Genomic DNA, 40595 nt, shown 5'->3' with positions numbered 1-40595 from the left:
CTTTGTTTTTTTGTACTTTTTGCGTAGATCGGGATTCTGCTCATAAAGCCACAGGTATTCCCCGTCGATCCATTGTTTCTCGGTGATCTCCTGCAATTGCTCGGCATTGGGATTTTTAAGTGTTGGGAACGGGTACCTGAACTGATTGCGAAGCAGTTCAAGGGTGTTAAAATTTTCATTGCTCATGATTTTATGTTTTAATGGTTCTTTTTTCAGAGAATGTATAGTTTTTTACATATAGCAAACTATATTGGAATCACTATCAAACTAATTACCAACCAGATACAATCATGAATAACGTGAACTAATATATATAAATTTATTATTATTATACTATTAAAATGTTATTTTTATTAAAAATAAACACAAAACAAGACTGAAAGCCTATCTATTTATTATAACTCAAATTATCAGCTGCAGAATTTCCATTATTTTGAGAGCCAAAAAATACTTACAAGAGTACAAAACAAGTGTAATCAATAAATTTTATATATTTTTTTACCTATTTTAACAGTATGACTTGCCACTGATATAAACCCCAGATATAGTATTTGACTGTTTTTACCATAGAAAACGGTAAAGTTTTGAGATTTAAATCTTTGTTGTATATTCCACAGGAATAAGTTATTATTGTTTAAAAATAATCTTTTTCTAAATAATTGTTTGGATGATTACTATATATCGTAAAATAGCGTTGCTTGAAGGGATTTCTTACCTGATTTTACTGTTCATTGCAATGCCTTTAAAATACATTCTTAATATAACGGAAGGTGTAAAATACTTTGGATGGATCCATGGGATGCTGTTCCTTATATTCTTGGTAGTTCTTATATTAGCCTCAATAAAATACAGATGGAGCCTTAAAAGAATTACAATCTATTTAATTGCTTCAATATTACCTTTTGCCCCTTTTATATTAGATAAAAATCTGAAAAAAGAATATTCATAACTGAAGATTAAGGTCTGTAATTTCATGCGAAAACATACGAAAAAAGCAGATAACATAAATGCTATCTGCTTTTTTTTAACATTGAGAAAGTTTTGAGGCTTTCTACTGAATTTATACTACTCGAACATTAACTGCGTTAATGCCTTTTTTACCGTTTTCTAAATCGAATGTTACAGTGTCGTTTTCGCGTATCTCATTAATTAAACCTGATGTATGTACGAAAACATCTTGACCTCCATTTGATGGTGTAATAAAACCAAAACCTTTGGCGTCATTAAAGAATTTTACTGTTCCTTGTTGCATTATATTATAAAATTATGTATTTATTAAATTTTTTGGCATTTGCCATTACTTTACTGATAACCATACCTTTAAAGCAATTAATCAATCTGTAAACAAAAATGAAGTTGGTATTTTTAGCGTATTGAAAAAATATTCAATTTGGAAAAGAAACTTACCTGATATATTGATGACAAAAATAGCGGCTGAAAAAGCGAAGACTGGCAAAAAGAGTAACCTCAAAATATCAGAAGAAGCATTGGCAGGAGCCTGATTATTTTACAAATGTAAGCATAAATTATTGAAAAACAAAATCTTTGGTGTTTTTTATACCTGGACAGCATAAAAGAATTGTCCGGGATCTGGCAAAACCGCATAGTCAGCATTTTCTTCATACTCCCAATTTTCCCTTTTTGTAGCACTTATGCTTAATAGTCGCCCTATTTCTTCTTTCTGATTTTCAGCATGATATTTTCTTGATTTATGTGAATTGGTTGCTTCAACGTTAACTGTCTTTTTTTTATCTTGCTCTAAAATTAAAATGGCCAGAATCTTAGTAACCTCAGCATTGGGTTATATAAACATAGTCAACAAAATACAATAAAATGACAAGGAAATTAGGAATAAAATTAAATGGCGATATTGAACTGGATGATTTTACGATTACCGGGCTAATCAAGATCACAGAATTGCCGGAATACTTCACTGCCACAGAATCAACACCGCTTCAGGTACTCGGCAAGAAGATACAGGTACAGTTTAGCAATGCTGAAATAGAACTGACTGACAGTTCCCCCCATTTATCTTTAAGGTTTGAAGATGGTATTCTGGTTTCTATATTTATTACAGTTAAGGAATTGGACAATCAATATAAAAATGCAGAAGATTTTTATATCAAATCCGGAGAAAGGCGGTCTCAATACAAAAGATGGCTTAACCGCCATATTTCTTTTAATATAAAGGATTTTGCTGCAGGATCAATTGGTGTTGGAGAAGACAAAAGTAATACTGTATTCATTTACCTCCACACCAAGAACAATAATTGGGCTACTATATAGGAAACCAGATTATTCAACCATTGATGTAAGCTTTTTCGTCTTTTTGAATTCCGTCAGGCTCATATTATGTTGCTTTTTAAAAAACTTATTCAGGTGACTTTCATCTGAAAAACCAAACTCGGTTACAATTTCATTCACCCGCATATCACTGAAAAGAAGTCGATGCTCGATCAATCTCATTTTATAATTCAATATAAAATGCTGTACGGTTTCTCCACATTGTTTTTTAAAATAACTTCCAAGATAGCTTTCAGAAAAACCAAATTTCTGAGATATCGCAGAGACCTTCAGCAATGCCGGATCATGGATGTTACCCTGGATATAATTGATGATATCCAGTACTCTTTTATCAGTATTGGAAGCCACGTTCTCCGCTCTCATCTTTGAAATATTTCTGGCGGCTATTACAATCAATGCATTCACATAATGTAATGTCAGTTCCTCATGATAGAGGTCAGGATGCTCCAGACCATGGAGCAGCGAGGTTACAATGGAATCAACCAAGACGATGTCGGGCTTATTTTGCAAAATACATCCAGACAGAAAAGAAGCCCCATACAATAAACATTCCATAGAATTAATACTGTTCCACTTATATTCCTTTACATAGCGTTCACTAAACTTCACGAGCAAAAGATCAGTTTTTTCAACAATTTCCAGATAGTGCAGATCATTAGGTGTCAGGAGAATAAGACTTCCTTCACTGTAAGAAGCCATATTATTATTGATCTTAAGGAACCCTTTTCCTGAAATGACATATACAATCTGAAAAAAGGAAAATTGACTGTCTTTTAAAGGACAGTTTGCGGCCTGATGGTATTCTACCTTTACCAATTGATCTATATTCTCTCTTTTCATGCGGTAAAAATACCCATTTATCATTAAAATATACTGATTTTTTACAATTTTTCTGTTCAAATTTGCTACATCAAAATTATAAGCATTCATGAAAACATCAATCTATGTTCTGGCGCTGGGAGCTTTCGGCATTATTACCACTGAATTCGGGATAGTTGGTATCCTACCCACTATTAGCCGGCAGTTCGGTGTATCAATAGATACGGCAGGATGGCTGCTTAGCGCCTTTGCCATAACTGTAGCTGTTTCTTCCCCCTTTATCACTTCATTTACAACCAAAATAAACCGGAAGTTCTTGCTGTGTCTGGTCATGAGCATATTTGTTCTTTCTAACTTAATCTCTGCATTTTCCACCAATTTCACGACACTCATGATTGCCAGGATATTACCGGCGGTACTGCATCCTTTATTCTGGAATATTTCTATAGCCATTGCATTCAAGGAAAAAGGAGCAAAAGGGGTGTCTACCGTAATGTTGGGATTAAGCTTAGCTACAGTGCTCGGAATTCCCTTAACAACCTATGCTGTAGACCTCTTCCATCATTGGCAGGCATCATTTTTCCTCAGCAGTGCAATAAGTTTAATTGCTTTTATTGGCCTTTTAGTATTCATCCCCTCTCTTCCTGCAGATAACACAAGATCCACTCAGAATCAGCTAGCCGTATTGAAAAGCCCTCTTTTATGGCTCAACCTGATTTCCAGCATTGCCACGCTGGCGGCAATGTTTGCCAGCTATACCTACCTTACTGCCTTTCTTGAACAGGTTACAAAGATGGATGGTGCCCAGATCAGTATGATGCTCCTCCTTTTCGGTGGTATGGGAACGCTGGGGAACTGGCTTATGGGAATTGCATTGAACCGCAATGTACTTATGACTGCAAGACTATTTTTAATCCTTCTAGTAACAGTACAGATTCTTGCCTATTACCTTGGAGGAATTTTTACTCCTATGGTCATCATTGTTTCCTTTTGGGGAATGATCCATACCGGTGGTTTCCTGGTTTCAAATATCCGGACCACACAGTCTGTTCCGCATCATGCACTGGAGTTTGTTAACAGCTTATTGACTTCATCTTTTAACATTGGAATTTCCTTAGGTGCATTTCTCGGCGGGATAGTGAGTGCCTATTACGGAGTTCAGCATGTTTTATGGGTGAGTGTTTTATTGTTGACACTAACATTTATTCTGAGCTTTGTAACCTTTCCGAAAAATAGTACAGAAAATGAAGAGGCAAGACAATTGAAACATGCAGCACCTGCATGTGAACACAGTTAATTATTTTGTAACAACGAATTACTTTCAATAGAAAATAACTTTTGCACTGGCAGGAGTTTCCCGTCAGCAACAATGCAGCTGGAACTATCAATATTTTAAATTCTATATATATAAACAAATACTCATGCGCAACAAAATATTAATTACCGGAGGCTCCGGAAAAATTGGAAGCCACTTTATCAAATCTTTTTCAGCTCAATATGAATTGAGAGTTTTTGACCTTCATCTTCCCAAGGTTCAGGATGCATCCGTTGAATATTTTCAGGGAAATCTTACGGATAAGGAATATCTCATGCAGGCTTGTAAAAATGTGGACATTGTTATTCATCTGGGTGGTATTGCCAGTCCCGATGCTACATTTGATGATTTACTGGACGCCAATATCATTGGAACAAAGAATGTCATTGATGCAGCCATTGCAGCCGGTTGTAAAAAAATTATTTATGCAAGCAGTGCACAAACAATAGAAGGCTATCCAAAAGATGTTCAACTTAATCCCGAGATGCCTGTAAAGCCCGGAAACTTATACGGTGTTTCCAAATGTTTTGGAGAAGCTCTCCTTTCCTACCATTGTTTTAGCAGCGATTTAAACGCGATATGTCTTAGGATCGGAGCCTATGAATTTCCGGAAGATTTCACAGAAATGAACGCCCGGGACTTAAGTGCCTATCTGCATCCCGATGATCTAAATCAGCTCCTGCATCTGTGCATTGAATCTAAAAATATAAAATTTGAAATAGTAAATGCCATTTCTAATAATACATACAAGCGACTTGACATTCAGAAGACCAAACTTCTAACGGGTTATGATCCCCAGTATAATTCTTTTGATCTGTTTAAGCTTAAAAAGTAAATTAAGATCTGTTTGAAAAGCATTAATAATGGGCAGCAAAGTTGACCATCACAATTACACACTGAAATTCAATAATTTACAAAAGTTTGCGTGGCACTTTTCTGAATACTAAAAGTGTCACTACCTTTTGGAGCGTTTTCATTTTACTTGATACATTGGAAAGATAAATTCGCGTTTAAAGTCATCGTTTTCATTATATAAGAATTCTTCGATTATGATTGATTTTTCACTTTTTACAGTTTGGATAAAAATTTTTGCCTATAATTCTTGTCTTCGTAAAAAAATGGCAATAGACAAAGAAGACAATATAAAAAACTGTCCATCAATGCCATAAACCTTTGGCAATATAAAAGATACAACTTTAGAAACAACTCTGCAACATCCGGATTTTAAGAAGTACTGGAATCTTACCAAAGATAAAATAGAAGTTTGTAAGGACTGTGAATTTCGCTATATCTGTATGGATTGTAGAGCTTATACTGAGCTTACTGATGGACTCGATATTTCCCAACCATTGAAATCCGGCTATGATCCCTATACCGGAGAATGGATGAGTGGAGTAAAAATCCAGTTAAACAAAAAGCAATAAAATATTACGGTTTATCAGAATTGGTGGAAAAATAAAAATTATATTTATTAAAAAAACAGATATGTATAAAAGAATGATTGCTATTTCCCTTTTATTAACCATCTTAAGTTGTAAAAATACATTGTCGGTCACTGAAAAAAGAGATTTAGTAAATGAAATAGATGCAATGGGGAAAATAGATCAGGTTGCAGCATATATTCCCCAAGGAAAATATGCCAACTATTCTCGTGAAAAATGGAATACATTTAAGGATAGTGTGATGGCAGATAACACGAAAAAAGCAGAGCTACTTTATAAAAAATATGGGTATTTGGGATTTGATAAGGTAGGAGAAAAGGGAGAAACGCAATTTTGGGCAATTGTACAACACTCTGATAAATCTGTTGACTTTCAAAATAAGGTTTTGAAATCCTTAAAAAAAGAAGTTAGCAAAAAAAATGCGAGTCCAGACAATTATGCTCTTTTATATGATAGAATTAAGATCAATAATGGAGAAAAACAATTATTTGGCACTCAGCTAGAATATAAAAAAAATGGACAGGCTATACCTAAAAAAGGGTTGATTGATACTGTTAATGTTGATAACTGGAGAGCAAAATATAATCTTGAACCTTTGAAGAAATATTTAAACTTCATGACAGAAAGGAATTTCAATATGAATAAAAATATTTTAATAAAGGAAGGTATTACAGAACCTGTATTTTACAAATAATATATAAATCGTGAAAAATAAATAAAAAAGCCTTAGAATAAATTTCTAAGGCTTTTCTTGCGGAGAGAGAGGGATTCGAACCCCCGGACCTGTTACAGTCAATAGTTTTCAAGACTATCGCAATCGACCACTCTGCCATCTCTCCTTAAACTCCGATACTATCGTTGTTTTCAGTGGTGCAAATATAGAAAGTTTTTTAATACTGGCAAAATATTTTTCAACAAAAATTAATATTTTCTAAGGCTTACTTTTTTTCCTCCTAAACACAGGGCTTTTCAGGCAATCAACTTATTTAAGATTATGACAAAGCGGCAACCTATGCTTAAGAAACCATTGATGAAGCAATATCAGGCCACACCGCCCTTTATTACAGTACATTGGCAGGAATTTATGAAGCTAAAAATCAATTCAATAATGCATTAATGGCTATAAAAAAGGATTAACATTTAAAGCTGGCAATAGGATTTACTATCGGCTGGGCCTTCTCTACGACCACAGCCTTAAACAACTCAAAAATGCTGTAGCCAATTATAATTTATACCTTAAAAACAAACCGGAACAGAAGAAAGAAAAGGAACAAATAACCTGCAAAGACAAGGATTGGTGTTTTAACAAGTGTTAAATAGGAGCATTCAAAAATTTTTTATCCTTAAAAAGCCTGTACCTCTATCCTATGCCGGTTTTTTTAAATTATTCTTATTCAGCAGATGAAAGCTCAAGATCATCAAAGTTTTTAATTTTCGAAAGCCTGAGTAATTTTGGCATTGTAACGGTTGTCCAGGTACTTTCGAAGACTTCATCTCCACTTTCTGCATTTTCATTGGTATTAACTTTTGTCAGTTTCTTTTTTGTGGAGAAATTAATACTGGTTGTACTATTGACCACAGGACCTGTATTCGAGCTGTCTTCATAGCCGATCAATTCAAAATCTGAATTCTGAAATCTGAAAATATACTTCCAATAGCCATATCTGCCATGGGCATAATGAATATGTAAATTTCCTTTTTCAGCATACACCATTAGTTCCGGGGCATAATACGCGCCACCTTCTTCATTTTCTGATGAAAAACAATCATTGTTTTTTGATGCTAATTCGTAACCGCTTTTTGTTTTGAAGAGGACAATGATACCGCGGCGGTTCCTGTCCAGTTTTCCCCGGTGTTCATCAGTAATAATATGGTCTTTGTCAATTTTTTTAATGATGAGAATACAGTCTTCTACCCCATCTTTATTGAGATCTCCATAGGTTTTTTCAAAAACACTAAATCCTTTGGGCACAAATTCAGCAGGTTCTTTCCGGGTATCTGTAACAGGAACAGCCGGTGCCGATTTTGTTAGTGTAACTTCCTGCTTACTGTTACCGGGACGATTTTGTTTCTTACCAGATTCAGAACAGCCGCAAACCGTCACCACTGCAATGATTGATAACCATTTATAATTTAAAAAATGAGGGATTATTGTATTCATAGTTATTGTTTATTCGTTATTTTAAAATGTCAATTCTGACAAAATATTGTTTTAGTTAAAAATAAATGTCAAAGTAGTATTTCACAGCACATATTTACAATTTTTTGTAATTTAAAGCCAATTAAATTTTGGAAGTCATCATGACGATAATTTATAAAAAACAGTATTACAGAAAATGAAGACAGAAAACGTTTCCATCAGCCATAAAAATTATACGTTATATACACAATATCAAAATAATGAAAAACTGCGGCTGGAATTTAACAGGCTAACGCAAAAAGTCTGGGAGTTTGATTTTGAAAACTATTATCAGTCCGGATATTGGGATGACAACTGTATTTTATACTCTCTATTTGATGGAGACACCATTGCTTCCCATACCACTGTAAGTTTATTTACCGGAAATAGTACAGGAGAAACAAAAACTTTAATACAGCTCGGAACAGTAATGACTGATGCAGATTATCAGAAGCAAGGCTTGAGCCGTTTTTTAATGGAACGTATTCTCAATGATTTTAAAGGAAAGAATGATGGAATATTCCTGTTTGCCAACGAAACGGTACTTGATTTTTATCCTAAGTTCGGATTTGTTCCAGTACAGGAATTTGAGGCTTTTCAGCATATTAAAAACTTAAATCCTGGAGAAAGATCTGATAAAAGGAAATTAAATCTTGACCAGGAAGCAGATCTGAAATTATTTGAAAATATGGTAGAAAATGCTGTTCCGAACACCATTTTTCAAACAAAAAACAAGGGGCTCTCTTTTTTTTACTGCTATGCTAATCCTGAATTGGGTTACAGGGATTCTATTTACTTCATTGAAGATCTGAACTGTGCTGTTGTGGTAGAAAATGAAGAACAAACACTGCATATTTTAGAGGTTTTCAGCCCCAGTACCATAGATATCACCCGCGTTATTGCTTCTTTTACGGATATTCCATTCGATGAAGTTGTATTAGGGTTCACACCGGAGCAGAATAATTTTAATTACCGAAAATGGAAAGATGATGATTTACAGCTTTTTGTAACTGAAGAATTAGAGCCTTTTTTTAAGAAGCAGCAACTTATTGTACCTGTATTATCACACACTTAAAAAACAGATTATGAAGCAGAATATTTATGATAATCCTGAATTCTTCACAGGCTATAAGGCACTCCGTGATAGGGATAAAGTCTTAAAATGAACTATTGGAACAACCGGTAATGAAAAGATTACTGCTTCCTGTTCAAAATAAAACAATTCTTGATATGGGCTGTGGTCTGGGCCATCACTATTGTCAATACTCTTTTTAACTGCAGGATTTATATTAAAAAATCTGGAGCCAAGCCCGGACAAAGAATTACTGAATTTACGTCCTGATTTCCTACAGCATGCACACCGCCCTCCTATTGTTATAATCAACTGTCAAAAAGTATAAATACAGGAACTTTTGTGATTATAGTCACAAGTAAGACCATTACTAATCCCTTAATTTTGTCTTCAGTAAAACAATAGATATGGACAATAAAACCACAAACACAGCAGAACAATTTATCCAGTATTTAAATGACAAAAACTTTGATAAAGCAGAAAGCTGTCTCGATCCGGAATTTAAATTCATCGGAGTAATGGGAAGCCGCGATAATGCTTCAGTTTACATCAAAGATATGAGACAGATGAAGTTTAAATATAAGATTCTTCAGACATTTACAGCCGGTGAAGATGTATGTTTCTGGTACCAGATCACTATGGGAGAAAAAACAATACTGGCATCCGGATGGTATGAGATCAGAGATGAAAAGATCCAGTCATTACAGGTTCTTTTTGATCCCAGACCATTATTAAATGATCAATAACATCATCTGATTCATGGGCTCAGCATAAATACAACAGCATCTATACAGGTTTATGGATGTTTTTTGTTACGTCAGGAATCACCATCTATGCTTATCTTTAACCGTAAGATAATTCCGGGAAATAAGGAAATTGAAAATGAGAAATTCCGGAATTAAGAATTCCCTGATGAACAGAATTTCAAAGATTTTATTTGAATGATATTTCTGTTCATTTTTAAGAGCAGAATCTGGGACCATTACGCTATACTTTATCCTTTTATATCCAGCCTACCTTTTCTCTCCATAGGGTATAGTCTTTTTCTCTGGCATCCATTTCGGGGATATGTTCACAACCGGGAATACGGTTGATCTCTTCTAGGGATAATGGTGGCAGGCCCACCTTGAGCCGTTCTTCATTTATGTTCTCTTTATTTTCTACAGGATATAATTTTCTTTCAGGAATAAGCTGGGTTCCATACCGTTGCGGCTTACTTTGAAACACCTGAATCCGGTCATACAGATAGGCTTTATTTTTGGGGTTAACATCATTACTGTTCTCATCCATCATGATATAGCAGTCTTTCATAAATGCAGGCTCCCCTATAGAATGCTGGATAATCAGCCAGGCTGCATCACTTGCTTCCTCTCCTACTTTTGAGATCGTTGGAAAGCCAATTTCCTGGATGATTTCTCTAAGACGTTTTGCATTAGTTTGATGAACGGCTTCCATTTCAGGGTGATAGCCTCCTGACAACTCTCCTTTGGCTACCAGCTTTTCCCTTACGGACAAATCATGATTGGCAAGTTCGATGAGCTCTTCTGAGAATTTATACTCCATTATTTAAAGTTTTTTGATCAGGTATTTAGGTGATTCTGTATAGCCTTGCCTGTAATAAAACCGATGTGCTTTTTCTCTATTGAAATTACAATGCACCTCTATTCTATCGCAGTTTTTCTCCCGGGCTACTTTCTCACAGTATTCTTCCAAAAGCTTTCCTATCCCTGAACTCCTGTAGTTTTCATCTACCGAAAAATAACTGATCCTTGCAAAATCTCCTTTAAGAGCAATCTGCGGAATAATATGGACAGAAATAAAAGCAACAACCCTGCCTTCTGAATTTTCTGCAACGCTAAGATATTCGTTAGGGTCGTTTAAAAGTTTTTTTATTTTTTGAGAAAGAAATTCTTCTGTATCAGAGTATCCCAATTGATCCAGCAGGGCTATAACAAATTTCTGATCTTCGTCTTTCATTCTTCTGATATTCATAGCTTTATTGTTTTAAAAGGAGACTCAATGACCCGATCAAGTTACAAAATAATAGTCTACAAAATCACTGAATCAGAATTATCTATCCCAATTTTTTCAAGAATAAACTGAAGTCTCCGCTGTAGTGTATCTTTAGGAACCTCTATTAAATGATACCCAAATTCCAGATAGGTTTCCTTTATACAATTAAAGGTAAGTATCGCTTCTTCAGGAGTCTGCTTCCTTTCCGGATCGTTCTCATAAATCTCATCCCAGGGTGGAAGAATAAAAACATTTTTATGATAAACCATTGCGCTGGCTTGTATTTTCATCTCTTCCGGAACACGGATATTTTCCGTTTTGAGATAGCCGATTGTATCTAATATTCCCCGGTCAAAGAAAGCCGTTTTCAAATCGGGAATCCGGCTTATTTCCTGATAGGCTGCTACAGAAGCATCAAACATCAGTTTGGCAAAAAGATTTTTGTTTATCCAGGGTAAGCCTTCACCGTTCATACTAAGCTGTTCTTTAATCACTCTCCGTCCTTCTTCAGGAACCGTGATACAGCCGTTTCTGCCCAGTTCATTAAGCAGCGTGGTTTTACCTGATCCCGGACCGCCGGTAATAATATATAATGCTGGAGTGTCTTTTTCCATCTTTATTTCATAGGGTTAATGATTGGAATACATACATTTCCATATGAAACGGAAATGCAGCTATTTATTATTTTTAATAATGTTCTGGTAGGTACTGATCCGGTCTTCTTCCCGGTACATATTACTTAGAACAAGAATATTATCTGTATTGTATTTTTCAGCAATATGCTCTAATCTTGCTGATATCGACTGAGAAGTCTCTATCACCATCCGGTCTAAAATTCTAAAAAACTCTTTTTCATCCTGAGTTCCCAGGACTTTTTGTTCTACAATTTCAGGCGGAAAAAGGGCCTCCGGACTGACCAATTGTCTTGACTGCAAAAACTGATAAGCCATCCCATATGCGTTACGTGTGGCTTTTTCAATAGTTTCTGCCACAGAAGCAGCTACCGTAACCTGCAATGAAGGGCTGGAAGTATATTGAGTCCGGTCAAATTTCTGAAGATAAGCCTCTGTATTTTCTTTTCCGTTTTCACTGTTCATAAAGGCAGCAAAAGAATATCCTATTCCGTGTTTTGCTGCTTCAATGGCTGATGTCATTCCGGAACCCAGCCAAATAATTTCAGGAAGGTGCTGTAGATGTGTAGGCTGTGCAATAAGGCTTTCATAAACTCCTTTTTCTTCTTTGATAAGTTGAATGATCTCCTGAAGTTTCGTTTCCATATTGGATAAAACTACAGGTTTATGATTATTTAAGGCCATCACCGCATCTTTCAGTCCTCCGGGAGCTTTCCCCAATCCGAGGATAAAGCGCCCTGGATATATGCTTCCCAATAGTTTCGTCCATTCTGCTATTTTATAAGCTGAATAGTTTCTCATCATAATTCCGGCTGTTCCTACTTTTATCCTTTTTGTTTTACTCAGGATAATAGCCGCTAAAAGCTCAGGGCTTGAGCTGCCATATGCTTCTACACCATGATGTTCTGCATACATTACACTATGGAATCCTGTTTCTTCAGCTAATAAAGCGAGATTAATACTGTTGGTCAATGCCGATGATGCGTTACCACCCATTGACGTAGGTGACTGATCTAATATCCCCAGTTTTAATTTCATACTATTGAATCAGATTTTTTATCCATTCATGTGAAGATAAGAAAAAAGAGAGTTTGATATATATTGAGTTTTAAAATTATTTGCCTCGTATGCCATCTTTCTCACTGAGACTCTTTCCTTCTTTGGGAGGAAAGGTTATTCCTTCTTCTTTGATAAGATCATATCCGAACATCATAATGGTTTCAATAACCGGAATCGCTTTCTTTCCTTTTTCGGTAAGGCTGTACTCTACTTTCGGAGGAACTACCGGAAATACTTCACGATGAATCATGTCTTTGGCTTCCAGCTCCCGAAGCTGGCTGGTCAGCATCTTATCCGTGATATGGGGAATATCTTTTTTAAGCTCACTGAAACGAAGTGGTTTTTCCTGCAGTCTCCATAAAATGGGCATTTTCCAGGTTCCTCCAATATGGCTTAACGCAAACTCAATAGGCGTATAATACAGTCTTTTATCATGAAAAAATTCAGGCATAATAATAGTTTTTACAGTTACCCTTTCATAAAGGTGAGTATAGAACTAAAAGGTAAGTATATAGTTTTCTGATAGTCCATTTTGCAAATTTGCACAAAAAATATGAAATCAAAAAGAAATCTTTATGTCCTTGCTTTAGGTGTTTTTGGGATTACCACCACAGAATTTGGGGTCATCGGGATATTACCTGAAATAGCTTCTGCATTTCACGTCCCGATTGACAAAGCAGGATGGCTGTTAAGTGTTTTCGCATTGATTGTGGCGGTTTTCGGGCCTTTTATGATCATTCTCTTTTCATCTTTCAGAAGAAAACCTTTGCTGGTTAGTTCTCTGTTTATTTTTGCTGCAGCTAATGTTTTATCAGCTTATATTACCAATTTCTGTATACTGCTGGCTGTCAGAATGATTCCTGCATTTTTCCATCCGGTATATTGGTCTATTTCGTTATCTGTTGCTGAAAAAACTTCCGCTCCCGAAAACAAATCAAAGGCAGTCGGTATTATTTTTTCCGGGCTCACCTTGGCAACAGTGCTTGGGGTCCCGCTAGCCACTTTAATGTCTGACCTGATCTCCTGGCAAGCCTCTTTTTTTCTGACTGCTTTCATTAATATATTGGCGCTGGCAGGCGTTCAGTTATTTTTACCCTCTATTCAGAATACTTCAGGATCATCAACAGGACTTAGCTTTAAAACACTTAATAATATCCCTTTATGGACCAGCCTTTTTCTTGCATTTTTTACCATAATGGCAATGTATTCTACGTATGGATATATGGCTGATTTTTTAAAGAATATTACCCTAATGAATGGCAGACAGATCAGTATAATGTTTTTCCTGTTTGGAACCGTAGGAATTGCAGGAAATAAAATGGCAGGAAAATACATGTCCCGGTTTCCTTTTGAAACTACCCTTATTTTTTTAATCCTATTATTGGGTATTCATCTATTGATTTTTTATTACGGAGTTTTTTTTATTCCTATGATTGGAATCATCGCATTTTGGGGGTTGATTCATTCGGGAGGTTTTCTGATCAGTAATATCAATGTTACTTCCTCCACTTCCGGTTCTCCTGAATTTATCAACAGTATTTTTACGTCCTGTGGTAATTTTGCCGTAACAGCAGGAACTTTACTGGGAGGATTCTGGATTTCCCATTATGGTATTGGAAGTATTGTATGGCCAAGCATTATATGCATCACATTAGCATTCTGCATATTGCTTTTAAAGAAGAAGCTGACAGAATAAGCCAGATCTACCCCTTTCAAGGCTGATATTTTAAGATTTGGGTGTATTATTTGTGGTAGAAAAAGAATGGGTTTAATCTTTTTTGCAGACCTGAGGTTCTTTAATGTATACAACAAACCCCTGCTGTCCGCAAGGGTTTGTTTTTTATGTTGTATATCGGTTGGAAATATTAATCCTTCATTATTTTATTCATCTCATCAAATTCATTCTCAATCACTGTATCATGCTTGTAGGTCAGTAAAGAAACAATAATATTGGTAAGTAATGAAAGCGTAAAACCGGGAATCATTTCGTACCAGTCTTTAAACGGATGCTGAAAATAGACCCATGCCAGTACTGTTACTCCTCCTGCCAGCATCCCGGCAAAGCCTCCCTGCCAGGTTGTTTTCTTCCATAAAAGAGACAGAAGGATCAGAGGACCGAATGCGGAACCAAAACCTGCCCAGGCATTTCCTACCAGGTTAAGAATGCTGTCTTTAGGATCCAATGATAAAAGAACGGCAATAACAGCAACCAACAACACGGAAACCCTGCTGGTAATCAATAGTTGTTTGGGTGTTGCCTTTTTGTTCAGAAAAGCTTTATAAATATCTTCCGTTAATGAACTGGAGGTTACCAGCAGTTGCGAAGAAATAGTGCTCATTACAGCTGCCAGAATAGCCGTAAGCAGGAATCCTGCAATAAACGGATGGAATAATATGCGGGAGAAATAAATAAAAATAGTCTCCGCTTCTGTCTTTGACCCATCAAATTTCATCATCGTTGCAATATCGAATTTTTGCAGGTAAGCGATCCCAACCAAACCTATGGCTAAAGCACCGGCCACGGTAAAAATCATCCATGTAATCCCTATTCTTCTTGCCTTGATCAAATCTTTAGGTTTATCTATCGCCATGAAACGTACCAAAATATGTGGCTGCCCACAGTACCCAAGTCCCCAGGCTAATAAAGATACTATACTTATTGTGGTAGTGCCCTGGAATAAATCCAGATATTTAGGATCTTTCGCTTTAATAAGTGAAAATGTTTCCTGAAAGCTCCCGATTTCAGAAATCGCTACAATCGGTACAATAACCAGGGCTAACACCATAATCGTCCCTTGTACAAAATCGGTAAGACTTACCGCCAGGAATCCTCCTAAAAAGGTATATAAGACAACAACTAAGCTCGTTACCAGTAATCCTACAGTGTAATCCATTCCAAAAGCCGATTCAAACAGTTTTCCTCCGGAAACCATCCCCGCTGAAGTGTAGAGTGTAAAAAATACAAGAATAAAAATAGAGGAAGTGATCTTCAGAAGGTGGTTTTTATTTTTAAACCTGTTTTCGAAAAACACGGGTATTGTAATGGCATTCTGAGCTACCTCGGTATAAATCCTGAGCCTTGGTGCTACAATGATGTAGTTGAGATAAGCCCCAATCGTTAAACCTATCGCAATCCATGAACTGGAAATTCCGGATAAATACATAGCACCGGGAACTCCCATCAGCAGCCAGCCGCTCATATCAGCCGCTCCGGCAGACAGGGCTGTAACGGCTGCGCCCATTTTTCTTCCTCCAATTAAAAACTCCTCTGAATTACTGGTTGATTTTCTATAAGAATAGATGCCTATACCTATCATCAATAACAGATACAACCCCACAGAAATCCCTTCATATACTTGCATATCATTTTTTTTATGAAGCCGAAGATAGTTATTTTTTGAAAAACGGAGGTTTTGTATCGCAAAACAGGCTATGTTCTCAATATAAAAAACCCCGACAGGCTTACCAAAGTTCTTTGTATTTATCTAAGAACCAGCACGGTTCTATTTAACCAATGCCTGAGCCCTCTTCAGATTGTCTGTTGCCTGCAGAATTTTATTCTTCAGAATCGCATTATAATCCGGATGCTGCGAAAGAAACTGATTAACCGTTTCAAGTGCTTTTGGATTCTGATAATTACTAAATGTTGACCGAAGCCAGTTATCCGGGAAAAAGATATCTCCTGTTTTCTGTATTTCCTGCAGGAGATCTAAAGACCTGGGCAGATACTGAATAGAAGTATGCTGTCTCAACGGATGGTGCAGGTAGCCCAATGCAGCCCCTACAGCAGATTCATTTGCTCTGTTCTGTTTTTGGGTAAGACTATTGAAAAAATCATCACGGATTTTTTGATCTGATGAAGCTGCCTGCATAATAATTTTAAAACGGTTTACCCGGTCCGGATTTTTAATTCTGGTCAGCTGTTCTTGCAGCAAATCATTATTATTGGCGTTTCGTAATGATAAAGAAAGGGCAAGGCTGGTAAAATCTTCATCATTAAGAGATACCTCTTTCGGAGGAGTCTGGGATTTCCAGATCGTATACAGATTATCATAGGCCTGCTGAGATTGAAAAATCCCCTGATAGCCATCAAATAAAATTTTCTTGTTGTTTTTAGCCGTTTGCGCCTGCAGAGCCTTCCAAAGTATATTTTCTATATTTTCAGATTCCTTCAGCCGTATATTCTCAGGTAAGAATTCCCAATAAATAGTAGCAATATAACCGGTAATCAGGCGAAGGTTTAGTTCTGTATTCTCTGTTGACAGTTGTCCGGCAAAAAAATCCAGTAAGTCTTGCGGAGTTACTTCTGAACCATTCAGCATATTTTCATACAATGATATATATATGCTGGCACGGTTGATCGGATCCTTCACTACAGAAAAGTTTTTGATTACTGCTTTATCAGTTTTGAATACTCCATACCCTATTCCTGAAGAATTCAGCAGGATAAAAAGTGGTTTTGCTTTCCCTTTTAATGCTGGAACTTCCTGTTGTTTTTTGGACAACTTTATGCTAACCTTTTCTACTTTGTCAGTGTAAAACAGACTGAGCTGAAACTCCTGAGGCCATAATTTTTGGTCCTTTCCATATTCCGGATGCTGAGAAAGGCTAAAGTGTTCAATTGTATTGTCCTTATATTTCACATCGTAATCAATGACGGGTCTTCCGGGATCATTAACCCACACTTTATTCCAGCTTTGCAGATCTTCCGGTGTATGGTTGTCTAAAATAGCAATAAGATCCGGCCAGCTTGCATTACTGTAAGCATATTTTTTAAGATATTCGCTCACTCCTTTTTTGAAGTTCTCTTCTCCAATCAACAGTTCCAGCTGACGCATCATGATCGGCGCTTTGTTATAAATAATCGGGCCATACATCATCCCTGCATTTTGAAGATTATCCAAAACCTGTCGGATGGGATTAGCTCCCAATGTACGGTCTACTCCATATGCCGCAGGGAAATGTGTTGTTAAAAATTTCAGGTCATAAACACTTTTATCCGAAGAAGCTCCGGTACTTTTATCCGCCATAAAGTTGGCAAACACTTCTTTCATCCAGACATCATTAAACCAGTTCATCGTCACCATATCTCCAAACCAGAGATGAGCCACCTCGTGGGCAATGAGATTGGAACGGTTATTCAATTGATTTTGAGTAGCATTCTGATCTAAAAACAATGTGGAATTTTGAAATAAGATGGCTCCGGGATGCTCCATTCCTCCAAACTGGAAATCAGGGACGGCAATCATTCCATGCTTTTGAAAAGGATGAGGAATATCGGTCCATTTTTCGAAGTAAGCAAGAGAGTTTCTATACAGGGAGAAAATAGAATCCATACTGTTTTTAATTTTCACAGAATCTGTTTCACGGTATAAAAGTCTGGAGTCCTGCTCTCCTATTTTTTCTGTAGAAGTCTTAAAATCTCCGGCAGCAAAAGAAAAGAGATAAGTGGGAAGTAAGTCCGACTGGTTAAACTTTAAGGTTTTTTGTCCTTGTTGTATACTTGTTTCCTTAAGCTTCCCATTCGCTATGGCACTCCATTTTTCAGGAATGGTTAAGGTTAAAGAATAATTAGCTTTCAGGTTAGGCTGGTCAAAACACGGAAACATGGTTCGCGCACGGTCCGGTACAAATAAAGCATATAAGTAGCCATCCCGCCTGTTCAAAGCTCCATTACCGGCAAGAAAGGTGAAATTGATTTGATTAAACCCTGATTTCAGGTATTTTGCCTCAATGATCACATGTTCATTTTCCAGAACAGGTTTTGTCATTTGTCCATTCACAGACACCGATACCAACGAAGAAGCTTCTTCTTTAAAATCGATCTGCAACGGAGCTTCATTTTGTTTTTTATAGTTAAAACTAAGAACTTCTGTCCCCGAAATCCTCTCAGATTTGTTTTCAGGAATCTTCAGACTGAGCTCATATTTAATCTCACTGAGTGTATTCTTTCTCAGCTGAGCCAATTCATATGAAACACCGGATTCAATCTTCGGTAAAGATGTTACCTGTGTATGATAACTGCTGCTGAAAATAACAAAACATAATGCGAGTACCCCTTTTTTCATAATTCAAATATAAGGATAGAAATTGTGATGGAAAATAGAAACATCCACCAGAATTTTACGGTAACACAAACTCCTCCCTGTGGTGAGTTTTTTTTACTATTTAAAAATAATTTTCAAAAAAAACAGAAGCAGGAACTGAATTTATCTATTCAGCTAGTGGGTCCACATTCAGCCAAAGGCTCATCTTGCATTATAATATCTCGCCCCATAATAGTAATACCCTGTCTCATCATCCTGCTCCTTACCATTAAACTTATAAGGTGTATTGTAAGAATTCTTATGATTTTGCCTCTTTCCTTATTTATTGTTTTTAAAAGAATCGGCGAATCTCCTCCGTCGATTTCTACAAACACTTCTCCGCTTGGGAAATACTCGATATTCTGGGGTACTTCGCCGTCTAAACCGGTAATAAAAGAACTGCTGCCTACCCCCCTTGCGCGAGCTTCAAGCTCGTACTAAACTCATAAAATTAGCCCCTAATTTCGTGAAATATCCTTTCTAATCATATTCTAAAACACGAAAAATGATCATAATAATATTCCTTTTATTCTAGGCACGAACGAGACGCTCGCACTAGTGGGGACTTTGCTCAGTGTTTTTTTATTCTATAATCTTTTTATAACAATTCTCCCCATTATGGTAACCAAAGCAAAGTACAATATTCTTATCTTTTTTTTCAAAAAAAGTAGTATAGGTCATATCAATATCATTCACATCTTCTGGAAAGGCAATTAAATCTTTATCTAAATTTAAATAAAAATCAGAAAACTTTATTGAAGAACCATCTAATTTATATTTCGAATTGTAATTCAACAATTTCTTCCCTTTTATATTGTAAATTACCCTGTTATAAACCCCATCCTTGTTAATTGTTAGAGTGTCATATGTATTCTTGTATGATATGGGTGAATATTTTCCATATATATCTTCATTACTAATATTTTGGCACGAAAATAAAAAAGGTAATAAAATTAAACTTATACTTTTTTTCATATTATTAAATTTAAAGTGTTCAATTTAAAATCAAGGTCTTGTTAATATAGATGGAGGTGTTATAGCTTGTTTAAAAACGTTCTTTAAGGTTGGGTTAATTACTTTTTTTTGAACTTCAGAATTGCTTTCAGTCCATATATAGGTCTGATATGTATTTCCAAAACTATTTACTTTCCCTTCAGTTCTTTCAAAGTTATTTACTGGTAATCTATAAAACAATGACTCTTGTGACTTAGAATCGGGCATGTCCAATTTGCAGTGGTTTTACTTTTACCTGCTCAAAGTCACAGACTTTGCGCAGCAGACTGATTTCCTGCATAATAATGCTTAGTATAAGACAACCCATATTTAAAGACCACTGCCCAAAAACAGCAGTGGCCTTTTCTTTATCTAAATCATTGTCTAGCTATACTTATTGCCTTAGAGACGAGCAAAATGCTTGCGCTAGCGAGAGGCAATTTTAATGAAAACTCTTTCAATATTAGGAGATAATATATTATAAAAAATTTCACAAAAATCTTTTTCAGAATAATCCATATCATTATCTATATAAAAAAGTTCTACTTGATTGATTTTTTTTTCAATTCTTTCAAAAAACTCATCCTTTAAAAAAGTAACTTCTTCATAATTTAAAGAATTTAAAAAGAAGCTCACTTTGAAAAAAGTATTTAATTTTTTAATTGTACATAAAATATAACGATTACTAAAATTACAATTTTCTTGGTTTCTAAATGAAACAAAAAAATTATATATTTCTTCTTGATTTTTAAAATACGCATCAAAACTCTCTTCATTAAAATCAACATCATCTCCTTCTAAATATCCTCTCACCACTTCAGCACCTAGCTTATTTAGTGTTTCTAGCAAAGATAATCTCGAAAGATTCTTAAAACATAAAACTGCTTCTTTATAAGTTGCCATATATTATTCCTATTTAGGTTCCTTAAATATTTTAACATTGTCTTTTCCCAGTTTCTCCTGAGCTTTCTTTATTAACCATTCTGGCGTATTATCTGACAGGTAAGTTTGTGCTGTTGCTCCCGTATCATCAGCAACTCGTTTAAGATTTGCAAGAGTACTTAAAAAAGCACTCCCTCCATTTTTGGCTTTACTAGCTCCTCCAACACTTATAAGTTCTCCATTATTCCCAATTACATCAATGGTGGTACCAATTGTTCCATCTTTTGTACGAACTACCAAATCTTTTCCATCGACCATTGCTACTCCTCCTCCTGATAACTCAGCTACCAAATTTTCTCTCTTCTTACCTAAATCCAATACATCACCAACATGTCTAAATTGTCTAAAATTATCAGCATTTTTAAAAAGTTTTTTTAATCCTTTTAAAAAATCTCCACCTGGTACCCAAGCTATCATAGCAAAAGAGATATCCCAACCATTGCCTCCTTTGAATGCGTTGTAAGTATCTTTAATGTCAATAAGCTGTCCATAGTATGGAACAAACCCTGCTCCAGTATCATGAATAAGAGTCCATGATTTTTCATAAGAGCGATTCATTCCCCTTATAACATGCTGCCTTTGATTAGCAGGAACGCTACTCATTGCATATCCCCAAGTTTGTTTTCCGTTAGGGTCAATAAGATTTATTGGACTTTGATAGCAATAAATATACGGATTATTATTCCCCGAATTATACACTCCACCATTATGTTCTCCATCAATATAAGCTTGATCATTCATAAACGGATTATAATCCGCCAATGGGTCCACATTCAACCAAAGACTCACTCTAGGATTATAATATCTCGCCCCATAGTAATAATACCCTGTCTCATCATCCTGCTCCTTACCATTAAACTTATAAGGTGTATTGTAAGAGTTCTTATGATTTTCTACAAACACTTCTCCGCTTGGGAAATACTCTATATTCTGGGTTACTTCACCATCTAAACCGGTAATAAAAGAACTGCTGCCTAAGTGATCAGGATGATACCAATACGTATCTTTCTCCTCTACCCCTGTATACGAAGATACACAATTTTCATTATAGCCTGCGTTTTGTCCATAGTTAGGGGGAGGCGTAATTCCATTTGCTGCCATAATCGCTAAACTGGCGGCAGTATTGGCCTCCAACTTTTCTTTAGCTACCGCTTTTTCATTGATTGCTGCACTTCCTGCTCCAAAAGGAATAATCAGCCATCCGCAATTAAATTGCCCTACATCTTTTCCTTTTCCTAATTTACTGTTGATACGTTGGCTGCCTGCATAATAATGCTTGGTATAATTCAGAATATACTTTCCGGTTTGCTGATCTAACGTAAGAGCGGCAGAAAGCATACCATTCGGGTAGATTGTATACCTGTTATTGTTTACTATACTTTCATTTCCTCCTGTATTAATAATAACGGCATCACCCAATACATTTTTGATAATTCTTTCTCCTCCGGCATCATAAGTATAGATAGATGCTCCGTCTACTTCCGGAGTGGAAGGATTGGTATCTACAAAACGAAGACGGTTCTCTTCATCCCACAGATCCTATAAAAACAAAACCCTCACTATTGTGAAGGCTCTATTTTTTTTTGCTGGGTAAGAGCTGGAAGCTCATACCAGTGAAAGGAGAATATAATTTTTAACAATCAATAAAATACTTTTTGAAAGCACTATTCTCTTTTAATTGAGGAAATGAAACAATTAATTTATTCAATGTTTTTTTTCTGAATTTTTTGTAGCTCTGTTTAAAATCATCATAATTACAATTGATCTTAAATAACCCGGCATTACTCTCAGAAATTACTAATTCATTAGTATGCTCATTATAAAGGTAATCAAGACTATTACTATAAAAATCATACGATACAGTAAAAGCCTCATTATTTCCTTCATCAATATGAGAAAACATAGAGTCAAATTGATTAATGTAATCTAAAATCCCTGTTTCAAGTATTATTTCTTTTCTCTCCCCAGTACTATAATGAATATGTATATATATAACTCACTGAAGCTTTTTTTCAAATCGTATATATCATAGTATTTAATTTTAATATTATCAAATATCTCGTTCTCTAATTTATATTCAAAAAAAATTGAATTCATATAATTTATTTTGTAGGATAAGCATTTTTAACATTCCCTGCATTATCGAAATATACAGTAATTGTTTTTGTTTTATGGCTCATTATTTTAGTCCTTTCTATACCATCTACCACGTTTTTCACTTTCGTATCATAAGTCCCAATTACTTCATCAAATTCATATATTACTTTATAATTATCTTTAGTTCCACTATGTTTGCCTTTCGTTATAGCTTCTTGAACTAATTTTTTGACACTTTTTGTATTACTCAATGCTTGTGAAAAACGACTGCTTTCTCTACCAATTCTTGATTTAAAAAAATGTCCCGCTGCAATATGTTCTATTGCTGTAGTTCCATAATCTGCAACAAAGAAAGGTTTCAAGAGTTTATACTATTATAGTTAAAATATATCAAATGAGTTGATAAATTTTAAATTATGATTTTTTTAAAATCAGCTATATATTATTTGAAACAGATTAGCCTTATCAATAATTATTTGAATATTTTTTTATTGACCAATATAAAAAGGTTATTAGCAAAGACCCTCCTACTATTATTATCCACCAATAAGGCAAAACCCAAAAAATAAAATATTTTATAGAATTAATAAGGTATGATGGCGCATTTTTAGAAGGATAAACTATTTGGAAGGCATCATCTGTAAGTCCTAAAAAACAGGCAATTACTGATAATACTATAATGCTTATAATAAATACATTAAAAATTGGTTTTTTCATATTACATTATTTTGCTGCTTTTCCAGATTGGACATTTCCATCTTGAGGATTTAATTTTTGAAATTGTACATTCCATTGATTAGGAGAATAATTTTTACCCTTATAATTGACACCTTTAAATGTATCATTTTTATTTAATAAAACTTTGAATCTAAAACTAGACATAGGTCTCTCATTATCTCCTGCTAAAGAAGTATAAGGAGAGCCATCTGCTCCAGAAGCACCTAAAAATAAAGAATTTCCTTTTGTATCTGTGATGAATGTTTCATTTGATGGGAACTTATCTCCATAAACAGTTCCTTCAATGTCAAAACTTTGTCCTTTCATTACATTTGAAACATTAAAACTCACATTTGTATCAATATCAGGAGATACAATTCCCCATAACATGGCTTTATTCGATCCATACATATGTACATAAAATGATTGTTTATTGCTATTATAGGCATTACTTCCTTTAACATTTGTAGGCGAAGTAGCACTACTAAATTCAGTTCCCAGCCAGTCTGAATGAGTTATATGAGGTGTCATGGTCATACTTCTATTATCCAGATTAATTTTTGCCGTAGCAGCAATTCTATATGTATCTGATTGACTTGTAGAAAATTTTCTATTATTTCCATCTCCTTCGAACCCCATTCCAAATCTATTAAATGGTGCAAAACTTCTGGTTTGCATAAAAAATGTTTGTTTGCCATTAGGGTCAATATATTTAATAGGATTTTGGTATGTATAGATATATGGATTTAGGTTTCCAGAATTATACACTCCACCATTATGTTCCCCATCAATATAAGCTTGATCATTCATAAACGGATTATAATCCGCCAGCGGGTCCACATTCAACCAAAGACTCACTCTAGGGTTAGTGATCAGGATGATACCAGTAGATATCTTTCTCTTCCAAGTCTATATACGAAGGTATACAATTTTCATCTTGCTGTAAAGAGGCTGTCTCAAAAGTGTGGCAACCTCTTTTTGTTATTGCTCAAAGTCACAGACTTTGCGCAGCGGGTGACTGGACGAACTAGAAAGTTTACCCGAAGATGAAAAAAAACACGTATTCCACTACATGGATTTAATTAGTCATTCCTTAAAAAGCCACCCATTTAGTTTCAACAAAAATATTGGTTTTGTTTTTTGATAAAAGGTTGAATACTATTTGAATCCACAAAATTATTTGAGCTTTGATTTGATTTAATTTTAATTTTAAATTGTAGCCAATTCCTGCTAATAGGTAGGGCATTATGAATATCTCCTGCAATACCTTTTAGGAAGTTTAAGCCCATAGAATGATTTCTTTTTAAATGCGATATTGTGGGTTCAATCGCGGCTCTCGCCCGGAATCTTTTTCTCCCAATTTCTTGCTGATATTTGGTGGTTGCTTTTTTGTTTTGCGGAATTAATATTTGGGTATTTTCAACTTCCTTTATTCCTCGGAATCCACGATCTGCACTTGCAGTCTGGGGTCTTGTTCCGCCAATTAATTCTCGTACTCTTTGGCTTTGGGATAAAGATTCTTCTAAGGTTTTGCTGTCATGAGGGTTGCCGGAAAATCTTTTTATCGAAGTGATTACTCCTGTTTTGGCCTCTCACAACAGCTATCTTTGTCCCAAATTCATAAGATTTATGGGCTTTTCCTTTTGCAATACACGCAGTTTGTGGCTCATGTAAGCTGTAGATTTTATCTTTCGTATTTCGTTCCTGGGTTACTATTTTCTTAAATTTCTCAAACTCCAATTTGTAATTTCCCAAAACATCTTCCGGCATTTTTCTTTCTAATTCCCGAACCAGTCTTTTTCCCAACGTTCGGAGCTTTTTCCTTGCCATTACTGCCTTCTTTTTCCGCCTCAGATGATGACCGAAATACGCATCCCGAAGCAATTGTTTGCTCACTCTTTTGTACGTCTGTCTTTGTTTAACACCTTCTTTTTTAGCAATTTTTATGCAATTGTCAATCACTTTTTTAGCCAATTTTGCATCCGTCGGGAAAGTGATATTTTTCTCCTGAACCGTAGTGTCAATCTGAACTTCTTTCTCAAATTTTGCCTCTCGATGAAGATTTACACTTTGGCTCAATAAATATTCTAAACCTTTTTCGCCAATACGTTTTCTAAAATGTACAAACTGACTTGGATCAAAGGGGCCTTCAGTTTGAAAAAAGGTTTCCCCTGTAAAATATTGCCAATAGGCGTTCTCAATCCATCGTTCCACAACACTCTCATCACTTTCTTTAAACATCTCTTTTAAAAGCAATAAACCAGCAACTTTTCGAATCGCAACACACGGTCTTCCTTGGGTTGAAAATAATTTTTCAAACTCTTGCTCCATTTTATCCAATCAATCTCATTGGACAATTTCACCAACGGATGATCCATATTAATGAGTTCCGTGAGTCTCGTTTTGAATAAATTCTGCTGTAAATCCGGTTTAATCTTTCCTAACATTTTGCCAGTTTTTATACTGTAAAATACCGCTTTTTGGCAAGTATTCCTAATGATTTTTTGATTATTTTATCACTAAACAATTGAATTTAAAATAGTTAAAATGTTTTTAAGGGATGACTAATTATTAGAGACTACAAAACTAAAACTACTTATGGTAGATAACAATAAAAACCACCGCTATTGCGGTGGTTTCTTCTTTTTATCATCCCAAAGTCACAGACTTTGCGCAGCGGGGGACAAATTACTCATAAACCAAACTATCTCTTGGACTTAAAATTCTTACAACTTTATATATTTTATATTCATTATCAAAGAAAAGGCGAATACCTGTATTCCCAGAAATAGATGTATATAAATATTTATTAGGTCCAATGTTTCTTATTGATACATTCACTTTCCCATCAAAAGAAGGCATAGGCATAGGGATATTATATGTATAGTTATCATTATATTTAATCAACACTTTCCTGTAGTCCCTAATGCTATCGTTATTGACCAATTCAACATCTTCATAGTACCCATCTTCTTTTTTTGTCAGATAATTTTTTGATTTATAATATTTTCCATTCTCAAATGTTGTCAATACTTCCTCAATTCCATTAGAACGATAGCTAAAGAATATAGTATTTTTAGGATTAATATTATTTTTCAATAAAACGCTATTCTCTTTATTTTTTTCACAAGAGATGATAATGAAAAACAATAATCCAAGCAAAACCCTAATCATTCTTATAATTCTTATAGTTTTTTTCATAATTCTTATGGCTTGAATCAAAGGTTTGTTGGTATTTAAGATTCCTTTTTATTAAATCTTTTTTCATACTGTCATATTTTTTATATCCAGAATGTTTTAAGTTCTGATCTCTTAGAGAAATATGATCTTCTTTTCCTTGGTCATTTTGTTTTAGGTATTGATTAAAGCCTTCGACACCAGTTTCTTTAAGCTTTTCAAGATATCCTTCATATGAGTCTCCATGAACTAGTCCCTCATGTCCCATTACTTCTACAATACCATCATATGCTTTATCATCACCAGAGTCTAAATAAATATTTAAATTTAACTTATTGTCATTTTTTGCTTCAAAAACTGCCATTCCGTCCCATGGCTGGCCAGTAGCTCCTGTAGCGTATGCTTTTTCCATTTGAGTAGCATCATTCATATGCAGATCAACAATATTCAACGTTTGATCGCTATACTTCCCATTCTCGTAAGCACTAACCCCTGCAAATGATTGTCCTTTCTTTAAAAACTGTCTAAAAAAAGCGGTACCAGCAGCTGTTTTACCAAACTCATACATAGACTTTAATGTTGTATTAGACAAATAACCTTTTGTCATCCTTGGTCTATTAGTATTTCCATTTTTAAACGAATTTATTAACCATGGAACAATATCTCTCCCATCAGGATCAACATACATCAAAGGATTATTCGCTGCATAAATATAAGGAGACATTGAAGGATACTTCTCCGCTAATGGATCGACATTATACCAAAGGCTAACCCTAGGATTATAATATCTCGCACCATAATAGTAATATCCCGTCTCATCATCCTGCTCCTTGCCATTAAACTTATAAGGTGTATTGTAAGAATTCTTATGGTTTTCTACAAATACTTCTCCGCTTGGGAAATACTCTATATTCTGGGTTACTTCACCATCTAAACCGGTAATAAAAGAACGCCTACGCGACAGTCTGGCTCGTTCGCTAAAAAAGTCCACCGGACCTTTTCTTTACGCTCCGCCCTCCAAGTGATCAGGATGATACCAATACGTATCTTTCTCCTCTACCCTTGTATACGAAGATACACAATTTTCATTATAGCCTGCGTTTTGTCCATAGTTAGGGGGAGGCGTAATTCCATTTGCTGCCATAATTGCTAAACTGGCAGCAGTATTGGCCTCCAACTTTTCTTTAGCTACCGCTTTTTCATTGATTGCTGCACTTCCTGCTCCAAAAGGAATAATCAGCCATCCGCAATTAAATTGCCCTACATCTTTTCCTTTTCCTGTTGATACGTTGGCTACCTGCATAATAATGCTTGGTATAAGACAGCTCATATTTCTGGGTCTGGGTGTTGAAGATCAGTCTTGCCACAGCCAGACCGTTTGGATATTATTTGGGAAGTTCCGTTGCTGATATTATAAAAACCAAAACCCTCACAACAGTAGACTGCAAGGATTTTGTTTTATTATTTTAAGCACAAGCAAGAGGCTCGCCTAGTGAGGGGGAAGGTATTAAAAAGACTTACATTACTTCTTTTTAAGTTTATCAATAAATCCCTCTTCAAACAGTTTTAACTCTTTACGATAATCGTCCCTGTTTTTATAAACTAAATTTAGCATCTTTGATTTGGAATCTAATACAGCTTGAAGTTCTATATAAGGTTTATCACCATATTTACTAGATCGATTTTCATCTAGATTTGTTTATAAAGACATATTTGAGAGAATCCTTGCCTAGAGTTACATATCTAATATCTAAATAAGTATCTTTCTTTTCTATTTTCTATTTTCTCTATTCTTTTCTCCAACTCCTTATAATTCATATTAGGAAATGTATACTCTGCAATAGGTTCGGGCTCTTTCGTAAAATAATAAATAAAAACAAGGTACGAGCCTACTCCCAAAAAGATACTAACTAGTGCAATGCCTACGGATATTTTAAAAAAATTTTTCATCTATAATAATTTTATGGCTTACACACCTGCAACAACCCAAATGCTCACTATTACGAGGGTTTGCTTTTTATTCTGAGCACCAGCAAGGTGCTCTCGTTAGCAAAGAAGATCATAAAATTAAATTATTAGGTCTATCTTCTAAAATATCACTTAATAAATAATTATTAATATTATTTTTATTATCAATGATTATTTTATAAATAAATTTCAATAATTCAGACAATTCTGCTTTAAATCTATCAAAATTAACTTTTAAAAAAGAATTTTCATTTAATTCCTTTTCATTATGATTTAAAACAGTATTCCATATGGAGAATATAATAACACTATTTTCTACTTTCTGTATATCCCAAATAACATCAAATGTATTTGATGGAAAAATTATTTTAAGTTTGTTTTCTGATGATTCTAAAAACTTAAAAATATACACAAAATCTTCAAATATTATTGACAAGTCATATTTATACGAAAGAGATACGGCAATATTATTCCAGTTTATACAAAAACAATCTTCACTGAAGGGAAAGATATTTTCAATTAATTCTCCTATTGATTCATATTCTTCTAATGACTTATTTTCTTTAACAAATGGCTTATTTAAAACTATTTCAAACATAACTTATTCTTTAGCTTTTGGATAACCATGAAAGGTTTTCTTATTTCCATTATTCCTAATCCACATATGTGTGGCTTTTTTAGTTGTTCCATCGGGCATATGCACTACACTTTTTGTATCTGTTGGTAGTTCAAACTCTCCACCTTCTTTGGCGTTTAAATTAGATGCTTTTTGACCTGCATAGTCTAAATCTTCTTGGCTTCCCCATTGTCCTTGTGGAATACCTGTTTTATTAGCTTCTGCCTTTCCTTCTTTCCATTTTAATCCGTGTTTTCCAGAACCTAAATAACCTGCTTCTGGTTTAAGTTTATCTGAAAACAACACTGACAACCCAGTAGTTGTCCTATTAAATACTTCCTTAAAACCTTCAACAGCAACTATTGTAAATCCTAAAATTATAGCGCTACTCTTAGCTGTCTGCCTGTTAAACCCTCCTACTAACGATCTAGTATCGAAAAGAGGAAAAGGTATCCCTGGCCTATAATAAACTGGACCATTTTGATTTTTCCCAATAGGCCCCGGTACTAGTGGTGGAGGTGGTGCTATAAAAGGAGTAACAACCTGTTTTCCATTTGGATCAATAAATATAATAGGACTATTATAGGTATAAATATACGGATTATTATTTCCAGAATTATACACTCCACCATTATGTTCCCCATCAATATAAGCTTGATCATTCATAAACGGATTATAATCCGCCAGCGGGTCCACATTCAACCAAAGGCTAACCCTAGGGTTGTAATATCTCGCTCCATAGTAATAATACCCCGTCTCATCATCCTGCTCCTTACCATTAAACTTATAAGGTGTATTGTAAGAGTTCTTATGATTTTCTACAAAGACCTCTCCGCTTGGGAAATACTCTATATTCTGGGCTACTTCACCATCTAAACCGGTAATAAAAGAACTGCTGCCCAGGTGATCAGGATGATACCAATACGTATCTTTCTCCTCTACCCCTGTATACGAAGATACACAATTTTCATTATAACCTGCATTTTGTCCATAGTTAGGGGGAGGTGTAATTCCATTCGCTGCCATGATCGCTAAACTGGCGGCAGTATTGGCCTCCAACTTTTCTTTAGCTACCGCTTTTTCATTGATTGCGGCACTTCCTGCTCCAAAAGGAATAATCAGCCATCCGCAATTAAATTGCCCTACATCTTTTCCTTTTCCTAATTTACTGTTGATACGTTGGCTACCTGCATAATAATGCTTGGTATAATTCAGGATATACTTTCCGGTTTGCTGATCTAACGTAAGAGCGGCAGAAAGCATACCATTCGGGTAAATCGTATACCTGTTATTGTTTATTATACTTTCATTTCCTCCTGTATTGATAATAACGGCATCACCCAATACATTTTTGATAATTCTTTCTCCTCCGGCATCATAAGTATAGATAGACGCTCCATCTACCTCCGGAGTGGAAGGATTGGTATCTACAAAACGAAGACGGTTCTCTTCATCCCATAAGTACTTTGTTTTAGGTTCTGTTGCTTCACAGGTTTGCTGAGCAATGGCTGTAGGGTTTCCTTTTTTATCATAGGTATAATTCTGGAATTTCACCTGAGGATTGTTTGGATCACAACACAAAGCACCCGGCACATTAGGCTCATCTACAATGGTCGTTGGCGCATGAGGTTTTGTGCTTTCATATTTGTAGTTCAATCGGTAAGAACTTGCTTCTATAGTATTCCACACATTTCCGGTATTTCCCATCGCTTTTTCATGCTTTTGGGTTTTACCCATCACATTATGCATGTTGTCGTAAGCCATGGTAACGGTGTAACGCTGACGTTCTTCCTGGCTTTGCGGATTGATGCCACGCCAGTTTCCACTTGCAGAAGTCAGTCTGTATAAATCGTCATATCCATAAGTATGGTTGGTCCCTCCACCCAATAATCCGGCCTGTGCTACAGGAGCATTGTTATGGATCTGAAGAACATTACTTACCACATCATACTGATACAGGTTCTTCATAAAGTAACGGTTACCGGGAGTCTGGGCATTCATTTTCAGCAGTCTTCTTCTCTTGGTCTCATACTCATAGCTGGTTGCTGTTCCGTTTCCGTATTTCAGGAATACTCTCTGGTCAAATTTATCATAGCCTAATTCATTAATGATATTTCTGGTGAAACCATCTTTTACCGAAGCCATATTCTTAAGGTTTCCGGCCAGGTTGTAGTTATACGTTAGTTTTTCTCCATCCGGATAGGTAATCGTTTTCACACGGTTCCAGGTATCGTATTCCCATTCTGTACCGAACCAGTATACTCCTGCTCCCGGAACGGCTACTGAACGGCGCTGATGGGTAAGTTCTCCCAATCTACCGTATTTCATATACTGTGTTCCGGTAGCATCTACCTGATACCATAGCCTGCCTACCGAATTATTATCCATAGCTGAAGCGTCCATCGCCTGGCCATAATAGTATTCCACTGTATTTTCAGGATATTTTGGATACATCACAGCATTCAGACGGCCAAAATCATAGGTGTAAGTAACGGTTTCATTTTCAGCATTGGTTCTGGAAGTCATATTGCTGGCAGCATCATATACAAAGGTGGAAATTCCGCTGTCCGGATGGGTCATGGATGTTCTTCGACCTAAATCATCATAAATACTGGTTGTCAGATTATTCTGTACATCTCTTACTTTTAACAACTCGTCAATAGCATCATGGGTGAAGCTTGTAAAAATATCTCCGGTATTGGAAGGTTCATGTACAGTTGTTGTACGCCCTTTAATGTCTGTATACGCTTTCTTGATCGTTCCTAATTCATCCGTCATAATAGTACGGAACATCAGTCTTCCTTCGCGGTCATTTCCAAAGCCATATTCCATTTCAGAAATCAGATCTTCATCCGGTAATTTAGTGGCAAGGACTCTATCCAGTACATCATATGTATTGATCGTTGGAACAATACTGTCTACCGTGGCATCATAAGTATATCCTGAAGCCTGTGCTTCTGTAGGGTAATATGTTTTCAGAGCTCTGCCGAAAGCATCCTGTTCTACTTTTCCGGAAACCACATATTTAAGGCCTTTTTGGTAGAGATCTGCCGTCTTTTTCACCTGTACGGGGCTTCCGAAACCATCAGAAATACTTACGGTATTAATGGTATTGTTAGCATTATCAGGATCATAATGACGGGTTACGGCATAAGATTGTGCCCCTGTAGCATTCAATGGTGCATCGTTGACCGGTTTATATTCAAACTGTATCGTCCATGGAATATCGTTGAACATTTCATAAGGACCGGTAATTTCAGTTGTTCTTCCCGCTGCATCGTAAGCATACTGTGTCGGCTGCAGATTCATATCTTCAGTGAAGACAGGGACTCCAAACCGGAAGTCATATTCTGACTTGCTGCTGTATCCGAAGGCATCTTTTACCATCGTTGGATAAGTCGCTACATTAGAATCATAGGTATACTCATGGAAGAAGCGTTGTCCCTGGTGGTTCACCGGACCGGTTGCTTTTTTAATATTTCCATAGATATCATACTCATAATTATTGACAGGATTTCCGGGGCCTACCATGGTAATGGCAGTAACATTTCCTTTACTGTCATACTGAGCTGTTCTTTCCCTTACTACCCCTGCAGCAGTTGACTTTACCCCTGTAGGCAGGATGAGATAGTTTGAAGCATTGTCTGTAACCTGATATGTTATAATAGAAGTAAGCACTTCTCCGGCTCCGATCTGAACGTCTCCCGCATCTTTATTCTGTTTCAGGTTACCATAATTGTCATATACCATTTCTGTAGAGGTAGATTTACCTGCAACCGCCTGCCCTTCATAGAAGCTGGAAGTGGTTTTGTCCAGTGCAGTAAAGTAGGCATAATTCGTCAGCGATTTTTCTCCTTCTTTCACTGGCAGATTAGTCGCTACCGTAGCCGTATTATGAATCGTCCTTAAGGTAAGCGTATTATTTTTCTCCGTCCATTTTTTCCCTGCTGCATCGTATAGTATTTCAGATAATAAAGATCCTTTTAGGAAATAAGAATTATTATTGAAAACCTGGTCGGTATATCGGTAGATTTCTGTAGCAGCAGCTCCTCCATTTCCTGTATTGATCTGATTGGTTCTTACCTTCTCAAATCCATAAAATGTTCTTTCTCTTCTGCTATGGTAAGGATTTTCGTAGGTTACAGTAATTTTGGAAGCATCCGGTCTGAACTGATTGTCTCCGGTAAACCCATCATTTGTCACCACAGAAGTCATGATCCATTTGCTTTGCGGCAAATCATAAGTATTTCCTGTTCTTTCGTAGGTTACCTCCCAGGATCCACCCATTGGAGTGGTTACTTTTTTGAGGAGGTTGGTAGTTCCTATCGTGGAATACTTTACAAATCCTGCTGTATTACTGAAATTACCATCTCCATCTGCCTGTGATTGTAATAAATCCGGGAAGCCGTCTCCGTTCAGGTCTACTATCTGCTGCTTAACGTTACTGTCTCCTTCCCCAAAGCTCGTACTTGGGTTTACTGAAATTTTAAGAGAATTTCCGGTAGTGCCGATAGGAATAAGGACAGACGCCGTAACTCCTACATTCATATTAAATCCCCGGGAAACATCCTGCTGAATATTAGATGCAGCATTCCATGGAATGGCAACAAAGCTGTTTCCTGTATTGATCTGGACGCTCAGATTTCCGCCCGAACTGGTTACCAGATCTGCCAGACCATCATTATTGATATCTATCAGTGATGTTTTCTGATCATTAAATGTTTCAGATTTTCCGGCTCCAAAAGCAATACTACCGTTAAACATGCTTACTCCTTTAGGCAAGCCGCTTGTTATGGTTCCTCCAATGGAAGCTCCTGCCCCAAGATTAGAGGAAGTAGTGGTTCCATTTCTGAAATCACCATATGTAAGATTTTCAGGAGCGGCATAAGAGTATCCCAAATTCAACTGAACCTGTCCATTCTGAGAAACTTTATCCAATAGTCCATCTCCATTAATATCAATATAACTATAAAGAGAAAAGTCTGTGCCATCAGATGAGCCGGCAGAAAAGTTAAAGCCTGGTTCAACAGCTTTTAATGCATTTTTATTACTGGATTCATTGGACTTTCCTGATAATGGATAGCTTTGTCCCACTCCTTTTCCAGAATTTTTATGCTCTGTTCTGTGTGGATTATCGTTGGCTCCTGTTAAGGTACTTCCGGAAAGCATACCGATCATATTGGTATATTGAATAGCATTTCCGTTCAATACATCAGGATAGCCGTCTCCATTCATATCAAAATAATCCAGTGTATTAATTGTACTTCCTTTCGATTTTGTATTATTTAAAGAGAAAACGGAAAACCCTCCTGAAATCCCTTCATTATCATTTGTCGTTTTTGATTGTTTAACAGGCGCGTTAAAAATGCCTGGTGTATTTGCAGGCGTCCCTTGTGAAAGGACACTCATGTCATTCATTCCCATTCTTGAAGTGGAAACATCTGTACCTTGAACGTAAGTGGTTTTACTGATTCCAATATACCTTTGAACGTAATCAGGATTAGTGGGTGCATTAAAATCTCTTCCATTATAAGCATTCATCATCATGAAAAGCCTCTGATTCAAAGGTGTAGAATCATTCTCATCAACAGGAGGAACTAATTTACCGGGATCTATAAGCTGGCTCCCATAATCTGTTAACTGGTCCTGCAACTGGCTGCAAGCAGCGGGCAGCGTACCATAGCCTCCATGATAAATAAACTGACCCCAGCTTCTATACATAGCTCCAAACCTTGCATCATCTTTAGACAGATCCGTATTAGATCCTTCCTGATATATTTTATCGGTATCTTTTCCGTAAACATTGATTCCATGGGTTTCAAATACTGTAGGAGCAGCAGGATTTACATTGGCAGACTGGCGAATTTCCACTTCCAGGCTAGGGATTGTTCCATCAAGCCCTGCATCAGAAGCAAGGTTGGTATAACATTCCACATAATAATCATTATAACGTACAATAGGTTGTGAAATAGAAAGCTCCTGCATACTGCTCACACTACCTGTCCAATTGATGGTAGTAATGATCGGATCCACAAAGTTTCCACGCTGCATTAGTCTTTTTCTAACGATATAAGTATATCTTCCTGCCGGTTTGCCCATTAATTTTGCATATAATGAATAATTCCCGTCACGGCTACGCATATCAATCCATGGCTTAAATGTGGAAACTGTATTGGTTCTTAAATTGTAAAATTGAATGTCCGGGACTACGGGTAGTTCCATATCACTTCCTTCATAATTGATAGTCAGTTTTAAATTATTAAACTTTAAGTCTTCCCATTTTTCATTTAAGTCAGATTGTACCTGAAAATACAGGATATCACCTTCAGCCAAAGCACCTGTGTTAAAAAGCAGATTCTGACTTCCGGTAGTGGTGTTAGTATACTGCTGACTTCCTATGGTTGTTACCGTACCATTTGATTGCTTTCTTACAATATTCAGTGTAATGTCTTTTACCGTAAGAGGCTTAATGAATGTTCCTGTAACGGTTGCCGAGCTTACACTGACAGGGACTCCTGTTCCGTTTTTACTGCTTATGAGGCTCACATTGCTAAACTGGCCTAAGAGTGTTTCTGATGAGTCTCTATACCAATCCTTAAGAGCACCCGGGTATGGATAGGCCATTGCAGCACTGATATAGGTAATATTCATAGGAAATTCTACAATATCCCCAACACCATTGTCCCTTGAATTTGCCCTGAAATAAAAATAATCACCCGGTTTTACCTGTATTGATGTCTGAACAACATTATATAAGCTGTTGGCCGCGTTGAGTACCGTAAACGGGACTAAAAAGCTTGAAGTATTTGTTTCTGCATTATACTGTTGCACACTTATTTTCACTCCGTCCGGGCTAGATGAAGGATTCTTTAGTCTAATTACTCCTAATATATTAATAGTTCCTTCATAAGGCGCCCGCCAAACTTTAACAACATCGTGAAGGGGGGAGTTTTTATAATCCTCCAATAGATCATTACAGTCTACAGCCGGAGTACTTATAGCAGCTCCTTTACTGATTGGGTTTGGAGTCAGTAAAACATCTGTTGTATATTTTAGAACCCCATTTTCTATCCTTCCAAAATAGACCTGCCCGTTACTGACAATATCCTGAATTCCATCGCTATTGGCATCTGTAAAATAATTATAAGTGAGATCTTTTGTTTTGGATGTTCCTCCAGATATCCCTGCCGAAGCCAGTATTGAGGCGGTTGCCTCGAAACCAAAACTATTCGTATAGCTTTTTGAATAAGAAAAAGATTTCGAGTTTTCAGGAGTCAATAAAACACTTCCAAAAGAACTTATATCTAATCCTTTCTTTCTATATTTAAAAACAGAATTCGGAGAATTCCATTCATTCTTCAAAACCTTATCAGGTAGCCCATCTCCATCTACATCGGTTATGGTAAGCCTTCCTCCACCTTCTCCTTCAGTATACTGATAATCTCCCCCAAACGTTGCACTTTTGGTAAGCGGATTGTAGGCCTGGGTATCACCTACTTTTGCAACACCAAAGGTAAGGGCTCCACCAACCGTTGTATTTTTCGAGTCACCATGCCCCAATAATGAAGAACTTTTTATTCCTGCATCGTTAGCAACAGCATCAATTGAAGTCTCGGGTGAATACTGAGTGGTTTCTATAGTATTAAAATATTCTATTCTATTGGTATAAAATACACTTCCATTTGCGTTTTTTTCAGTAATTGCTTCTAAAAGCGATTTAGAAAAGGCTCCTTTTTTATATTGAAACTCATAACTTCTCACCTGGGTTCCATCATATGATATCTGAATGTTTCCCAGCCTTTTTGATGTTACCCTTACAAATCCAAGTCTTGCATCTACCTGTACATCTTCTCTTTGATTGGAATCATATCCAAAATTGACCCTGTATTTCTTTAAAGAAGAATTAGCATCATTAAGGGTATATTCTATTGTATTGATATACATTTCTTTCCCCCCATTTCCAAGAGCTCCTGACGAACTGTATGTGGGCGTATCATAATTGTACTTTACATAATTTCCATTCGTATCAATTGTTTTATAAAGCGACCAGTAGCCGATATTATTTGTTCCGGATTGCCTCAGTACCGCATTTTCTACGACGGCAGTACCATCTCCTCCAAAATAATTTCTGGTACCATCTTTACTGATCACTTCCCACCAGTAACTGGACGGGCTGCTTCCATGTCTGATGATTTTATGATACGCACCTTCTATTCTCGGATAAAACTGTCGTTCTGCAGTTCTGTCTTTATCAAAACCTTCTGCACGATTTGGCAAAACGTATTTATCACCATCTTTAAAAGTCAGCTGCTCCCCACCAAAAGAATAGATTTCTGTCTCTTTTGCTCCGTCATATTTTGGTACTCCCCATCTTGTATCAATACTTATCGCAGGAGTAGAAAGGTCCCAGCCTAAACCCAGCCAGCCATTGCCGCCCTCACTGCTGTAGTTTACAGATAATGACGGCTGCATTCCCTGTCTTCCGGCAGGAAGCTTAATAGGAAAACTTGTATTTACTGTTCCCATACTATTGGGTGAAGGTGCTCCTATACTCACAATTCCTGTGGATGGGTCTGCTGCTTTGATATCTTTAATAGAATTGGGAGCATAGCTGCCGGTTTCCGGAGATTCAGGTACTTTGATGATTCCTGCAACCATATCCGTAAAGTGGGTTGTTTTAGAAACCAACATCTGCTTGTCACTCATCAAAGAATCCTTTTCCAGTGCCATCCATTTTTTCTGGATATCATCAAAGTAAAAAGCCCTGATATCCTGTTCGGTATATCCTGCAGGAATTTTAGATTTGTCATAATCCATTGATACTTTTGCAGGAATGCTGAAATGCTCTCCATGAGGAAGAAAACGATACGCAAAATGCTGTTTGGTAACATTAACGAATTCGGGAGTGGTAACAGGAATATCAATATCCCGCAAAGGGGTTACTGAAAAGTTCTGTGATGTTTTCAGAATGCCTTTGTTTACTTCAAGACCTGCGCCTTCCCAATGTAATTCTCCAGCTTCTCCTGCAGCAATATTTTTTATCAGTGCTGAAGAAATAGCTTTTACCGCTTTATAAGAGGAAGGTATAGATGTATCAATCCTGATATGGACATTACGAACCTTATAGGTATATTCTGCTTCGGAAGGAATGGTAAAGGTGATTTTATTTTTCCCCAGAAGAACAGCAGAGGGCGATAATGCTTCGGAATGAAAACTCCATTGGTTATTTTTTTCCACAACCTTACCTCCCGTAGCCAATTCATCATTGATGTATTTGCTGATACCTGAGGCCTCGCTCACTCCATAAAGCTCATATTCCAGCCATACAGAAGAATTGGGTTTTACAACGTCATTCACCAACACTGTAAATATATTATCAAATACCTGGTCTATAGGATGTTCCTGGTCTTTACCAATAACTCCCTGTTTAATATCTGACCTGTATAATTTGGATCCATAGCTTTTTACATCGGATATATTAAAAGTTTTAACGCTTTCTGATGAGCTTTGAGGTATCTTCTCTACAGTCTCCTTATTGTTTACAGGAGCCTGTTCAGGTGACGAATTTCTTTCGTTTTCAGAAAAAGATAACGGAGAATGCGAAGATGAAATACTTTTATATTCCCTATCGATTGGTTTTTGCTCTTCTTTATGTAAAAAAAGACTGTTGGCCTGAGCATGGATCTGTGACCATGAAATAAGAAAAATAAAAGAATTAACTATTTTTTTCTGTCCTCTGATTATGTTAAATAAAGATGTCTTCATAGCCGTTATTAGTTAATGATTAGTTTAAAATTTTTCTTCTGAGAAGACGTTTCCACAACCACAACATAGGTTCCTCCCACCTTAAGTGATTCTTTAAACTCATAGAAAGATTTCCCCGATTCCTTAATTTCTTTAGCCAGTCTTCCGGACATTTCAAAAATTTTAACATTTACATCTTCGGATTTTGACAGACGGATACGGATCGTAAAGTTTTCTCCTGCATGAATAGGGTTAGGGAAAATTACGATGCTGTTTTCCAAAGGCTGGGTTACTGAAATTTTATTGGTTTTTATACAGCCTCCGGGAGTGGTGGCCGTGATTGTATAGTCTCCGGGTTCATAGATTTTAATTTTTGATCCGGAGCTCGTAAATCCATTATTGGAAGTCCATTGATAAAGGGTTTCTTTATTGCTGATATTTTTAGAAGCATCCAATTCAACAAATCCATTTTGAGGCAGTATATAATTTTCTTCCAAATTCTGATCTATAGCCTTAAAATCAGTAATGTTAAAACTAAAACGGGAGGAAATATTGGTTTTATCCAAAATTTCCAGCGTATAGCTTCCAGGTGTAAGGTTATTAAAATCTACCTTCGGACTTTGTGAGGTTTGACTTTGCACCGGCACGTTATCTTTCATCAGATTAATTGTAAATGGAGCGGCACCTCTTTGAATATTGATTTTTAAAGCTCCAAAACTATTCTTACAGTCAGCCTGGATAATTTCTTTTGCCAGTAAGAGTTGTGATCCCAAAGCAAAAGTAAACACATCCGATCCTGAAAAATCCTTATCAAATATTATATTTTTAAAATGAATAAATCCCTTATCGTCCACAGATTCCATAGGATACACTTCAAGGTCAGTGTTGTTGAAATCTCCTTTTCCGGAACGGTCAATAACCAGTAAGACCTTCTTTCCTTCAGGAAGGACAGGAAGGATATCTTTGGTATAAAAAACGACTTCAGTTGGGAAAGAAGTCTCCTTCTCTTCAGATAAACGTATTTTCCATTTCCGTTTTAAAAGTTGCTGTCCGAGTACTTCTTTATCAAATTCTAACGCTTCACCAGTATTTCCCCAGATCAGGAAAGTCTGGTTAGGGAGTTGAGCTGTATTATCTTTATTACTGACCATTAACTCTTTAGCTGCAATAGACAAGCGTTTGTTTTCTGAGGTACTTGTAGCCTGCTTCTGATAAAGCCCTGAATATTGATCTATTGCAATACCGGCAACATTCTCCGGATAGTCTGCATAATCTTCTTTTTTCCATATTTTTCTACTTTTGGAACTCAGATATTCAGTCATTGGCATGGTGACACCATATTTTATGGCCAGATAGGAATTCACCCGGTCTCTTTCGTTTTGGGTTAAAATCTTACGGTATATAAAAAATTCAGGTAATT

Annotated in this window: 34 protein-coding genes, 1 tRNA gene and 1 pseudogene (1 of these 36 running past the window's edge); 9 read left to right on the top strand and 27 right to left on the bottom strand. The window is 36.2% G+C overall.

The genetic code is table 11. From position 1 onward, the window contains the following. Positions 1 to 186 (bottom strand): hypothetical protein (locus tag MP477_RS17615; RefSeq protein WP_257191415.1); only part of this gene is annotated, 186 nt, incomplete at its 3' end. 481 nt (positions 187 to 667) lie between these two features. Here MP477_RS17615 and MP477_RS17610 point away from each other — a divergent pair. Beyond that, entirely contained in the window at positions 668 to 949 is a 282-nt protein-coding gene (locus tag MP477_RS17610; protein WP_257191414.1) for a DUF3817 domain-containing protein, read from the top strand. Positions 950 to 1060: 111 nt separating this feature from the next. Here the strand turns inward: MP477_RS17610 and MP477_RS17605 are convergent, their stop codons facing one another. After that, on the bottom strand, positions 1061 to 1252 hold the full coding sequence (locus MP477_RS17605; protein ID WP_230038573.1) for a cold-shock protein: 192 nt from the start codon (positions 1250 to 1252) through the stop codon (positions 1061 to 1063). A gap of 581 nt (positions 1253 to 1833) precedes the next feature. Here MP477_RS17605 and MP477_RS17600 point away from each other — a divergent pair. Then, a complete protein-coding gene (locus tag MP477_RS17600; protein WP_257191413.1) occupies positions 1834 to 2286 on the top strand; it encodes a hypothetical protein in 453 nt (150 codons plus the stop codon). A 9-nt stretch (positions 2287 to 2295) separates the two neighbouring features. Here the strand turns inward: MP477_RS17600 and MP477_RS17595 are convergent, their stop codons facing one another. Then, complete coding sequence (locus MP477_RS17595) at positions 2296 to 3144, bottom strand: AraC family transcriptional regulator (RefSeq protein ID WP_230038568.1); 849 nt, start codon at positions 3142 to 3144, stop codon at positions 2296 to 2298. A gap of 88 nt (positions 3145 to 3232) precedes the next feature. Here MP477_RS17595 and MP477_RS17590 point away from each other — a divergent pair, with 88 nt between their 5' ends. From MP477_RS17590 to MP477_RS17575, 4 genes are all read left to right on the top strand, one after another. Next, complete coding sequence (locus MP477_RS17590; protein WP_257191412.1) at positions 3233 to 4420, top strand: MFS transporter; 1188 nt, start codon at positions 3233 to 3235, stop codon at positions 4418 to 4420. Positions 4421 to 4544: 124 nt separating this feature from the next. After that, entirely contained in the window at positions 4545 to 5273 is a 729-nt protein-coding gene (locus MP477_RS17585) for an NAD(P)-dependent oxidoreductase (protein WP_257191411.1), read from the top strand. Positions 5274 to 5733: 460 nt separating this feature from the next. Beyond that, positions 5734 to 5862 carry a hypothetical protein gene (locus MP477_RS17580; RefSeq protein ID WP_257191410.1) on the top strand — a complete coding sequence of 43 codons (129 nt, stop codon included), beginning with the start codon at positions 5734 to 5736 and terminating at the stop codon, positions 5860 to 5862. A 61-nt stretch (positions 5863 to 5923) separates the two neighbouring features. Then, positions 5924 to 6574: a DUF6624 domain-containing protein gene (locus tag MP477_RS17575; protein WP_257191409.1), complete on the top strand. Its 651-nt coding sequence runs from the start codon at positions 5924 to 5926 to the stop codon at positions 6572 to 6574. Between the two features lie 60 nt (positions 6575 to 6634). Here MP477_RS17575 and MP477_RS17570 read toward each other — a convergent pair. Further along, a tRNA-Ser gene (locus MP477_RS17570) sits at positions 6635 to 6719 on the bottom strand. A 551-nt stretch (positions 6720 to 7270) separates the two neighbouring features. Continuing rightward, positions 7271 to 8041: a hypothetical protein gene (locus tag MP477_RS17565; RefSeq protein ID WP_257191408.1), complete on the bottom strand. Its 771-nt coding sequence runs from the start codon at positions 8039 to 8041 to the stop codon at positions 7271 to 7273. A 175-nt stretch (positions 8042 to 8216) separates the two neighbouring features. On the opposite strand from MP477_RS17565, the gene MP477_RS17560 reads away from it, so the two are divergent. Beyond that, the gene (locus MP477_RS17560; RefSeq protein ID WP_257191407.1) at positions 8217 to 9134 is read left to right on the top strand and encodes a GNAT family N-acetyltransferase; all 918 of its coding nucleotides are present in this window, start codon (positions 8217 to 8219) and stop codon (positions 9132 to 9134) included. A gap of 404 nt (positions 9135 to 9538) precedes the next feature. Further along, positions 9539 to 9877, top strand: coding sequence for a nuclear transport factor 2 family protein (locus MP477_RS17555; RefSeq protein WP_257191406.1), 339 nt, complete (start codon positions 9539 to 9541; stop codon positions 9875 to 9877). A 256-nt stretch (positions 9878 to 10133) separates the two neighbouring features. Here the strand turns inward: MP477_RS17555 and MP477_RS17550 are convergent, their stop codons facing one another. From MP477_RS17550 to MP477_RS17530, 5 genes are all read right to left on the bottom strand, one after another. Beyond that, the gene (locus MP477_RS17550) at positions 10134 to 10694 is read right to left on the bottom strand and encodes a DUF6624 domain-containing protein (protein WP_257191405.1); all 561 of its coding nucleotides are present in this window, start codon (positions 10692 to 10694) and stop codon (positions 10134 to 10136) included. Between the two features lie 3 nt (positions 10695 to 10697). Then, positions 10698 to 11123, bottom strand: coding sequence for a GNAT family N-acetyltransferase (locus MP477_RS17545; protein WP_257191404.1), 426 nt, complete (start codon positions 11121 to 11123; stop codon positions 10698 to 10700). A gap of 56 nt (positions 11124 to 11179) precedes the next feature. Further along, positions 11180 to 11758, bottom strand: a complete 579-nt coding sequence (locus tag MP477_RS17540; protein ID WP_257191403.1) for an AAA family ATPase — start codon at positions 11756 to 11758, stop codon at positions 11180 to 11182. Positions 11759 to 11818: 60 nt separating this feature from the next. Continuing rightward, positions 11819 to 12814 carry an MsnO8 family LLM class oxidoreductase gene (locus tag MP477_RS17535; protein WP_257191402.1) on the bottom strand — a complete coding sequence of 332 codons (996 nt, stop codon included), beginning with the start codon at positions 12812 to 12814 and terminating at the stop codon, positions 11819 to 11821. A 76-nt stretch (positions 12815 to 12890) separates the two neighbouring features. Beyond that, entirely contained in the window at positions 12891 to 13286 is a 396-nt protein-coding gene (locus tag MP477_RS17530) for a helix-turn-helix domain-containing protein (protein ID WP_230038530.1), read from the bottom strand. 102 nt (positions 13287 to 13388) lie between these two features. Between MP477_RS17530 and MP477_RS17525 the strand changes: the two genes are divergently transcribed. Beyond that, entirely contained in the window at positions 13389 to 14531 is a 1143-nt protein-coding gene (locus tag MP477_RS17525) for an MFS transporter (protein ID WP_257191401.1), read from the top strand. Positions 14532 to 14700: 169 nt separating this feature from the next. Here the strand turns inward: MP477_RS17525 and putP are convergent, their stop codons facing one another. The 17 genes and pseudogenes from putP to MP477_RS17450 form a co-directional block, all read right to left on the bottom strand. Further along, on the bottom strand, positions 14701 to 16197 hold the full coding sequence (gene putP / locus MP477_RS17520; RefSeq protein WP_257191400.1) for a sodium/proline symporter PutP: 1497 nt from the start codon (positions 16195 to 16197) through the stop codon (positions 14701 to 14703). A gap of 141 nt (positions 16198 to 16338) precedes the next feature. Continuing rightward, entirely contained in the window at positions 16339 to 18903 is a 2565-nt protein-coding gene (locus MP477_RS17515) for a M1 family aminopeptidase (protein WP_257191399.1), read from the bottom strand. Positions 18904 to 19083: 180 nt separating this feature from the next. Further along, positions 19084 to 19146 (bottom strand): annotated as a pseudogene (locus MP477_RS22765) (hypothetical protein); the annotation flags it as partial. Between the two features lie 357 nt (positions 19147 to 19503). Continuing rightward, the gene (locus MP477_RS17510; RefSeq protein ID WP_257191398.1) at positions 19504 to 19896 is read right to left on the bottom strand and encodes a hypothetical protein; all 393 of its coding nucleotides are present in this window, start codon (positions 19894 to 19896) and stop codon (positions 19504 to 19506) included. 444 nt (positions 19897 to 20340) lie between these two features. After that, positions 20341 to 20817 (bottom strand): hypothetical protein, encoded by a 477-nt coding sequence (locus tag MP477_RS17505; RefSeq protein WP_115920030.1) that lies wholly within the window; start codon positions 20815 to 20817, stop codon positions 20341 to 20343. A 9-nt stretch (positions 20818 to 20826) separates the two neighbouring features. Beyond that, the gene (locus MP477_RS17500) at positions 20827 to 22275 is read right to left on the bottom strand and encodes an RHS repeat domain-containing protein (protein WP_257191397.1); all 1449 of its coding nucleotides are present in this window, start codon (positions 22273 to 22275) and stop codon (positions 20827 to 20829) included. A 683-nt stretch (positions 22276 to 22958) separates the two neighbouring features. After that, entirely contained in the window at positions 22959 to 23315 is a 357-nt protein-coding gene (locus tag MP477_RS17495) for a hypothetical protein (protein ID WP_230038519.1), read from the bottom strand. Between the two features lie 103 nt (positions 23316 to 23418). Next, on the bottom strand, positions 23419 to 23670 hold the full coding sequence (locus MP477_RS17490) for a hypothetical protein (RefSeq protein ID WP_257191396.1): 252 nt from the start codon (positions 23668 to 23670) through the stop codon (positions 23419 to 23421). A gap of 6 nt (positions 23671 to 23676) precedes the next feature. Then, positions 23677 to 24480, bottom strand: a complete 804-nt coding sequence (locus MP477_RS17485; RefSeq protein ID WP_257191395.1) for a hypothetical protein — start codon at positions 24478 to 24480, stop codon at positions 23677 to 23679. 305 nt (positions 24481 to 24785) lie between these two features. Continuing rightward, on the bottom strand, positions 24786 to 25235 hold the full coding sequence (locus MP477_RS22865; RefSeq protein WP_373567436.1) for a transposase: 450 nt from the start codon (positions 25233 to 25235) through the stop codon (positions 24786 to 24788). After that, a complete protein-coding gene (locus tag MP477_RS17480) occupies positions 25207 to 26001 on the bottom strand; it encodes a transposase (RefSeq protein WP_257191394.1) in 795 nt (264 codons plus the stop codon). The genes MP477_RS22865 and MP477_RS17480 overlap by 29 nt, the downstream gene beginning before the upstream one ends. A gap of 357 nt (positions 26002 to 26358) precedes the next feature. Then, positions 26359 to 26871: a hypothetical protein gene (locus MP477_RS17475; protein ID WP_257191393.1), complete on the bottom strand. Its 513-nt coding sequence runs from the start codon at positions 26869 to 26871 to the stop codon at positions 26359 to 26361. After that, positions 26837 to 27838 carry an RHS repeat-associated core domain-containing protein gene (locus MP477_RS17470; RefSeq protein ID WP_257191392.1) on the bottom strand — a complete coding sequence of 334 codons (1002 nt, stop codon included), beginning with the start codon at positions 27836 to 27838 and terminating at the stop codon, positions 26837 to 26839. The genes MP477_RS17475 and MP477_RS17470 overlap by 35 nt, the downstream gene beginning before the upstream one ends. A 12-nt stretch (positions 27839 to 27850) precedes the next feature. Beyond that, positions 27851 to 28177 carry a hypothetical protein gene (locus MP477_RS17465; protein WP_257191391.1) on the bottom strand — a complete coding sequence of 109 codons (327 nt, stop codon included), beginning with the start codon at positions 28175 to 28177 and terminating at the stop codon, positions 27851 to 27853. A 729-nt stretch (positions 28178 to 28906) separates the two neighbouring features. After that, entirely contained in the window at positions 28907 to 29413 is a 507-nt protein-coding gene (locus MP477_RS17460) for a hypothetical protein (protein WP_257191390.1), read from the bottom strand. 3 nt (positions 29414 to 29416) lie between these two features. After that, entirely contained in the window at positions 29417 to 39196 is a 9780-nt protein-coding gene (locus tag MP477_RS17455) for a SpvB/TcaC N-terminal domain-containing protein (RefSeq protein ID WP_257191389.1), read from the bottom strand. Between the two features lie 8 nt (positions 39197 to 39204). Further along, positions 39205 to 40595, bottom strand: partial view of a T9SS type A sorting domain-containing protein gene (locus MP477_RS17450; RefSeq protein ID WP_257191388.1) — the 3' portion only. 577 nt of this gene lie beyond the right edge of the window; the window shows 1391 of its 1968 coding nt (coding positions 578-1968); its start codon lies beyond the right edge, outside the window; it ends in the stop codon at positions 39205 to 39207.

The sequence above is a fragment of the Chryseobacterium sp. WG23 genome (assembly GCF_024586575.1).
GTDB lineage: Bacteria > Bacteroidota > Bacteroidia > Flavobacteriales > Weeksellaceae > Chryseobacterium.
Note: the sequence above shows the minus strand (reverse complement) of the source record. Positions and strands in the feature narration are given on the sequence as shown.

Excerpts from the sequence above, each read along its gene's own strand:
- MP477_RS17610 (WP_257191414.1), top strand. The coding sequence starts at position 668 with ATGATTACTATATATCGTAAAATAGCGTTGCTTGAAGGGATTTCTTAC.
- MP477_RS17605 (WP_230038573.1), bottom strand. The coding sequence starts at position 1,252 with ATGCAACAAGGAACAGTAAAATTCTTTAATGACGCCAAAGGTTTTGGT.
- MP477_RS17600 (WP_257191413.1), top strand. The coding sequence starts at position 1,834 with ATGACAAGGAAATTAGGAATAAAATTAAATGGCGATATTGAACTGGAT.
- MP477_RS17595 (WP_230038568.1), bottom strand. The coding sequence starts at position 3,144 with ATGAAAAGAGAGAATATAGATCAATTGGTAAAGGTAGAATACCATCAG.
- MP477_RS17590 (WP_257191412.1), top strand. The coding sequence starts at position 3,233 with ATGAAAACATCAATCTATGTTCTGGCGCTGGGAGCTTTCGGCATTATT.
- MP477_RS17585 (WP_257191411.1), top strand. The coding sequence starts at position 4,545 with ATGCGCAACAAAATATTAATTACCGGAGGCTCCGGAAAAATTGGAAGC.
- MP477_RS17580 (WP_257191410.1), top strand. The coding sequence starts at position 5,734 with ATGGATTGTAGAGCTTATACTGAGCTTACTGATGGACTCGATATTTCC.
- MP477_RS17575 (WP_257191409.1), top strand. The coding sequence starts at position 5,924 with ATGTATAAAAGAATGATTGCTATTTCCCTTTTATTAACCATCTTAAGT.
- MP477_RS17565 (WP_257191408.1), bottom strand. The coding sequence starts at position 8,041 with ATGAATACAATAATCCCTCATTTTTTAAATTATAAATGGTTATCAATC.
- MP477_RS17560 (WP_257191407.1), top strand. The coding sequence starts at position 8,217 with ATGAAGACAGAAAACGTTTCCATCAGCCATAAAAATTATACGTTATAT.
- MP477_RS17555 (WP_257191406.1), top strand. The coding sequence starts at position 9,539 with ATGGACAATAAAACCACAAACACAGCAGAACAATTTATCCAGTATTTA.
- MP477_RS17550 (WP_257191405.1), bottom strand. The coding sequence starts at position 10,694 with ATGGAGTATAAATTCTCAGAAGAGCTCATCGAACTTGCCAATCATGAT.
- MP477_RS17545 (WP_257191404.1), bottom strand. The coding sequence starts at position 11,123 with ATGAATATCAGAAGAATGAAAGACGAAGATCAGAAATTTGTTATAGCC.
- MP477_RS17540 (WP_257191403.1), bottom strand. The coding sequence starts at position 11,758 with ATGGAAAAAGACACTCCAGCATTATATATTATTACCGGCGGTCCGGGA.
- MP477_RS17535 (WP_257191402.1), bottom strand. The coding sequence starts at position 12,814 with ATGAAATTAAAACTGGGGATATTAGATCAGTCACCTACGTCAATGGGT.
- MP477_RS17530 (WP_230038530.1), bottom strand. The coding sequence starts at position 13,286 with ATGCCTGAATTTTTTCATGATAAAAGACTGTATTATACGCCTATTGAG.
- MP477_RS17525 (WP_257191401.1), top strand. The coding sequence starts at position 13,389 with ATGAAATCAAAAAGAAATCTTTATGTCCTTGCTTTAGGTGTTTTTGGG.
- putP (WP_257191400.1), bottom strand. The coding sequence starts at position 16,197 with ATGCAAGTATATGAAGGGATTTCTGTGGGGTTGTATCTGTTATTGATG.
- MP477_RS17515 (WP_257191399.1), bottom strand. The coding sequence starts at position 18,903 with ATGAAAAAAGGGGTACTCGCATTATGTTTTGTTATTTTCAGCAGCAGT.
- MP477_RS17510 (WP_257191398.1), bottom strand. The coding sequence starts at position 19,896 with ATGAAAAAAAGTATAAGTTTAATTTTATTACCTTTTTTATTTTCGTGC.
- MP477_RS17505 (WP_115920030.1), bottom strand. The coding sequence starts at position 20,817 with ATGGCAACTTATAAAGAAGCAGTTTTATGTTTTAAGAATCTTTCGAGA.
- MP477_RS17490 (WP_257191396.1), bottom strand. The coding sequence starts at position 23,670 with ATGAAAAAACCAATTTTTAATGTATTTATTATAAGCATTATAGTATTA.
- MP477_RS17485 (WP_257191395.1), bottom strand. The coding sequence starts at position 24,480 with ATGAATGATCAAGCTTATATTGATGGGGAACATAATGGTGGAGTGTAT.
- MP477_RS17480 (WP_257191394.1), bottom strand. The coding sequence starts at position 26,001 with ATGGAGCAAGAGTTTGAAAAATTATTTTCAACCCAAGGAAGACCGTGT.
- MP477_RS17475 (WP_257191393.1), bottom strand. The coding sequence starts at position 26,871 with ATGAAAAAAACTATAAGAATTATAAGAATGATTAGGGTTTTGCTTGGA.
- MP477_RS17465 (WP_257191391.1), bottom strand. The coding sequence starts at position 28,177 with ATGAGCTGTCTTATACCAAGCATTATTATGCAGGTAGCCAACGTATCA.
- MP477_RS17460 (WP_257191390.1), bottom strand. The coding sequence starts at position 29,413 with ATGTTTGAAATAGTTTTAAATAAGCCATTTGTTAAAGAAAATAAGTCA.
- MP477_RS17455 (WP_257191389.1), bottom strand. The coding sequence starts at position 39,196 with ATGAAGACATCTTTATTTAACATAATCAGAGGACAGAAAAAAATAGTT.